At 36.9% G+C, this 43483-nt stretch carries 36 protein-coding genes; 13 read left to right on the plus strand and 23 right to left on the minus strand.

Annotated features, from left to right (window positions below; genetic code table 11):
• The 5 genes from PN471_RS20730 to PN471_RS20750 all read right to left on the minus strand — a co-directional run.
• A partial coding sequence (locus PN471_RS20730; RefSeq protein WP_271778451.1) for a tetratricopeptide repeat protein occupies positions 1 to 2942 on the minus strand: 2942 nt, incomplete at its 3' end.
• A 289-nt stretch (positions 2943 to 3231) separates the two neighbouring features.
• A complete protein-coding gene (locus PN471_RS20735; protein ID WP_271778452.1) occupies positions 3232 to 3558 on the minus strand; it encodes a hypothetical protein in 327 nt (108 codons plus the stop codon).
• Between the two features lie 127 nt (positions 3559 to 3685).
• Complete coding sequence (gene bioF / locus PN471_RS20740; RefSeq protein ID WP_271778453.1) at positions 3686 to 4864, minus strand: 8-amino-7-oxononanoate synthase; 1179 nt, start codon at positions 4862 to 4864, stop codon at positions 3686 to 3688.
• Positions 4865 to 4870: 6 nt separating this feature from the next.
• A complete protein-coding gene (ruvA, locus tag PN471_RS20745) occupies positions 4871 to 5512 on the minus strand; it encodes a Holliday junction branch migration protein RuvA (protein ID WP_271778454.1) in 642 nt (213 codons plus the stop codon).
• Entirely contained in the window at positions 5509 to 6255 is a 747-nt protein-coding gene (locus PN471_RS20750) for a sucrose-phosphate phosphatase (RefSeq protein WP_271778455.1), read from the minus strand. The genes ruvA and PN471_RS20750 overlap by 4 nt, the downstream gene beginning before the upstream one ends.
• A gap of 561 nt (positions 6256 to 6816) precedes the next feature.
• Here PN471_RS20750 and uvrB point away from each other — a divergent pair.
• The 3 genes from uvrB (at position 6817) to PN471_RS23385 (ending at position 9437) form a co-directional block, all read left to right on the plus strand.
• On the plus strand, positions 6817 to 8814 hold the full coding sequence (gene uvrB / locus PN471_RS20755) for an excinuclease ABC subunit UvrB (protein ID WP_271778478.1): 1998 nt from the start codon (positions 6817 to 6819) through the stop codon (positions 8812 to 8814).
• Positions 8815 to 8901: 87 nt separating this feature from the next.
• On the plus strand, positions 8902 to 9195 hold the full coding sequence (locus PN471_RS23380; protein ID WP_334311928.1) for a Uma2 family endonuclease: 294 nt from the start codon (positions 8902 to 8904) through the stop codon (positions 9193 to 9195).
• A complete protein-coding gene (locus PN471_RS23385) occupies positions 9150 to 9437 on the plus strand; it encodes a Uma2 family endonuclease (protein ID WP_334311929.1) in 288 nt (95 codons plus the stop codon). The genes PN471_RS23380 and PN471_RS23385 overlap by 46 nt, the downstream gene beginning before the upstream one ends.
• A gap of 46 nt (positions 9438 to 9483) precedes the next feature.
• Here PN471_RS23385 and PN471_RS20765 read toward each other — a convergent pair whose 3' ends face one another.
• The 11 genes from PN471_RS20765 to PN471_RS20815 form a co-directional block, all read right to left on the minus strand.
• Entirely contained in the window at positions 9484 to 10113 is a 630-nt protein-coding gene (locus PN471_RS20765; protein WP_193892683.1) for a hypothetical protein, read from the minus strand.
• A 3-nt stretch (positions 10114 to 10116) separates the two neighbouring features.
• A complete protein-coding gene (locus PN471_RS20770) occupies positions 10117 to 10464 on the minus strand; it encodes an STAS-like domain-containing protein (RefSeq protein WP_193892680.1) in 348 nt (115 codons plus the stop codon).
• A gap of 262 nt (positions 10465 to 10726) precedes the next feature.
• Positions 10727 to 11074, minus strand: coding sequence for a hypothetical protein (locus tag PN471_RS20775; protein ID WP_271778456.1), 348 nt, complete (start codon positions 11072 to 11074; stop codon positions 10727 to 10729).
• Positions 11075 to 11244: 170 nt separating this feature from the next.
• A complete protein-coding gene (locus PN471_RS20780; RefSeq protein ID WP_271778457.1) occupies positions 11245 to 11502 on the minus strand; it encodes a hypothetical protein in 258 nt (85 codons plus the stop codon).
• Between the two features lie 74 nt (positions 11503 to 11576).
• Positions 11577 to 11846 (minus strand): hypothetical protein, encoded by a 270-nt coding sequence (locus PN471_RS20785; RefSeq protein ID WP_271778458.1) that lies wholly within the window; start codon positions 11844 to 11846, stop codon positions 11577 to 11579.
• Positions 11847 to 11985: 139 nt separating this feature from the next.
• Positions 11986 to 13521, minus strand: a complete 1536-nt coding sequence (locus tag PN471_RS20790) for an HlyD family efflux transporter periplasmic adaptor subunit (protein WP_193892674.1) — start codon at positions 13519 to 13521, stop codon at positions 11986 to 11988.
• 65 nt (positions 13522 to 13586) lie between these two features.
• The gene (locus tag PN471_RS20795) at positions 13587 to 16307 is read right to left on the minus strand and encodes a peptidase domain-containing ABC transporter (protein WP_271778459.1); all 2721 of its coding nucleotides are present in this window, start codon (positions 16305 to 16307) and stop codon (positions 13587 to 13589) included.
• Positions 16308 to 16328: 21 nt separating this feature from the next.
• Positions 16329 to 16925, minus strand: coding sequence for a helix-turn-helix domain-containing protein (locus PN471_RS20800; protein ID WP_271778460.1), 597 nt, complete (start codon positions 16923 to 16925; stop codon positions 16329 to 16331).
• Between the two features lie 1368 nt (positions 16926 to 18293).
• Positions 18294 to 18677, minus strand: coding sequence for a HetP family heterocyst commitment protein (locus tag PN471_RS20805; RefSeq protein WP_193892668.1), 384 nt, complete (start codon positions 18675 to 18677; stop codon positions 18294 to 18296).
• A gap of 471 nt (positions 18678 to 19148) precedes the next feature.
• Positions 19149 to 19400, minus strand: a complete 252-nt coding sequence (locus PN471_RS20810) for a hypothetical protein (protein WP_271778461.1) — start codon at positions 19398 to 19400, stop codon at positions 19149 to 19151.
• 1789 nt (positions 19401 to 21189) lie between these two features.
• Positions 21190 to 23577: a GH116 family glycosyl hydrolase gene (locus tag PN471_RS20815; RefSeq protein ID WP_271778462.1), complete on the minus strand. Its 2388-nt coding sequence runs from the start codon at positions 23575 to 23577 to the stop codon at positions 21190 to 21192.
• Positions 23578 to 23808: 231 nt separating this feature from the next.
• On the opposite strand from PN471_RS20815, the gene PN471_RS20820 reads away from it, so the two are divergent.
• Both PN471_RS20820 and PN471_RS20825 read left to right on the plus strand, forming a co-directional pair.
• The gene (locus PN471_RS20820; protein WP_271778463.1) at positions 23809 to 24096 is read left to right on the plus strand and encodes a type II toxin-antitoxin system Phd/YefM family antitoxin; all 288 of its coding nucleotides are present in this window, start codon (positions 23809 to 23811) and stop codon (positions 24094 to 24096) included.
• Positions 24080 to 24289, plus strand: a complete 210-nt coding sequence (locus PN471_RS20825) for a type II toxin-antitoxin system RelE/ParE family toxin (RefSeq protein WP_271778464.1) — start codon at positions 24080 to 24082, stop codon at positions 24287 to 24289. The genes PN471_RS20820 and PN471_RS20825 overlap by 17 nt, the downstream gene beginning before the upstream one ends.
• A gap of 187 nt (positions 24290 to 24476) precedes the next feature.
• Here the strand turns inward: PN471_RS20825 and PN471_RS20830 are convergent, their stop codons facing one another.
• On the minus strand, positions 24477 to 24635 hold the full coding sequence (locus tag PN471_RS20830; protein WP_271778480.1) for a hypothetical protein: 159 nt from the start codon (positions 24633 to 24635) through the stop codon (positions 24477 to 24479).
• Between PN471_RS20830 and PN471_RS20835 the strand changes: the two genes are divergently transcribed.
• Positions 24559 to 24768 carry a DUF6444 domain-containing protein gene (locus tag PN471_RS20835; RefSeq protein ID WP_271778479.1) on the plus strand — a complete coding sequence of 70 codons (210 nt, stop codon included), beginning with the start codon at positions 24559 to 24561 and terminating at the stop codon, positions 24766 to 24768. The two genes, PN471_RS20830 and PN471_RS20835, sit on opposite strands and share 77 nt — an antisense overlap.
• A 322-nt stretch (positions 24769 to 25090) precedes the next feature.
• On the opposite strand, the gene PN471_RS20840 is transcribed toward PN471_RS20835, so the two are convergent.
• Positions 25091 to 26620, minus strand: coding sequence for a thymidylate synthase (locus PN471_RS20840; RefSeq protein ID WP_271778465.1), 1530 nt, complete (start codon positions 26618 to 26620; stop codon positions 25091 to 25093).
• Between the two features lie 301 nt (positions 26621 to 26921).
• Positions 26922 to 28277 (minus strand): TrkH family potassium uptake protein, encoded by a 1356-nt coding sequence (locus PN471_RS20845; RefSeq protein WP_271778466.1) that lies wholly within the window; start codon positions 28275 to 28277, stop codon positions 26922 to 26924.
• Between the two features lie 191 nt (positions 28278 to 28468).
• Here PN471_RS20845 and PN471_RS20850 point away from each other — a divergent pair, with 191 nt between their 5' ends.
• The 7 genes from PN471_RS20850 (at position 28469) to PN471_RS20880 (ending at position 35647) form a co-directional block, all read left to right on the plus strand.
• The gene (locus PN471_RS20850; protein WP_271778467.1) at positions 28469 to 29329 is read left to right on the plus strand and encodes a methyltransferase domain-containing protein; all 861 of its coding nucleotides are present in this window, start codon (positions 28469 to 28471) and stop codon (positions 29327 to 29329) included.
• A gap of 105 nt (positions 29330 to 29434) precedes the next feature.
• Entirely contained in the window at positions 29435 to 30376 is a 942-nt protein-coding gene (locus PN471_RS20855; RefSeq protein WP_271778468.1) for a homogentisate phytyltransferase, read from the plus strand.
• A gap of 4 nt (positions 30377 to 30380) precedes the next feature.
• Positions 30381 to 30842, plus strand: coding sequence for a tetratricopeptide repeat protein (locus tag PN471_RS20860; RefSeq protein WP_271778469.1), 462 nt, complete (start codon positions 30381 to 30383; stop codon positions 30840 to 30842).
• 178 nt (positions 30843 to 31020) lie between these two features.
• A complete protein-coding gene (rpiA, locus tag PN471_RS20865) occupies positions 31021 to 31731 on the plus strand; it encodes a ribose-5-phosphate isomerase RpiA (RefSeq protein WP_271778470.1) in 711 nt (236 codons plus the stop codon).
• A gap of 306 nt (positions 31732 to 32037) precedes the next feature.
• Entirely contained in the window at positions 32038 to 32562 is a 525-nt protein-coding gene (locus PN471_RS20870; RefSeq protein WP_271778471.1) for a type IV pilin-like G/H family protein, read from the plus strand.
• Between the two features lie 181 nt (positions 32563 to 32743).
• The gene (locus PN471_RS20875) at positions 32744 to 33286 is read left to right on the plus strand and encodes a type IV pilin-like G/H family protein (RefSeq protein WP_271778472.1); all 543 of its coding nucleotides are present in this window, start codon (positions 32744 to 32746) and stop codon (positions 33284 to 33286) included.
• Positions 33287 to 33403: 117 nt separating this feature from the next.
• Positions 33404 to 35647: an O-linked N-acetylglucosamine transferase, SPINDLY family protein gene (locus tag PN471_RS20880; RefSeq protein ID WP_271778473.1), complete on the plus strand. Its 2244-nt coding sequence runs from the start codon at positions 33404 to 33406 to the stop codon at positions 35645 to 35647.
• 58 nt (positions 35648 to 35705) lie between these two features.
• Here PN471_RS20880 and PN471_RS20885 read toward each other — a convergent pair whose 3' ends face one another.
• The 4 genes from PN471_RS20885 to PN471_RS20900 form a co-directional block, all read right to left on the minus strand.
• Positions 35706 to 36335 (minus strand): REP-associated tyrosine transposase, encoded by a 630-nt coding sequence (locus PN471_RS20885; protein WP_271778474.1) that lies wholly within the window; start codon positions 36333 to 36335, stop codon positions 35706 to 35708.
• Positions 36336 to 36388: 53 nt separating this feature from the next.
• Positions 36389 to 41725, minus strand: a complete 5337-nt coding sequence (locus PN471_RS20890) for an O-linked N-acetylglucosamine transferase family protein (RefSeq protein ID WP_271778475.1) — start codon at positions 41723 to 41725, stop codon at positions 36389 to 36391.
• Between the two features lie 274 nt (positions 41726 to 41999).
• On the minus strand, positions 42000 to 42608 hold the full coding sequence (locus PN471_RS20895) for a hypothetical protein (protein ID WP_271778476.1): 609 nt from the start codon (positions 42606 to 42608) through the stop codon (positions 42000 to 42002).
• A gap of 28 nt (positions 42609 to 42636) precedes the next feature.
• Positions 42637 to 43179 (minus strand): Uma2 family endonuclease, encoded by a 543-nt coding sequence (locus PN471_RS20900; protein ID WP_271778477.1) that lies wholly within the window; start codon positions 43177 to 43179, stop codon positions 42637 to 42639.
• Between the last annotated feature and the right edge of the window lie 304 nt (positions 43180 to 43483).

The following is a 43483-nucleotide window of genomic DNA, read 5'->3' on the forward strand; positions in this document are numbered from 1 at the left end:
AATTGGTGCAAAGTCGCGGCTTTAGTTTGGACATTGCCAATGCTTTCAGTGATTTCTAAAGACTGCTGGTAGAGGGCGATCGCATCTTCTATTTTTCCCGTATTGGCGTAGATATCAGCTAATTGGTGCAAAGTCGCGGCTTTAGTTTGGACATTGCCAATGCTTTCAGTGATTTCTAAAGACTGCTGGTAGAGGGCGATCGCTTCTTCTATTTTTCCCGTGTTGGCGTAGATAACAGCTAATTGGTGCAAAGTCGCGGCTTTAGTTTGGACATCACCAATGCTTTCAGTGATTTCTAAAGACTGCTGGTAGTGGGCGATCGCATCCTCTATTTTTCCCGTATTGGCGTAGATAAGGGCTAAGTTATGAATAATTGTCGCTTTTACTTTTTCGTCTGTTTCTGGACACAGTTCTAGTGCTTGTTGATAATGTTGCTGTGCTTGTTCAATTTCTCCAAGTTCTTGTTCAGAACGTGCTAGTTGATGCAAAATGCGATAGTCTGGGATAATTTTTAGGGTATCTTGGCAAGTTTTAACAGCTTCTCGAAATCGGCTTTTATTATTCCATTGTGCTGTCAGAGGATCTGCAATTTCCGCTGCAATTTCCCCTTGTTTCCCCAACAACGCTAACCGATGAATTTCTAACTGTTCTTCTTCTGTTCTGGTTTCCCCTTGTTTCCACCACAGATGATACAAAACTTCAGCTGCTTGTTGATGCAAACTTTCTACATGAGTGGATAACGTCAACGGCAAAATTCTTGGTACACGCAAAGACTCATCAGGACTAACTTCCAACAATCCCAAGGCCACCGCCCGATTGATATAATCTGCCAAATTGGGGATATTTTCACAAACTGCGGTTAATGCTTCCCTGGGGACTGGTAACTCAAACACCAAACCCAGCGTTAACATCTCCTGCATCTTTTCATCCATTTGTTGCAGCAAAGCGCCCGCTAAAACCTGTTCTCGCAACTCCACCGCATCAACTTCTAAACGATTGAGAATTGCAACTTGGTCAACTGTGGAATTTTGCAAAATCTTATCCAACCATTCCAGCAACCGGGGATTACCATCAGCTAACCTCCGCGCTTGCGATTTCAACGCCTCATCTACCTGAGATTTTGCCCCAAAAGCCACAAGACGACTACACTTTTTTCTTAAATCTGCCCCCCGCATTCCCTCCAAGGGCTGTTTATAGAAATACCGCAACTGGCTAAATTCAAAATCATAACGACAGGTGATAATTAACCGATGATTGGTGTATGTTTTCCGAATTGCCCAAACCAAAGCCGTTAACACCTTTGCGGCTATGGGTTGCAAACGACCTAACCCCCCAACCCCCTTCCCTGCGAGGGAAGTGGGAGTAATATTCCCCTCTCCTTGTAGGAGGGAAGTGGGAGTAATATTCCCCTCTCCTTGTAGGAGAGGGGCTAGGGGAGAGGTCAATTCTAAATTCACCTCAAAATCATCCAAAACCAACAAAAACGGCTTTTCCCCAGCGTCCGACAATTGCTGAAATACCCGCTTGAATCTAAATTTCAATTCCTCATCAGGATTTTGTAGCTGTTTCCGTTGTTCGTCATCATCCAACTTTTCCACCAACCGACTAACTAAACTCGGTTCATCAATTCTCCCTACCAAGACAACACGCTGAAAATTTGGGAGTCGGTCACAAAGTCTAGCTGCTAAACTACTTTTACCTAAACCACCCATGCCATAAATTAATACCCCTTTTTTTTCAGTTGATTGTGTCAACGTCCTTAAACAACTTTGCAACTGACGACGACGACCGACAAAACTCTCACGGGTGGGGACTTTCACCTTACCCGCAGGATCTAAAAATTCCGTACTCACAGATAGCGGTGGTGCTGGTTGTCTTCCACGAGTCCGCAATGGTGTCACCAATTCCCCTGGTAAACTATCCGCTGCATATAATCGCAATAAATGCCAATCCCGCGCTTGGTTTTTGATTAATGTTTGATAGGTACTGGCAACTGCTTCGGTGATTTGCTTTCCGGCTGCTAATTCTTTATATAATGTCGCTGCTGCTTCCGTTGCATCAGATTCTAAAACTTTTTGTCCCCATCCCAAAACGGCTTTAGCACCAGCTTTGAGTAATTCTTCCGCCATTGAAGGGACTGAACCATAATTATCACCATCACCTCCAGCTTGTCCAGTGCGACAACCAGAGAGGAAAATCAATTTGGGGATTCGGAATTGTAGTGCTGTAGCGATATCATCTGCACTAGCATAATAAGCTTCTCCGGTTTCCGTTTCGGTAATGAATTGGGGTTGTCCGTTGGTAATTGTGGCATGACCAGTAATATGGAAAATATCAAAATAATCTTTACCGTAATCATCCACTAAATAACCCAATTCCGATAAACAACCGCTTTCTTCCACTGTCAAAGCTAAAGGTTGTCTTCCCGTCGCTTCTAAAATTCGCCCTTCTTCTGCTTCATAATCTAATACAGGTTCTACTCCTTGGGGGGAAGTAGCCATAAATAAAACTTGCAAAGCCCGGTTTTCTGGGTTTTCCTCCACAGACAATGTTTTTACAGAGTCCGATGATACCCACCGCACAGGAATAATTGACCGTTGAACGAGAAAGCTATTATCATCATGCAGAACTTCCCAAGGTAAATGGGCGAGTTTTTCGGCTGTAGCAATGGCTAAAATGATACCTTGACGCTGATATTGATTGATGAGTTTTTGTAACCATCTGTCAGTCCCATCTAACCAATTATACAATCGAGATCCTGTAACTGCGTAATCTTCGGCATAAGAGGAAACGTAATAATCTCTTTCTGCTAACTCAATTAAATCAGTAATTTCGCTCAGGGGGAGCGTCCTTTTTTCATATTTGTTGTAATTATCGGTAAAGTACCGTAACTCTACGTAATTACCTGTAACTGCTTTCAGGTCAAGGTGGAGAGTTTGCACGTTATTCGAGGTGACAGGTGACAGGTGACAGGTGACAGGTGACAGGTGACAGGTGACAGTTTAAATTATCTGCCCCCTAAGTAAGTAGGCTTAATTAATTATTAGATAGTGGAACAGGCTTCTAGCCTGTTGACGGGCAAGATGCCCATCCCACATTTTATATTTACAGCAAATTGTCATCAAACCCGGAACAAAAACCCCACCCCCAACCCCCTCCCCGCAAGCGATGAGGGGGCTAAGATGTACCTTATATGATTGGAAATCGCTGTAATTACAACCAGCTACTTAATTAAGATTCTAAAATTTGCCGAATTTGCTCAAATGTGGCATTTTCTAACAACAATCGTCTACCGTTGCGGCCGACAATCAGAACTTTAGCAATTTTTTTACCAGATTGTTTTTGTTTATACTCTTGATACCATTTGCGAATTTGTTCAGTAATGGCAATAGTTCCACCTACAAGACCAACTATAGTACCAACAGTAGTCAGGACTGGTTCTTTTTTCACATCTTCTGAATTTACGGCATAGTTACCTGTTATACCCTCAATTGCTAAAAGCTCCTCTGTAGCTTGGATGGCATCTTCACCTTCAATAGAAAATTTAATGTCTGTCATAAATTTGCCTAAAAATACTATTATACGGCTTATGTGAATTAAATGCGGAAACCCTTGTAATACCGTTGATGATTCTGGAATTATCGTTCTAGAGAACTCTGGAAACCCTAATAAAACCACAATATTTTTAACTCACATAAGGCGTATTATTGTTCATCACTTCTACCAATTTCTCAAGATGTGCTAATTCATGGGTAGCCATTACAGATATTCTAATGCGACTGGTGTTAACAGTGGGGGGACGAATGGCTGGTGCAAAAATTCCCGATGTTCGCAAGTGCTTTCCTGTTGTTAATGCTGCGGACGCACTGGGCAATTGAAAACATAATATCGGAGATTCTGTCGGTAATAACTTTAAATTAGGTAAATTCTCTGTAATTAATTGTTTTAAATAGTTGACATTTTGCCAAAGTTGCGATCGCCTTTCCGGTTCTGCTTGGACAATTTTAATGGCGGCCATTGCGGCGGCTGTATCTGCGGGAGACAGGGCTGTAGTATAAATCCAACTAGGGGCGCGATTGCGTAAAAAGTCAATGAGAGGAAGGCTACCAGCGACATATCCACCCAAACTCCCCAAGGCTTTACTTAATGTGCCAATTTGAATTAATTCTCTACCTGTACAGCCAAAATGTTCTACACAACCAGCGCCAGTTTTTCCCATGACTCCTGTAGCATGAGCTTCATCGAGAAGTAGCATACTACTAAATTCTTCAGCTAAATCTAGCAGTTGGGGTAATGGACATAAATCACCGTCCATGCTAAAGACGCTATCGGTAATAATTAAACAGCGTCGGTAATTCTGGCGGTGTTTTTGTAATTTTTCTTCTAGTAATGAAGTACCATTGTGCGGATATTCCATGACAGTTGCACCGCTGAGAATCGCTCCTTTTTTTAAGCTGGAATGGTTATATTCATCAGATAAAATTAAGTCTCTTTTACCGACTATGGCGGCAATTGTGCCTAGATTTGCTAAATAACCAGAACTAAATACTAATGCGTCTTCGGTTTGTTTAGTAGATGCTATTCCCTGTTCTAATTCTCTGTGAATTTCTCGATGTCCACTGAGTAATCTAGAACCTGTACTACCAGTGCCGAATTTTTGAATAGCATTAATGGCGGCTACTTGTAAGCGTTCATCTCCTGCTAATCCTAAGTAATCATTACTGGCAAAGTTAATAACCTCTTGCCCAGATAATACCACAGTCGCACCGGGTTGGCTGTGAATCGTTTGTACGGAACGATACCAGTTAGCTCGATAAATAGTGGCTAAAGATTCATTTATCCAAGCATAGGGATTATTATTCATGATGAATTATGAACACTCTACTTCACTACTGCTAAGATAAGCGATCGCTTGTCTAATCCAATCCTCCACATAGGCATTTTTGGGTAAACCAATATCTTCGCTAACTACGTGCAGGGCGTTACTAACCTCATGGGCAGTATATCCCAGGGCAAAAAGAGTCATTTGCACTTCTTCTAAAATTCCTGGTGCAGGTCTGCCTGTAGCCACAAAGAAGCCCGCTGATTTGCGCCATTCGATCAGTTTACTCTTGAGTTCTAAACAGATGCGTTCAGCGGTTTTCTTGCCCACTCCAGGGGCTTGAATCAGCATTTGGATGTTAGCAGCGACAATGGCTTGGACTAACTCTGGTAATTCCATTGTATCCAAGAGAGCGATCGCTAATGCTGCACCAATACCGCTAACACTGAGCAAATGGCGAAATAAATCCCGTTCCGAAGGAGAAGAAAAACCATAAAGCATGGGGATTTCCTCTCGAATCTGGTAATGGGTAAAGATTTGGATCACATCCCCAGTTGATGTTAACTGGTTGGACAAACGTTGGGGAATTTGTAAATCGTAACCCGTGCCATTGACTTCTAAGGTCAAGATGACGCGATTAGGAGTAATGGCTTGGACACCAGCAACGATACCTTTAAGATAGCTAATCATTCTAGGAAACCAAAATATTTTAAACCTTCCATAATCCCAGCAGCACAACGGTTTTGGGCGAGGTAACGGTAGTCCGCAGGATGCTGCTGATACCATTGCAATAACTCTGGACGAGCATTCCCGACAATGATTCCCCGTTCCTGTCCGACAGCGAATAAAGCTATATCATTACCTGAATCGCCACAAACAACAGTCTGCTCGGCTGCAAATTTCCACTTCTGACGGAGAAACTGCATTGCTTGACCTTTATCGCTGGTATGGGGTAAAATGTCAAGGTCAATTTCACTACTATAGATTAACTTTACATTTAGTTGAGTTTTTTGCAACTCGGCCTCAAGTTGTGGTAAAATGCCGGACAATTCTGCTTTTAGGAAAAAACTGACCTTGAAAGGACGTTGTTCTGTATGTGGTTGTAGCACTAATTCTGGGAATTGTTCAGTAATAGCTAGAATTTTTTGCCTATCCCAACCTTGAGAAAGAATGTTTGACCATTCTGGGTCAGGAATATTCCTACTATCTAAATAAATTTCTGTACCCACAGATAAAACTAGCGCATCTGGGGAAAAAAGGTTTTTTTCCTGTTGGAGTTGGCGGTAGAGGACAGGTGATCGCCCTGTAGAGTAGACTATCTTTGTCCCATATTGTTGACGATGTTGTTGCAAGCGATCGCTCAACTGCAATAATGCCTGATCATCCCCGACGAAGGTATGATCTAAGTCGGTTACGAATAAGAACTTAGTCACAGTTAACTCCTGTTGTGAGGTTAATTCACAAAAAGTGTATGCTGTTTTGGCACTTAGCGCAGAATTGATGAATTTAGCCCCGTATCCTCTGCCTCAACTTGTCACAAAACTAATTAGGGTTTACCAATCAAAAATATTGATAAACTCTTTAGCAGTGATCATCGGACAAGAAAAATTATCTTTTAAACTGAGTAAATCGCGATCGCCTGTCACAAGATTCGACAAAGAAAAATGCACCTGTTTTGAGACACTATCAGCCAAAACCTGAACTTTTTTGTGATAAAAATCCGCGAAACCCTTATTAATAAATGGTTTTAGCTTTATTTAGCCATCCCTAAATAGAAAAAAATTTTTTTTGGCTTCTGGGGGGTTGACTTGTGCGGCGCGGGGTGATATTGTGATAATGGAAATTCGTGCTTTTATAAAAATTTTATCCGCACTCCATTATTTTAATGTAGCACATCGCCGGCGATATTGCAAGCCAATCCCTGAAAAAAAATTTCGCGCCAAACGTAAAACTGAGAAATTGTGTAGAATTACTAGGTGTAACCTTGAAGCTAGATAATGGATTTTAATCTGCAAGCACCTTTTGTCCCCACCGGTGATCAACCACAAGCGATCGCTCAACTTTCTGCTAGTATTCAAAAAGGAAATCATTATCAAACATTACTGGGTGCGACAGGAACCGGGAAGACATTTTCCATAGCCGCGGTCATTGAGAAAGTCGGTAGACCTACCCTAGTATTAGCACATAATAAGACATTAGCCGCCCAGTTGTGTAACGAACTGCGGGAATTTTTTCCTAATAATGCAGTTGAGTATTTTGTCAGTTATTACGATTACTATCAACCGGAAGCATACATCCCTGTTACTGATACTTATATAGAGAAAACATCAGCGATTAATGAAGAAATAGATATGTTACGACATTCCGCCACCCGTTCCTTATTTGAACGCAAAGATGTGATTGTCGTCGCCTCAATTAGTTGTATTTACGGCTTAGGAATGCCTGCGGAATACCTGAAAGCCGCAATTCGGTTACAATTGGGAATGGAAATTGATCCGCGTCAAATTTTACGGGATTTAACCGCAGTTCAATATAGTCGTAATGACATCGAAATGGGTCGAGGAAAATTCCGAGTTCGGGGTGATGTTTTAGAAATTTCTCCTGCTTATGAAGATAGAATTATTCGGGTTGAATTTTTTGGAGATGAAATTGATGCTATTAGATATGTTGATTCTGTTACTGGCGAAATTCTCCATAGTTTAGAAGCAGTAAATATTTATCCTGCGCGTCACTTTGTTACCCCCAAAGAAAGAGTAGAAATAGCTTGTGAAGATATCGCCACCGAATTAAAACAGCAACAACTAACATTAGAATCAATGGGTAAATTAGTTGAAGCACAACGCATTGATCAACGCACCCGTTACGATTTGGAAATGTTAAGAGAAGTGGGATATTGTAACGGCGTAGAAAATTATTCTCGTCATTTAGCCGGCAGACAGGCGGGAGAACCACCAGAATGTTTAATTGATTATTTTCCCAAAGATTGGTTATTAGTAATTGATGAATCTCATGTTACCGTTCCCCAAATTCGGGGAATGTATAACGGAGACCAAGCGAGAAAAAAAGTATTAATAGATCATGGTTTTCGACTTCCCAGTGCGGCGGATAATCGTCCTTTAAAAGCCGAAGAATTTTGGCAAAAAGTCAATCAATGTATTTTCGTTTCTGCGACTCCAGGAAATTGGGAATTAGAAATTTCTGAAGACAATATTATTGAACAAGTAATTAGACCAACGGGAGTAATTGACCCAGAAATATTTGTGCGTCCTACAGAAGGACAAATTGATGATTTATTAGGAGAAATAAAAGATCGAGTTGACCGTCAGGAAAGAACTTTAGTTACCACATTAACTAAACGCATGGCGGAAGATTTGACGGAATATTTAGAAGAGAGGGAAATTAGAATCAGATATTTGCATTCGGAAATTAATTCCATTCAACGTATCGAAATTTTACAGGATTTGCGAAATGGTGCTTTTGATGTGTTAGTCGGTGTCAATTTACTGCGGGAAGGTTTAGATTTACCTGAAGTTTCTTTAGTGGCGATTATGGACGCAGATAAGGAAGGATTTTTACGGACTGAACGTTCATTAATTCAAACTATTGGACGGGCGGCGCGTCACATTAGAGGAAAAGCAATTTTATATGCTGATAAATTAACAGATAGTATGATTAAAGCCATTGATGAAACTGATAGAAGAAGAGGCATCCAAATGGCTTATAATAAACTACATGGAATTACACCGCAACAGATTATTAAGAAACAAACTAATTCGATTTTATCATTTTTAGATGCTTCTCGACGCTTAAATGCCACTGATTTAAAAATGGTGGATGAACATTTAGATGAATTATCTTTGGAAGATATTCCAGAGTTAATTACTTTGTTAGAAAAACAGATGAAAGAAGCTGCGAAGAAGATGGAATTTGAGGAAGCTGCAAAATTGCGCGATCGCATTAAGCATTTGCGAGATAAAATGTTAGGTAGGTAAGTGATAATGGGGATTTTTTCAACTAACCACAGAGGCACAGAGGACACGGAGAGAGTGAAAATTTAAACTAAATCTTTACTAAAATCTATGTTAACTAACATTCGTCAAATCACGGTTAATGAATATCACAAAATGGCGGAAATGGGTATATTTCACCCAGAAGAACGCTTAGAGTTAATATCAGGACAAATTATCAAAATGGCTGCTAAAGGAACTGCACACGAAGCTGCTATCACCCGCACACAAAGAATCTTCAATCAACGTTTAGGTGATAGAGTTTTAATTAGAACTCAGTCACCAATTAAACAGATATTGCAATTGTTAAAACCGATGCTTTGGATTATGAAGATCATCATCCCCAACCATCAGAAATCTTTCTAATTATTGAAATTGCAGACTCTAGTCTGAAATATGATCGAGAAGTGAAAACTTCAGCTTATGCTAAATCAGGTATTATTGATTATTGGGTTTTAGACCTTAATGGACGTAAATTGTATGTATATCGTTTACCCAATGCAGAAAGTTATCAAAGTGAAAGTATTTTGGGAGAAAATTTAACAATATCACCTTTAGCATTTCCTGATTGTCAAATTAAGATTAGGGATTTTTTGATGAAGGTTTAAAGTAATCACAAGGTAAAATTTTAGGTATATAAACTTAATTGTATGATTAACGCACTATTAATTTTTTCTGTTTAGTAGCTTCCTGAATTACATAGGAGTTGCTGGTAAAAATCTGAATACCAGGAACAACACTATAATCTAAATCATCAGTAATAATTTTAACTGTTCCTGCTCCTGCTCTACTAATTGCTTCTAGAAGTAATAAATCATAACCATCAACTGCTTGAGTTTGAAACCGTTTGAGTGCTGCATCAGTCGTAGAATCATCTACTGTTAAATCAATAGGAATTGCAATTTTTTTGATTCGTCGCCAAGTAAACTGAACTTCAGCTACAACATTGGCTCTTTCTGTTGGATAATTATGCCGATATTCCTTAATGGGTAAATATCCATTAGATTGAACATAAATCTCATATTCAGTTTTCTCAATAATATGTGCAAGTTCAGCTAAAGTTAGTCCTGAATAAGTTAACGTAGCTCCATTTAACAGAGCTAAATTAAGATAGTTAAAGTAATTTCTTCTCTTTTGTCGTTGAGCAGGTTTAGCATTAAATCCAGCGTTGGCGTAGGTTCGCCAAAACCATACGTTTGTATCTACCAAGAAAATATCGCTTTTCTGTGGAATGTCATTTCTAATATCTATCACATCAGCTAGAATGTTTAAATTAATTGGCATATATCAAATACTTTCAGCCATATCTGTCATTACAGCATCCACAGCATGACGATATTTTTCATCTGAATAATACCGTTTTGCCTTAGTCATTATATATTGTAGAACATCCCATCCATCATCATTAAGAGAAGTAAATTCTATAAGTTGATTCAGTTTCTCTGGAGAAATGTCTTTCAACAATTGACCAAACGCAAAGTTCATAAATGGAGAAGCAAAAACTTTCACCCCCGTAAAATCTAATTCTACTGGTTCGCCACGTAGTAAGCAGGGATGAATAATTTCATACAGTTTTTGACCAGGCTCCTCAGTAGTTGCTAATTCCCCAACCATATTGTAAATGTTATGTATCATATCTTTACCTCCTCTTTTCTAGAATACTCGCCTCTTAAGTTGAGAAACTATGGCTTCGCCACGTAAACTATCAGAAGCTAAACAGTAGTATTTCTTGTCACATCGAAAGGCTATATTAACCAGCGTTCCGGAGAAATTAGTACATACGTTTTCATATATAGTACCATTATCGCTTATGTTGACGTATCCGTCATTACTGAAAATCATCAAATTTCCACGATTTTTGAGTATAAATTGCTCTAAAAGGTGTAAACCTGCACCTCTATCTATGTCTAACTTTTCCTGTAATAGCATCTTGTAACCTGGAACTAATATTTACCCAACCCCTACCTAACCACTGATATCTTAGATAATCACCGATTATTTGTTGGTCATATTGGTGATCACTTCTATAGGGTATAGAATTACCATCCCAAGGTTTTTGATAGTGACCAAAATCACTCAGGAATCCATTTTGAGCCAAGTTCACACGAATTTCTTCTAGAAGTGTCTTCCAACGAAAAGTGACATTTCCACCCCTATATTCAAATAGACGAGCTATTCCCCCTAAAAAGGTAACACCGATGTGTCCCAGGAATCCGCAATAGTGGAAATCAATTATCAATTCCAAGCAATCTTCAGGGAGTTGCAATATATCATACCAATATATTTTTCTCCCTCGCATTAAGCATCTGCGAGATAAAATGTTAGGGAGATAAACTATCAGCTATCAGCAGGAAAAAAAGAGGAAGTTTTTACTTCCTCATAAGTAAGCGTTAAAAACAATTACCTAAAAATTGTTCACAATACTAAATAGACAGCACTTCTAGCCAGATCAAGAGTAAAAATCTTATTATCGTAAAAACTCAATGGACCACGATATGCTGTTTCTAAGTTATTTATACCATCATAAACAGTCGTTAAGGCAACATCAGCACCACGTCCACCTAAGAAGGGTAAAGGTATAATACCAGTACCTAAAATTTGTTGTATTTGCTCTAAATCTAAGTCATCCAAAAATATCTTTTCCCGTAAGTCAGAAATTATGATTGTAGCCATGATCTTATTTCCTCATCAAACAGTGAACAGTTTTGGTAAGTGTGACAAAATCGCCCTTGAATCTGCTGAAATAATTAACGATTTACCCAAGCATTAACTGTCCGAGCGTAATCTATCGTATTGAATTTATTATCATGAAAGTTACCTGCTCCTTCATAAGTGGTTGATATGGTATTTATACCATCATAAACAGTAGTTATAAAAACATTAGGACTGAGTCCTAAATAGGGATAAAATCCTCCTAGACCTCTTCCTAATAAAACACCTAATTCTGGTGGCTTTAAATCATCAAAAAAGGTTAATAAATGACTAGAATATAAGTCATTTATCACTATTTTCTTCATTGTTTTATCCTCTACATCTTTAATGGGTTTAACTATTTAATTCTGACATTTATCTGTTAAAAATAATCAAAAAGTTGCATATTAACACCTTTAAAAAAAGACATAACTTATTAAGTTATGTCTTCAATAATCATTTTATTTAAAGCTCTAACCCACTCTTTTGCAACTTCTTAAATGGATCTAAAATGAAGTCAATAACATGACGCTGACGAATAATTACTTCCGCACTTGCTGTTTGTCCAGGGGTGATAGGAATCCGTTTGTTACCGACTTGAATATAAGGGTTTTCCAAAGCGATATCTAATTCATAAGTTTCTATGCGGTTAGAACTATTTTCTTGAACTCTAGAGTTAGGTGAAATCCAACTAATCCGTCCTGACACAATTCCGTATTCTTGGAAAGGATAAGCATCAAATTTAATTTTTACTGGCATTCCTGCCTTGACAAAACCACTATTTTGACTAGGCATACGTGCCTTCAAGATCAAAGGAGCATTTTCGGGAGCAATTTGAGCAATCATTTGTCCAACTTGGACAACAGAACCAGATTTTTTAATAGGTAATTCAAAAATTATGCCATCAATAGGAGAGCGGATAGTTCGCTGTTTTAGTTGTAAATTTAAGGCTGTAATCTGTCCTTTCGTCTGCATCATTTCTGATTGAAGAGAAATGATTTGATTTTGCATGTCTTTAAACTGTTCTTGACTTTTTAATAAAACTAATTCTCCGCCTTGCAGAGAACTTTTATAACTACTTTCTTCTTCTTGTAACCGTAGTTTTGCTTGTTCAATATCTGAACTAACTTGATTCATTAGTGACTGATAACGACTGACTTCTTCCTTTAGTCTTAACTTTGCTGTTTGCAGATTAAATTTTGCTTCTTCTTGGGAACGTTGACTTTCTTCAGCAATTTTTTCCAATTCTACTATTTTAGTTTGAGCAATTATTCCTTCCTTTAATAGCAGACGATAACGTTTAAGTTCAGAAATATCTCGACGTAAGCGACTTGTAGCTAATCTGTAGTTAGTTTGACTAGATTGTATATTCTGTTTTGCCTGATCAATTTGAGCTAATTTTTCCAGATTTTGGAAATTATAAGCACTTTTTTTAGTCTCAAATATTTGTTGAGCCTGATTAAGTTGGGCGATTTTTTCTAATGATTGAGATTGATTTTGCTGACGTTGAATATTAATTGACATCAGGACTTGATTTTTTAATATTTCTAGTTGAGATTGGCGATTAATTAGCCCCTCTAATTTGGATTGTGCTTGTTGAAGTTCTGTTTGTAAAATCTCAGATTCCATTGCTAATAAAACTTGTCCAGCTTTAACAGTTGCACCTTCTTTAACATTAACATTAATAACACTACCAGTTACCGCACTATCTAATTTTTGTGTTGCACCTTTAGGTTCTATTCTCCCACTCGCATTACCCGTTTCATCAACTTTAGTTAACATTGCCCAAGGTAAAATAATGGCAGCAAAACTGACTAATAAATACAACATGGAACGAGTCCATGCTTTTGGTAAAGCGTCTAATAATTCCTCTGTGCCATAAAACCAATCCTTGGCTTTATCTAATATTTGGATTTGTTGATTCGGATTAAAAGTAGTAGATTCAGGTTGATGCGGCGGATTTATAGTAGTTGTTGGTTGGGTGTAAACTGACTGTGGCATAAATAATTAGATAATTTTGGTGATATATCCCCGACTTCTTGAAGAAGTCGAGGATATGGTGAAAATTAATTTGTTTGTGCTAATTGTTGTTGATTAAGATAGAAATAATGTCCTCTTTTAGTGATTAATTGTTCATGTGTACCGCTTTCTACTAAAACACCACGATCTAAGACTAAAATTAGATCAGCATGACGAACTGTGGAAAGACGGTGAGCAATAATTACACTTGTACGTCCTTGCAGGATTTTTTTGAGGTTGTTCTGAATAATCCGTTCTGATTCGGCATCCAGATGACTGGTGGCTTCATCTAATATTAAAAGTCGGGGATTTCCTAATAATGCGCGGGCAATTGCTAACCGTTGGCGTTGTCCTCCAGATAACATTCCTCCCCCTTCACCAATTTGAGTTTCATAACCCATTGGCATTCTTTTAATAAATTCATCTGCACCTGCAAGTCTGGCTGCTTCCATAATCTCTTCTAAGGAAGCTTCTGGATGAGCAATTGTGATATTTTCGCGAATTGTTCCTCCAAATAAAAAGGTATCTTGGTCAACAACTCCAATTTGCGATCGCAAGGAATGTAAGGAAATACTAGTAACATCTTGATTGTCAATCATAACTCTTCCATCTGTCGCTAGATATAAACCCAAAATTAACTTAGAAAGTGTTGTTTTTCCCGAACCACTGCGACCAACAACTGCTACAGTTTGTTCAGGCAAGATTTCAAAACTGAGATTTTCTAAAATATTAATCTCACTTTCAGGATGATAGCGAAAGGTAACATTATTAAAACTAATTCTCCCAATTAATCTGGGTAGAAATTGCCGAGGTTTCTGTTCTGAATCTTCCTCTGGCTGTGCTTCCAAAACATCATTAATTCGTTCTGTGGCGACAATTACTTCCTGTAACTGATTCCACAAAATAATTAATCGTTGAAAAGGCTGAATAATATTGCCTAATAACATATTAAAGGCAACTAATTGACCAATGGTAAGTTGATTTTGAATCACTAACCAAGCTCCAAACCATAATAATCCGGTACTTGCCAAAGATTGAATAGTAGAACTAACTAATTGCAGTTGATTACTAATTACTTGACCACTAAAGTTCTTTTTGATTAAATTATTTAGTAATTCTTCCCAATGCCAACGCACCGTTTGTTCAATAGCCATTGAGCGAATCGAAGAAATACCAGTCAAGCTTTGAATTAAATAACTATTTTCTAGTGTTCCGGCTGTAAATACCTCCCGACTAATCCGCCGCAAAAATGGTGTAGCAAAGAATGTTAAAATCACAAATGGTGGTACAATTGCTAATGTCATTAATGCCATTGGTGGACTATACCAAAACATTAATCCTACATAAACAAAGACCGTTAGTAAATCCAATCCAATAGAAAGAGCTTCACCAGTGAGAAAACGTTGAATTTTTTGATTTTCTTGGACACGGGAGACAATATCCCCGACATAACGAGATTCAAAAAATGCCAGCGGTAGACTAAATGTATGTTTAATAAAACCTACCATTAAGGCGATACTAATGCGGTTGGCGGTGTGATCTAGTAAATATTGTCTTAAGCCATTGATTACAACCCGAAACAACCCAAAAATTAACAATCCAAACCCGACAGTATTTAAAGTTAAAACACTGCCTTGAACAATGACTCTATCTAATAGAAGTTGCGTAAATAAAGGCGTGATTAATCCAAATATTTGAATTAATACCGAAGCAAGAAATACTTCTAGGAGAACTTGAAAATGAGGTTTAACTAAATCCAATAACTGCCAAAACGGCGTATTAGCTTCTGGGGTTTTTTTGAGGGAAGCTGTAGGTTGTAATAGTAAGGCGTAACCAGTCCAACCTGCGAGAAATTCCTTGGTAGTCAGCCGACGTTGACCAATGGCAGGATCAGCAATAATTACCTGTTTTTTGGTAATTTCATAGACAACAATGTAATGTTTACCTTGCCAATGAGCGATCGCTGGTAAAGGCTGTTGAGCAAATTTATCCAAACTGGCTTTTACCGGACGGGTAGCAAAACCAAGGCTTTCCGCCGCTGCGCTCAAACTTCGCATAGATGCACCACTCCGGCTAATATTAGCCAGATCCCGCAGCCGATTAATACTCAGATTTTTCCCCCAATAACGACCAACCATAACTAAGCAAGCAGCACCACAATCCGCCGCACTTTGTTGTTCAAAAAAGGGATAGCGTTTAGTAAATTTCCGCCACCAATTACCAGCAATAACAGTAGGAATAGGAAAATATTGAGAGCGTTTCTTTGTTGATGTTGGTGTGGGAACAATTGGTTGAGAAAAATTAACAACTTTGCCATTTTTTGGCAATTCAACAATCGGAATGTCTGGAGATTTAGGACTGTTAATTAACTCTGCCTTATTCAGCAAAAGATTATAAACAGGAGGAAATTCTCCCATAACCTTTTTCACCGTTTTTTCGGGAAGATAGGCAACCTTTAAATTCACAGAAGCTCTAGCAACATAACTGCTAAAATCTTGGTCTGGAAATAAAGTTAATTCCCCAAATGATGATCCTGGCGTGAGAGTATTAATTAAATTGTTGGAGCTATCAAGCAATCTTACCTTACCCGACAGCACAATATAAATTCCCGGATTGGCTGTAGTCGCTTGCCAAAATTGCTTTGCTACTGGCGGCTCAATAATTTCTAAAGCCTGGATACAATCTGTAACTACTTGATCTGATAATCCATCACCCAAGACTTGCTTAATATATGTAGCTAACTGTTCCTGAGAAAACGCTGATAGCATTTCCTAACCTCCAAAACACTATTACTTATTGGTCTGCATGAGATTAAATGACCAATGAAAACTAGGTTCAGGTAGAGAATGCAAATCACTAATTTTAATTGCCAAATCCTGATTTTCAGTAGTTATCAATGGGGAACTTTTACGTTTGGTAGACAGTCCCATTTGTTTAAGGAGGCGATTAATGTGGCGATCGCTAATTTGAATTCCCAACTCCTTCGCCAAATGTTTACTCAACCATTGCGCCGTCCAATCACTAAAAGCATAGCCATATTCACGGGGACTACAATTAACTAATTCCTTCAGTCTTTCAATATATTCATCATTAACAATCTTTGGTCTACCCAATGGTCGCTGATTCCATTTATGTGCCATCCCCGCCTCAGCAATACCGATCCAGTATCTCGCCATCTCCTGAGAACAACCAATCATTTCACAAATATGAGTTTGCGACTTTCCCATATCTGCTAACAACATAATCTCAATTCGTCGCCGATATTCTGGTTGTGAATTATTTTGTAAATTTTTGAGCAACACCTTCCGCTGAAAAGGTGTTAAAAACTTACTTTCATAAGTATCGTAAATATTCACAACCTGATCTTGATGAGAATAAGATGACATAATTCTTACCAGTTGCTTTCTACTTTCAAATTCGGGCAAATTCATCTATTACATCTATTGCTAAAATCCAGATGCAAAAACTTTCACAGATATGCAATGTTTAATCTGTATGATGTTTCCTGAATATTCATTTAATTCTTAATATCTATGTAACAGGCATAGCTGTTATGTCCCCCCAATAAACAGCATTGTCTGGCAAAACACCCATAAATAAACTCCCAAGATTTAGCTTGCTAATGCCAAAAATCTACATAGGCAATGATATTACCCCTAATTGAGATGGGAGTCTATTGATAAATACTGGTATTTCAGTTAATTAATTTATGCAGTAACTCTTCAAAAATTGTAGCCTCACACTAAATAAACTTAAGCAGGATGTAATCTATCTCTTACACTATCCTAAAAATAGAAAACTCTCATCAGCAAACTTTCTTAAATATGAAATTGTTTGTCTGATAGCATGTCCTTAGTTATTTAGTTTAGATAAAAACGTGACAAAGCCTCAGTTCTTATCTTTAAATTCTGCTATATCTTCTTCTAAAATTTATATAAAAAATAAAATCTTCATCTAAACTTCATGAAAACTTTATAGAAAATTCATATTAACTTAAAGCTGATAAAAATATATCGAGTAAATTTCCGAAAATCCTCTTGTAGAATCTTATATACATAAACAAGCACGTGGAAAATTAAGTAGGTGAACACAATAAAACCAAACTGTGTAAAGAAACGTAAAATCGCTGAAAACTTGTTTAATCTTGCCTCTTGCCTTGCTATAACGACAATTCTCAACGCCAACCTACTTATGACAAATTATCAATACCTTATCCACTTTCTGCTTTGTTGGGTTAAGCGACAGCGCAACCCAACAAATGCGTTAGGTTGAAGCATGAAGCCAAACCTACAAATCAAAGCTTTTCCAATTTAGACAAAGTATTGATGATAATTACTGTTATATCAATTGCCAGTTGACATAACAGCAAAAATTTGTAAGTAAGAGCATGATCTGACCATAATCTTTCCCTTTCCCCATCTACCTTAATAACTAAAGTTAGCCAAACCTTAGTTACAGAAAATTTGGTAGTAGAAGTTATCTAGCCATATCAATTTTATTAGGGTAATCCACCACCCCAATTGAACAGCATTCAGACTTCTTAGGAAAAAGAACCACCTTTAGTTATGGTTCATCAGTCTTAATGAAGAATTTATTTAATTAATCAGAAACTGAATGCCAATTTCTAATCTATAGGATGTTATCAGTGTGTATTTGCCATTCTGGCAGATTTTTACAACGAAGTCAGTAATTGCAGTTACTCACATTTCCAATCAATTGATCTGAGTAACAAGCAATTACGAGATTATCAGCAACTATGCCGACTTTTTTTCCCTACTGTTAGCGCGTGCTTCAGCATGATGCTTACCTCCCACTTCCATATAGGCTATATCCTTAATCTTACTTAAACAGTTAGATGCCAGATTGCCTTCGGATCTTTTCTCTGTGGTGGGTTTAGCAATTTTGAGAGTTTCATTATTTTGGGGATTGGAGCGACTCGTACGAGCATTTTCTTTGAGAATGCGGTTATAAGTCCGATAAGGGATATAGTGCATTGGATTATAGCCTACGAATCGTAACATTAAAACACAAGCCCAAGAATACTTCCCTGCTAAAATCGCTTCAACTACTTGGTCTAACTGTTCGGGATGGATTTTTGGTTCTAAGTTGTTACCACTGCCAGCAATATCTTGATTCATAATCTTAGTTATTCTTGAATTGAGTAAATTAGTCCAGTTTCTGCAAATGCGATGGTCTTCAGCCTAGCTGTTGCGGGAATGACCAGAACCTATAAATAATCAATTGGTGGCAGATGTGAAAAATAGTAACAACTTGCTGCAAAAATACGGTAATTGCGAACACGGATACCTGGATAGAACGGATTTCAGAGAACTGCATCCCTAAAACTACCCGTTGAACTGAGCTAAAAAACGCATTTGACCTGATGATTTTTTTCATAACCTGACCTGTGATTGAAAACCTGATTGTTTTTAATCAAGCCTCTGTACTACTGTGCTGTCCGTGTATACTCTGATTTTCTAGGCAGTTTTACAGTTTTCAATTAGTAATATCTATAGCTCACTCCAGATAATATATATTAATTGCTTCTGGGCTTCAGATTTATACTTACTAATGAATCAAAGGTAAAAATTTACCAAATTTTCTGCTTTCTACCGAGAGGAATTAAGTTCGACGTAGCTTTTCGTAGATGCCGTTGTGTACTGTTGAAACTTCCAAGTGGAAATTTTTGGCTTCGCCCTAGTTACTGCTGTATAACTTATTACCATTGCTTTTGCTGCTTCTGCTGTAAAAGCCGACAATTGCACCAGTGGAATCAGGAAAACCGTTAATTTCTCAATTTCAAAAGCCACATTTTTATTTATACTATTTTTTGTCGCTAATGTCATCTGCCAAGGTGGCAAGATTTAAGTTAAATTTACTGAACTTATCTAGATATTTACTTATGTCTTGTGCAAGTTTGGGTTTTGTCCCCACTTGGCAAAAAATGAGGGGTGTTACCCCCCACTTTGATCTCAATAGCAGATGTTATCATTGCCATACAAGACAGAAACACCACTAATATGGTTGATCTAAGCTCCTGAAATATAAATAGTTTTGATCAATGGTTATATTCAAAAAAATTAAATTTTCATGAAAACAAAAGAAATGTTTAAATTTACATTTTGCTTGGATATAAGTCTTGCTGTGTAAGCATTTCATTGATTTGTAATCTTGATAAATAGATATAAATATCAATTAATAAACAATCCAGAAATTAGCAAAATCTTTTCTTGTCAATACTCTAATATTGCTGGGTAATTAATTTTATCAAGATAGTTGCTTTTGGACGAAGAAGACATCCAGCTAGATGTGGATAATAAAAACTGTATCAACATGAACCTTTAGCTATTATCTTATTCGGTTACTTATAGCTATTTATTTATTAGGCAGTATGGCCATTAACTGGAATTGGTAAACTGCTAATGACATGTATACAATTTATTACTATAAGTAAGATCACAGGATATTCATCAAGCTAATTCGGTAGGAATAACTATCATTATCTATTGTCAATGTCCGGGGATTCTTGTGGTTAAAGCCGATACTCCTTGACTCAGGATTGAGTCCCTATGGCTAAGTAGTTCTTAATTAAATTGGCTAAAACGGATGTGAACTGCTGCTGTTCAGGGTTGAGTAGGAATGACCTACGCGGATGTTCTGGATAACTTCCCCAAAAATGGATAAGGTAATTGCTTGACAGATAAGAATGAGGAGGTTATAGTGTAATTCCCAAGTTGTTTAAGCTTTTAAGCAACGAGGGTATTTTGAAGGCGATAGCGCTGCTTGCAGCAGTTCGCTCTGAATCAAAATTTTTGAATATTTGCAAACTAACTGGGAACTTATCACCAATACTGCCAGTCGTAGATGTCAACAACCGCGTTTGAACCTGACCAACCTGACTAAATAGCTTGATAAAGCTCCTGCTGTCCTTGCTTTATTCAACTATCCTGCAACTACTCATATTTTTATACAATTGGAGTCTACGGATAAATTCTCGTCTGTTGTCAACTAGACTGGAGAATTTTTTCGAGCGGGTAATTTTAATCTTTTAAGCTACCATAGCCCTAAATCAAGTGGGGAATTGGTGATTAGGCTGTTACGCAGCTAAATTTGATAAGCATAATTTACTTGAACTTTGTGGTGCACGCATCTTGCCCGCTAGAATTTACAAACTAAATGCACAACAGCTTATGTTTATGTAGGGCTTGCTGAAAAAACGTAAAACGTAAATGAATCAAAGGTTTGAGGTTGATAAGCGTTCCGAAGGGATAGACATGAAGAACAGGAAGGAAGAAGAAAAGAAGATAGGTAATCTTTCACCTAGAAGGGAGTAGCTAATTGCTGACTTTTGACTTTTGACGAACGCGTTGCGGTACTAGTTCGCTAGTTAACCCTATAATACTTGAGTAGAAAATTTATCCATATTTGGTGAGAACGACTAATTTTATGTTCTGTGTGGGTTTAGAAGTTATTCTTGTGGCTAAATAAGGGAAAAAAGTGTATCTTAAGACATTTGTTTTCAGATTTAAGTTCCTCAACTTTTAACCATTACTGATTTTTTCGTGCAATTCCGGAAACAACAGGAAAATAAAATTGAATAACAATATCCCCGACTTCTCTAAGAAGTCGGGGATATAAAGAACCTTGGATTTAAGGAATTAGCAAATAAATTCCCCAAATAGCCATAGCGCGGAGATAGGTACTAGCGCGGAAAGTGCCATTAGCGGTGATAGCTTCCGGGGTGCGAAATTGTAAGCCATTGTCGTAAATTTGCTTAACTACAGCCTCAGTTAACCGCATGGCTTCATTTTTCATATCCATTTGCACCAAGAAAGCTGCTAGACCAAAATTGATGCCTGTCCAAACTTCCAAAGGATGGGTAGAATGGGGATTTTCTGGTAACCCATTGGGAAGAACACCGTTAGCAGCGCCAAATTTACCATTTTGGAATTTGAGAAAACAGGCATCATATACTTTTGTTAAGGCGGATAAAGCGCGATCGCTGGGGACAATATCTGGTAAACTCAATAAACGAGCGTAGAATTGCCCACACAATTGGTCAGCCATAACTACCTCAGAACCACTTTCACTATCCAACCGGTAATACTCACCATTCCAAAGCTTCTCCTGATAAATTGGTTTTGATTGATTTAACCAACCTTGATAAATAGACCCTTGTGCCTCTACCTCTGCGTCCTCCGTGCCTCTGTGGTTCGTTAAGATCTTAGAAATAGCAATAGCAGCCTCCAAAGCAGCTAACCACAAACCACCACAATAGGCACTGACACCTTGCAAGCGCCAATCATCGAAAGTTTGGTCAGGTGCGCCAGAATTTTCTGGTATACTGTCACCATCGAGATCAAAAGTTTTCACATAATCGAGAGTTTGGACAATAGCGTCCCAACAATCTGCTAAAAACGCAATATCATTTGCACCGGTAAGCAGAAAATCTCGATATACTTGCAAAACAAAATCACAACCTAAATCTTTCCACAGATTGCAATCTTGATAACTGGTATAATTGGTTTTTTCCCAAACGTGTTCATTGGGTGCGCCTAAATCATGGGGTGTCGCACCGGCAATTTTCCGAACTGCGTTGGGACTTTCCGATTTGATAGTCAGATAATAACCGATAATTCTAGTTCTATCATCACTTTGGGGAATAGCCCTAGCAAAGGCGCGAATTACCGACTTTTCCAATTCTGGGAATAACATCAATAATCCAAAAGAACCGTATAACCGCACATCTAGACTTTCGTACCAACGGTAATCTAAACATTCTAACACGGCAAATTGACCAACGGGATCAATTTCCGAGGACGCACTCCAGAGAGTTCCGCCGCTAGTTAAATCGTAGAGTTCGTTAAATAAAGCCATTTTGAACCAGTCAGGTAAATCTGACTTTTCTAAAATGGGGGTTTGCCAATTTTCGATGAGCGATCGCCAATTCTGATATTCTTTAAGAGCGGTAGTGGCAATTTGCCAAGCATTCTCACCATTACAACCAAAAAAGTCTGTATATCTGCGGTAATAGTTCACCCCCGCTGCAAATTCCGTAACGGGGAAATCCCAACTGAGGACAAAAGGAACTTCTAAATTTTCCCCAGGTTGCAAAGTAAAACGCACCGCAATTGCTGCACCTAAGCGAGTATTTTCATCTGCGGGAGTTTCATCTAGATAATTAGGTAAAGAACCATCTGTAGAGAAACTTTGCCAAACATCTTCACCATTACCCACAGGATTAAATCGGCAATGATGAAATATTTCCACTTGGGGATTTTTAGTAGTCGCAATACACCAAGTTCCGTCCCCTTCTTGAACAGTTTGACTATTAGAAACTTGACCTAAAACGCAACCAAAATATTGATGATCTTCAGCTAAACAATTATAATTTCCTTGACTTTCTCCCCAGGGTGGTAGATAGTCATAAACTGGACTACCATCATCTCTAACTTTAACTTCAGGAGATTTTAAAGTATTAGTAAACCAACCCACCATATTTTCCCAAGTTAGCATAATGCTAATAGTAATTGGTGCAGTCGTGGGGTTATGTGCTTTCCACAAAAAAACCGCGACAGGATAACTTGTTTCTTGATAATTATCTGCCCAAATTGGTGAAAATTGCTCGCAGATTAATTGAGTTTTTAAGACATTTTCATAAACAAACCAACTGCGGGGATAAAGCGCGTGATATGTACCTGAGTTCTGTTCCTGAGATTGTGGATACCATTGCCAAGATTGCAGTGTATGATCTTCTGGGGGTTGGGTAGATAATGCGTAAGCTTGTCCCGATTCAAAAATACTAAATTGACAAGCGGGAACGGTTTTGAAAGTATGTTCTCCCCCGTCAATGTGCCACAGGTTAAAGTCTCCCCGTGAAGAACGTCCTATACACCCTGCACCAAAGCCACCAAGAGGTATTCCGTGCCAGGGACCATCATCAATATTACTAGGATAACGGACGGTGTAGGGTTTATCCCAGCCTAAGCCAATGGGACGTTTCCAGGTGCAGGAGGGTATTTGGGCGTGCTTTGTCATGGTTTGAGTTTTACGGGTTGACGCTATGAAGACTAGCGCGATGTGTGATTTTTCTCAAGTGAATCATGAAAATATTTTTATTTAATTACAGTTCCTAATCTTTGATTATATAACTAAATTGCGATCGCTTCGCTATCGCACTCCCCACATCCCAAAACAGCTATATCTTCCCTTGACAAAATATTTTCATACAATTAACATGAAATTATCAAATAATTTGTTGAAATTATCATGTTTAGCCTAAGCGATATTCACCCCTTATCAGAATTTCAGCGTGGAGCAAAGATGTTTCTGAATAAGTTAAAAGAAACTAAATCTCCCATTGTGCTGACTGTGAATGGTAAAGCTGCTGCTGTGGTTCAAGATGCTGAAAGTTATCAAAAAATGATTGATAGACTGGAAGTACTAGAATCTGTTGCTAAGATACGTAAAAGTATAAATGAGTTTGAACAAGGTGAGGGTATGCCCTTAAATCAAGCATTTGCAGAATTTAAGGAAAAATATGGCATACCGGATTGAGATTTCACCTAGTGCTATTGCTGATATTGAGAGTATTTTCCTGTGGATAAAAGAGGAGTCACAGGAACGAGCTTTTCGTTGGGTGCGGGGATGTTATGAAATTATGCTGACGTTGGAAAATTTTCCCCAACGTTGTTCTCTTGCTATAGAAAGTAAGTATATGGGGATTGATGTTCGACAACTTATTTACTAAAAACAATTTTTAATTTTATTTACGGTTAAAAATCTTGGGGAAGAGGAAGAAGTTGTATATATTCATCGTGTTCGTCATGGTTCTCAGCAGAGATTGGAAAATATACAGGATTTATTAGGAGATGAGTTATAAAATTTGACACTCAATAGCGATCGCACTCCCAAACCCCAAAAGCGATTGCTCATCCTCACATCTCCAAAACAGCGATCGCACCCACACATCCCAAAACAGCGATTGTCAAAGCACGGATGGAGGAGATGAAGCAGTGGATACAAGAATTAGAAGAAAAACTAAATAGAACATCAAAGAATTCATCATCACCACCATCAGCAGATCCACTCAACACAGAAAAGAAACCAATCAAGAAAAAAAGTGGGAAAAAGAGAGGAGGACAACCAGGACACAAGGGATTTACAAAGTTTCTGTATCCAGAATCTGAGTGTGAGGAGGTAATAAATTACAAGCCATTGCAGTGTTGAGTGGACTGTATCGCCATAGTCAGAGAACGGTGAAAACAGCAATGGCGGAAATATTTGACATCAGACTCAGCTTGGGAACCATTAATAAACCCAACTCTTAAAGGTTGAACCTGCGCTGTGGCTATTTGTGCAAATTGAAAATGTCGAACCCACAAATAATGCGGCTGTTATAAATACTGCTGTGTTTTGCGTAGTTATTCATTTGTACTCCAGATGGATTAGCAAGTGATTTTCATAGCTGTAATTACTTCACACATTCTATTTCACAGTATTTGAGTCACCAATTACCCCTGTGAACGGTTACTGCTCAACCCAACCTACACTATTTGAGATTACTGCATTGATGTAGCTGCATTTTTACTGGTTTATCCTGTTCATAAATAAACTGTTCTTTCATTAATAAAGCCATTTCCGCTTTTTGCAATTCCACTCCTAAATAGAGTGCATGAGATACTTGTAAACTAGGACAATCTGCGAATATTTGCTGGGAAAGTTTATGTGGAGATTTACCAGCATAACAATTAACTACTTCTCCAGAACCAGGAGTTGTATGTTCGACAATAATTTGATTATTTTGAATGGTAATAATAAAACTACCAGCAGGATCAAAATAGTCTTTTTGCTGAGATATTTTAGAATATTGAGACGAAATGACATTGGCGACATTTTCAAAACAATCATCATAAATATGGGCGCTTTGACTAATGGTAATTAATGCTCCCATTTTCAAAACATGATCAGTTTTTTTAATTAAAGAATTATAAATATACTTTTGTAAAGCTCTTAATCCCATCGCATTTGCTGGCCAAGCTGAGAACATATCATTACTTCTGAATGTCGCTGTTAAAGAGAGTTCATTGTCAACTATTCTCACCCAAATATGATTTAGACAAGGTGGATTATCATTGTCATCTTGACTAGCATCCCATAAGGACATCACAGCCCTAGCGGAATCAATATCATTTGCTAGTTTGTCAATTACCTGTTCAATTTGATCACGTCCAAACCAAGAACGTAAACGTTGCCCATAGGTGTATTTTACTCCTTCTTGATTCTTGGCATCATCTAAAATTTGCGAAATATATTCTTCGAGAAAACTTCTATCTATGGGTAAATAATTGGGTTCGGGAAAATAGAAATCTTCCGGTTCTGCGGTGACAACTGCCATTAAGGCGATTAATTCTTGCCATTTACCATCATAACCAGTTGGTCTAATTGTGCCGGTGGTTTTAATCCTGTGAATGATTTTCACCCAAGTTTCGGCGATGGTTTTTCCTTCAATTCTGTGTCCATAGCGTGTTCCTGGTAAAACTGTTGGTTCAACTGTAGTCATGGGAAATTCTACAGGTGTTCCCCAAGGTGCAACTGTTTCTTTTTGGGCGTAATATTGAATTTTTTCGACAGCATCAGCAATTGATGTAGCGTTTTGAATCTCTACGGAATGGCGTAATTTTTCCAAGGTATTTATATCAATATCAATATCAATATAACCAGCAACTTGAGAACGAATTACCCAAGATTTTCGCCCAGCATCACTAATACTCTCTTCCACACCATGACGGAAGAAATCACTTAAACATTGACAAGCACCGGCATTTTTATCTTCTTTGGTAGCATTGAGAATAACTAAATACCGCACATGAGGATTTAGTAATAAGTTGCGAATTAGTAAGTTGATACCTCTGGTGGGTGAGTATAACTGTCCAATTACAGCATATTCATTTGATTGTAGATGTTTTGCGATCGCTTGTTTCACCATCCATCCTGTAATCACTGCGGTTTGACCGCTACCATAAATCAATTGGTTTGGTTTGTGCTGTGCTGTATAATGGAACTGGGTGATTTGACCCATATTGAGATAACCACTCGCTGAATTTACTAAGTTTTTATTCAGGATACAATAATTAGTCTAGATTAATCACACATTGTCAAAAACCCACATTCCGCACTCACAACTGTCACACCCCAAGGAAACGGATGTAGTTGGTACATAAGAACTAATTGCCGAGGGGATGTGTTGAAGCTAAATGGGAATTAAGCCGTTGTGCATTTAGTTTGTATAATTCTAGCGGGCAAGATGCCCGCACCACAAAGTTCAAGTAAATTATGGTGATCAGATTTAGCTGAGTTCGATATCAATTGGCAATTGGTAATTAGCCAACAAGGAGATTTTCTTCGGGATAGTGAACTCTGCTGGGACGAGGATCACCTAAGATAGATGACATCAATAATAAAATCCCAACGCGACCAATATACATGGTGAGAATTAAAATTAATTTGGCTGCGGTAGAAACAGTAGCGGTAATTCCTGTGGAAAGTCCGACTGTACCAAAGGCTGATACTACTTCAAAAAGAATTTGAATAAATGCCAATTTGGGGTCAGTAATACTAATTAAAATGGTTGCAAAAATCACTGTTGCTAATGAACCGAACACCACCCCCACAGCTTTTAAAATTAAAGAAATGGCAATTTTACGATTATATAATAATACCTCTTCTTTGCCTTGAAGAATTGCCTTTGTACAACTGGTTAGAACTCGTAAAGTAGTGGTTTTGATTCCTCCTCCTGTACCTCCTGGACTTGCACCAACAAACATCAGTGCAATCATAATAAATAATCCGGCATTAGTCATTTTGCCAATATCAATGCTATTAAAACCAGCGGTTCTAGTGCTAACTGACTGAAACCAAGCGGCTAATATTTTATCAGATAAACTTAATTGTCCAAAGACGCTATCGTTTCTAATTTCTACGAAAAAAAGTGCAATTGTTCCTAGCAATAATAATATTAAGGTTGTGCTAGTAGCAACTTTAAAATCCAGGGAAGATATTAAACAACTTGTTTTTTTTATGATGCGTTTTCCCTGATAAGCAAAGCTATCTTGCAACCAAAGATACATATCTAAAATTACTTGATAACCAATACCTCCAAAGATAATTAAACAGCCAATTGTGATAATCACCAAAGGAGAAGATTGATAGCCAATTAAATTATCTTTAAATAAACTAAATCCCGCATTGTTCCAAGCACTGACACTGTGAAAAATAGCCAGCCAAGTTCCTTCTTGCCAACCTTTTTCGGGAACAAAGGCGATCATTAATAAAAATACTCCCGTGAGTTCAAATAATAGAGTTGTGGCAATAATAGAACGGATAATTTGAGAGCTACCACTCATGCCTGGACGGTCTAAAGCCTGTTGAATTGCTACTTTTTGTCTGAGGTCAAATTTTCTACCAATTAATAACATTAAAAATGTGGTAGTTGTCATATAACCCAAACCACCAATTTGTGCTAATAGGGCAATAAATAATTGACCTAAAAAGGAAAATTCAGTGCCAGTATCTACTACTGCTAATCCTGTGACACAAACCGCTGAAGTTGAAGTAAATAGGGCAACAATTGGGTCATTCCAATTACCGTTACCAGTTGAAAAAGGCATTGTCAGGAGAATTGCTCCCAAAAGAATGACAGTGACAAATCCCAAACAAATTGTCCGTGCAACAGTCATAAGTGATTAATGATGATTAAAAGTGAAAAATGAATAAACTTTCTACTTTTGAGTTATTTGATATCTTCGCAAGGTAGAATTAATGAGTTATTCCCAGGCAGAAAAATATCCCTATCTAATTAGAAGCATAGATGGTAGCATATCAATAAGTTTTTTTTTCAATTTCCTGTCATCTTTTTATTACTAAATTAATGAGTCAAATACTTTACAAACAAATTCAGGAATTTTACGATGCTTCTTCCAGTCTGTGGGAACAGATTTGGGGGGAACATATGCATCATGGTTATTATGGTGTAGATGGGAAACAGGTGAAAGAACGCCGTCAGGCACAGATTGATTTAATTGAAGAGTTGCTCAAATGGGCTGATGTTAAGGGTGCGAAAAATATTCTTGATGTCGGTTGTGGAATTGGTGGTAGTTCTTTATACTTGGCTGAGAAGTTTGGGGCAAATGCCACGGGAATTACACTGAGTCCTGTACAAGCTGCTAGAGCCACTGAAAGGTCTTTGGCGATGAATTTGAGTCAAAAAACTAGATTCATGGTTGCCAATGCCCAGGAAATGCCCTTTGAGAATAATTCTTTTGATTTGGTCTGGTCACTGGAAAGCGGTGAACATATGCCGGATAAAACTAAGTTTTTGCAAGAGTGCGATCGCGTATTAAAGCCCGGTGGAACTTTGATTATGGTGACATGGTGTCATCGGAATACGGATAAGTCGCCACTGACAACGGATGAACAGAAGCACTTAGAAGATATTTACCGAGTCTATTGTTTACCTTATGTTATCTCTTTAGCGGAGTATGAAGCGATCGCTTGGCAATTACCATTAAATAATATTCGCACGGCTGATTGGTCAACCGCTGTTGCACCTTTTTGGAATGTGGTCATTGATTCGGCTTTTACACCCCAAGCATTTATCGGTTTATTAATGGCTGGTTGGACGACAATTCAGGGGGCATTATCTTTAGGTTTAATGCGCCGAGGTTATGAAACTGGATTGGTTCGATTTGGATTATTACGTGGGACAAAATCAAGCAGGAGTCAGGAGTAAAAGTCTTGTATGGCATAGCTTTTTGATCAAATTTTTTACCTCATATAGTTGCAATATGTTGTAAGTTCAACTCCTTCAGATGGTGCAAATAAAAAAGAACAAAAGATGAATCAATTTTATCAACAAAACTCGGCTATTTCTCCAAAAAGTTGGTTTTATTCTTTTTGGAAGTTTTCCCGTCCCCATACAATTATGGGAACAACTTTGAGTGTTTTGGGTTTATATTTAATTACCCTGGGTGTCACTTCTACAAATTTTTCTGGTTTGCATATTAGTCAAATTTTAGCAACATGGGTTGCTTGCATAAGTGGCAATATTTATATTGTTGGTTTGAATCAATTAGAAGATATTGACATTGATAAAATCAATAAACCTGATTTACCTTTAGCATCGGGGGAATTTACCAGAGGACAAGGACAATTAATTGTTATTATTGCCGGTGTTGTCGCCTTAGCTTTAGCATGGCTAACCGGACCATTTTTAATGGGCATGGTAACAATAAGTTTAGCAATTGGTACGGCTTATTCTTTACCACCAATTCGTTTAAAACAGTTTCCGTTTTGGGCTGCTTTGTGCATTTTTTCGGTGCGGGGAACGATTGTTAATTTAGGTTTGTTTTTGCATTTTAGTTGGGTATTGCAAAGCAGCCAAGGGATTCCGGGGGCAGTTTGGGCTTTAACTGTGTTTATCTTGGTATTTACATTTGCGATCGCTATCTTCAAAGATATTCCTGATATGGAAGGAGATAGATTTTACAATATCACAACTTTCACTCTCCAACTCGGACAACAAAAAGTATTTAATCTCGCACTTTGGGTATTAACAATCTGTTATCTTGGCATGATTTTAGTCGCCTTATTCCATCTTGCGGAAGTCAGCACTATCTTCATTTTAGTCACCCATACAGTAACTTTAATTGTTTTATGGTGGCAAGGTGCAGGAGTTGATTTACAAGATAAACAAGCCATTGCTAATTTCTATCAATTTATCTGGAAATTGTTTTTCATTGAATACCTAATTTTTCCCGTCTCTTGTTTATTAGCTTAAACTCATGTTAGAAACATTTCCTACTGCCAATATTATCGCCATTTCTGTAGTTATTTTTGGTCTTGCCATTCTTGGTTATTTGAGTATCAAAACATTGATTACCTCCAACTTATTTCAGAAAGGCATCAACTTTTATCAAGCTAAAGATTTTGAAAATGCCGAAATAGTCTTGAGAAAAGTTATTGCTATCAACTCTACCAATGATATGGTACGTTTGTTATTAGGAGATATTTTAAATCAGCAAGGACAAATTGCCGAGGCAAAAGCATTATTCTGTGCAGTAATTGATAGCAGTCCTAAAAATCCTGATGCTTATTTACGTTTAGCCAACATTCTCATGCAGGAACAACAGGAAACGGAAGCGAAAGCTAATTTAGTTCAAGCAAAAGAATTATTGCAAGAACAGCGTCAACCAGAAAGGGCAAAAAAGGTCAGCCTGTTGTTAGATAAAATGTCTAAACTGTGATTTTTTAACAACAAGATCCCCGACTTCTTAAAGAAGTCGGGAATCTGACTTATCTCCCCGTGTTTGCCGTGATACTTGTATTTTAGCGGATAGGGTAAAAGAAGTAGGCAGTAGGAATAAATCCGGGTGTTCTGGTAAAATGAGTGAACCGTTTAATTGATTTTTCAGGAGTTAAAGAATGTCCATACCAGCAGATCCAGTTAAATTGATGAAGCAAGAAGTTGGCAAAGCCGCCGCCAATTTGGTAAAATCCGGTTCTATAGTTGGTTTGGGGACAGGTTCAACCACAGCTTACACCATTCAATATTTAGGAGAACGCCTCAAATCAGGGGAACTCAAAGATATTGTCGGTATCCCCACCTCATTTCAATCAGAAGTATTAGCAAAAGAGTATGGCGTTCCTCTCACCACTTTAGACGCTGTAGACCATATAGATATCGCTATAGATGGGGCAGATGAAGTAGATCCCCATAAAAATTTGATTAAAGGTGGTGGTGCTGCACATACCCGTGAAAAAGTTGTAGATTACCTAGCAAAGCAATTTATTGTTGTCGTTGATGGTGGTAAATTAGTAGAGCGCTTAGGTTCTAGTTTCGCTGTACCAGTTGAAGTTATCCCTATGGCTATCACCCCCGTCACAAATGCCATTAAAGCACTTGGTGGTAAGCCAGAACTACGCATGGGTGTGAAAAAAGCAGGACCTGTAATCACTGACCAAGGTAACATGGTTTTAGATGTCACCTTCGATCGCATTGATGACCCTATAAACCTGGAAAAAATACTGAATAATATCCCCGGTGTTCTGGAAAATGGCATTTTCGTCAATTGTGCAGATATCGTTCTTGTTGGTGAAGTTATTGATGGTAAACCTGTAGTTAGACAACTTTAGATCAATGACGAGTTAGGAAAAAGGAGATAAGAGGAAGAAAAGGAACTCTTTTCTTAAGCTGTTGTGCATTTAGTTTGTATAATTCTAGCGGGCAAGATGCCCGCACTACAAAGTTCAAGTAAATTATGGTTATCAAATTTAGCTGCGTAACAGCTTATTACCTTTTTCCCAGGTAATTATCAGTATAATTTTACACATATAATTGGAAAAACTAGAGGAAGAGCGATCGCACTTATCGCACTTTTTTGTCATATTTTTGCATCTATATGAATGCACACTTTTTTCGATTAAACTATTGAAAATACTATGAAAAGCCATTTCCGAACGCAATTTTTAGGCTATTTTTTATCACCAAAGCTAGGTAATACCGGATTTACCCTAATTGAACTACTTGTAGTTATACTCATGATTGGTATTTTATCTGCGATCGCCCTCCCCACTTTACTGAGTCGAGCTAATAAAGCTAAACAAGTAGAAGCTAAACTATATGTTGGTGCAATGAACCGCGGTCAACAAGCTTATTATCTACAAAATACAGTCTTTACTGAATCTGTTGATGAATTAGGTGTTGGTATTCGACAGCAAACAGAGAACTATTTATATAAAATCAATATTGCTCCTAGTAACACAGTGGTGACAAATAACGGTATATCCAGGAAAGCAGCTTTGAAATCCTATGCAGGAGTCCCCTATTTAAATACGATTCTCAGCCCAGATGGTACTATTGGATCAGTTACCATCACTATTTTATGTGAAAGTCCTGCTGCTGGTGAAGGGACTGAGCAAATAATGAATTTAGCTTCTTGTCCCACTGGTTGGATACCCTTATAAATGCCAACGGTTGGATTGATTGAATAAACATAATCAGATGGAATCACCTGTATGTAAGCTTTCTCATCCATTTTTATATCTAGGAAAAAAAATTTTTTGCTGGGGTGATATGAAATTGATCAGAACTGGGTAAGTTATTTGCATAAAGAAACAAACAACACTCCGACCAGGGAAAACTACTATGAAAACTGAACTGAAAGCCAAATTCTTGCAACACCTTCTTGGTAAAAAGAAAGATGATCAAGGTTTCACCCTGATTGAATTGTTAGTTGTTATCATCATCATCGGTATTCTGTCCGCTATTGCCCTACCTTCCTTTTTGAATCAAGCTAAGAAAGCTAAACAGTCTGAAGCTAAGACTTATGTTGGTTCTATGAACAGAGGTCAACAAGCTTTTATGACAGAGAATGATACCTTTACAACCAGCATTGATGCTATGGGTATTGGTATTGCCACTCAGACTGCAAATTACACATACACAGCTGAGGCTGGTACTGGTGCTGGTACAGCTGCTTATGCTGTTAACTATTCAAGTATAGTAACCACTGGAAGTGGGCTGAAAAACTACGGTGGTAATGTTTATTTGAAATCAGTTGGATCTAACTCTGAACTAACAAGTGTAGCATATCTCTGTGAAACCACCAATGTGGAAGCAAGTGGTAAAACCGCAGTCGGTACAACTGGTATAACTTGTATTAGTGGCAGCGGTAAACTAATTAAGTAATTCTTGAATTGTTTCACCAATTAAGAGTAAGACTACACAATTAACTCTCTATGTTAGACATAGGGGGTTAATGTTCTTATTGCAAAATAGTTATAGAGTATATAGGTTAAAAATTTTATGCTTCAGGATAACTGGCAGCAACAGGCACAAGAGTATCTCATTAATGAAAATTATAGTGCCGCAGCAAAACTGTATGAGGAAGCAATAGAAAGAGAATCTGATATTAAAATTTATTACTGGTATCTGGGATTACTATTCTTATTACAAGGTCAGGAAACAGAAGCGCAAGTAACTTGGTTTACGGCATTATCAGAAGTAGCAGAAGCAGATTTTGACATCACAGAATTAATAGAAGTTTTAGACAAAGAAGCCAAGCGTCGCATCACAATAGAAGACTATCATGTTGCTTGGGCAATTCGTCAGCATATCAAAGAAATTGCCCCTGAAGATATTAATAATTTATTGCATCTGGTTGCAATTGTTATTCAATTAGAAACCTTTAAGGATGATTCCTCAGAATTATTAGAGTCAATCAGTAATTCTTTATGTGTCACAACAGATAATTGTAATCTAACTTTATTATTAGATGTTATTAAAAAATTGTTAGTTTATACAAGCACAGAAAAAGCAGCATTTAATTCAGTTTTTGATTTTGCGAAAATTTGCTTACAAAATCATCCAGATAGTTCGATAATGATCATTATTGAAACCGTAATGACCCAATGTATCAAATTATCAGCTTTTTATAGACGACCAGACTTGGCATCAAAGTTTGCAGAACTGTGTCTAGATAGAGTTCCCAAGAATTATCATCTTGAACATAGAGAAATTTTAACACTAATATCCTATTTTTATCAAAACAATCAACAATATGATAAAGGCATAGCAGTAGCTAAACTATGTTATGAACTAGCAAATACTTTATCAGAAAAAATTTGTGCTAACCAAGTTGTTCTCAGAGGATTAATGACTTCTGGTAGTTATTGGCAAGAAGCTTATGATCGATTGCAAGAGCAGATCGTATTAACTGAGCAGTTAGTAGAAACCCAACCTAATATTGATCATATTATAGATATAACCAGGTTATCTAATGCGTTATCTTCTCTTCCATATTTTGAAGATAAACCACAAAGAAACCACATACTTCAACATCAAATTTCTAGTTTTTGCCAATCCCACTTTATTAAAAAATATGCAGAAATAGTAGAACATAATTCTAAAAACTTAGATTTACGAAGACAGAATCTAAATCGAAATAAACAAATATTTAATATTGGTTATATTTCCCATTGTTTTAAACGACATTCTGTTTCTTGGTTATGCCGTTGGCTTTTTAAACATCATAACCCAGAAAAATTCAAAATACATTGTTATTCTTTTGACGATTCTGAAGGAATAGAAAATTTTACTCAAAGATATTTTGTTGATAAATCTTATAAGTTTTATAAATTTGGACTTCATGAAAATGATAAAGTTTGGCAGCAAATCCAAGCAGATGAAATTGATATTTTAGTGGATTTAGATAGTTTAACTTTAGATCAAGCCTGTGAATTAATGTCAATCAAATCTGCACCGATACAGGTAACATGGTTAGGGTGGGATAGTTCAGGATTACCATCAATTGACTATTTTATTGCTGACCCCTATGTGTTGCCAGAAGCAGCACAGGATTATTATAGCGAGACAATTTGGCGACTACCTCAAACCTATATTGCTGTTGACGGTTTTGAGATAGATGTACCTGATTTACAAAGGGAAGATTTAGATATTCCTAGTGATGCCATTATTTATTTCATGACTCAAAAAGGATATAAAAGGCATCTACCCCATCTACAATTACAGATGAAAATTATCAAAGAAGTACCTAATAGTTATCTTTTGATTAAAGGAGATGCTGATCCAGAAACAACTAAGGTATTTTTTGAGAAGATTGCGGCAGAGGCGGGTGTGGATTTTTCTCGCATCAAATTTTTACCCTATGCCGGTAGTGAAGCCGTCCATCGGGCTAATTTACAAGTTGCTGATGTGGTTTTAGATACCTATCCTTATAATGGTGCAACCACAACTTTAGAGACTCTATGGATGGGTATTCCTTTAGTTACTAGAGTGGGTAAACAATTCTCTGCCCGCAATAGTTACGGCATGATGGTTAATGCTGGTATTACAGAAGGGATTGCTTGGACTGAGGAAGAGTATGTAGAGTGGGGTGTGCGTTTGGGTAAGGATGAAAAACTTAGACAAGAGGTTGCTTGGAAGTTAAGACAAGGAAGAAAAAACGCACCTTTATGGGATGCGGAAAAATTTACCCGTGAAATGGAGAATGCCTATCAACAGATGTGGCAGAAATACGTTGATAGTTAGCTTGTAGTGAGGGCTTAAGCCCTCATCTAAATCACAGCACTGAAGTGCTTACTACGGACTAATCATCCCAATTTGTGCCGTAATCTCTTATTGGATACTCAACCCAAGAATCACGTAACCATTGCCGTTCATAAGTTTCTAAATACCAGTGGACACTACTCTCAACCCAATCATAAGGAGATTTTACTAAGCCATGTTTCACCGGGTTGTAATGAATGTAGTTCAAAGTTGTATAGTAATGCCGTTGAGAACGAATAGCTCTATCTGACCACCGATACCATATTTTTCGCTTAGTTACATTATCCTCAAGATTCCATTGACGAGAAAGCACACCATGTATTTTGCGAAATAACTCACTCAAAACATCAAAATTTACTAACTGAACCAGCAAATGATAATGATTAGGTAAAATCACCCACGCACAAATCTTGCAGTTTGTAGTGAGTGCTTCAGCACTCACCTCATTGCTCACAGCATCACCAAAATTATTAAATATCATCTCTAACAGTTGCTGACGACGTGATTCTGAATAAAGATGACACTTATGTTCATAGCAAGCTGCTGTTAATAAATAAAATTCTTTATCTCTAACTGGATGTGGTGGTGAGTGAGGTGGATAACCTCGACTTAAACGATATTCGACTAGTTCGGCTTTTTGTTCATCTGTAAGTTTATGATACTCGTACATAGATTTTTCTAAAGCAAGTTAGTAATGAGGGCTTTAGCCTGCTCTTTTAAAATTCAAGAAGCACTGAAGTGCTTACTACAAACTTTTTTATAAAAGGACTCTAAACCTGTAACGCAAGCCTTATCATCAAAAAGACAGTCGTGATTTTGGCTCATTCTTTCCGCAATACTCCTTCTCCAAGGTTTATCTAAACCTAATCTAACAGCAATTTCTATATATTCTTGTTCGTTACTAGCAATGGTATCTGTTACACCTATCATTTTGAGAAAACTATCTGTGTGACGACCACGCATAAATTCCCCTGGACAAGTTACTATAGGAAGATTACAGGCGATCGCTTCCAGACTAGTATTACCACCAGACCAAGTAAATGTGTCTAAGTAAACATCCGAAAGCAAATTAATCATCAGATAATCTAGTCGTTCTGGAATATTCAGATGGACACAGTAATCTTCACTATTTAGCCCTACCGCAGCAAAAGCACGTTGTAACCGAGGCTTTAATACATTACCCCGTAAAAAGACAAATTTAGCTTGAGAGACGCGACTAGCAATTTCCGCCACAATAAAATCATACTGTGGTAAATATTTAAAAGGTGCTTGACAACATAAATAAATTACATCATCATCACTTAAACCATAATCTGAACGAGTTTTAATAACTGACGGAATATAGGGTTTAGGATAAGAAACACCAATATTAGGTAAGAGAATTAATTTTTCTGAGTAATGTTCTTGAGCATTTTGCCCTTCCATTAACTCACTAGATAAAAAATAATCAATCGTTGGTAAACCTGTAGTTACAGGATGTCCCCAAGCTGCACATTGCACAGGTGCAAGTCGTAAACCTGCCATTTGTATAGTTGGCGGGTCCATACCAATTTCGGGATAGACTAAAATATGAAGTTTATCAGCAATTATCTGTTCACAAACTGCTGGTAAATTATCAGGAATATGATAGAAAAAATCGCTATATTCTTGAAATTTTTCAGTAATTGCATCTGCTTGATTACCTGTATAGTAACAGTAGATTTCAAAATTATTATGATCGCAGTAGCGCAGCCAGCCAGTTAACCAGAGTGTCCCACTATAGGAATGTAGATAATGAGAAGCGTAGCCAATGCGGATTTTCTGATTTTCTTTTAGAGGAGGCATTAATAATGGCATACCCCACTGAGGATAATTAGCTTTCATGATTTGATGCAGCCAATTACCATATTGAGATTGCAAAATTAGAACATTATCTGCTTGATAAGGAAGATAAAAGTTTGTCCAACAACTAGTAGCAATTAGGGTGTTTTGTTGGTCTTCAATATTATTGAGAGGAATATTACTAATTAAATTATCAAGTCCTTGCTTAAATCTTTGTCGGTAAGCATTAATTTCTTCTACTTGATCATAAACACTAGGTAAGATAAGATTAGAAATTAATTGAAATGTGCGATTATTAGGTAAGTTATGCAACGCTATATTAGCAGCCGTAATTGCCTCTTGAACCCGTCCACTCATTTGATAATTAACAATTACAGTGAAGTGGAGTTTTGCATTAACAGGATATAGTTTAATTCCTTCTTGAAGAACGGCAAAACATTGTTCAAGAAGATTAAGTCGTCTGAAACATTCGCTGAAACTCCAGTAAAATTCAGGATTACCTATTTGAATCTGCCGAAATTTTTGATACTGTATAATTGCTTCTTGATATTTGCTTTGAGAAAATAAGCTATTTCCTAGCTGAAAAAAAAACTGTTCTGCACTTACTTCTTTTAAATTTTCCAGAGAATATAAAGGAATTTGTTCTACTTGTTTGTTGACAATTACCTTTTGGTTTTCATGTTCTAAAGAAACTCTCGCATTAATACAAGGAAGTAAGGCTTGCCACTGAATTTCATTCAAATCAATGAGTAAAGAAATTGTTAACTCCTCAGTTATATCTATTTCTTCTTCCATCAATATATTCATTACTACGCTAGATAAAAAGATTTCTGCATCTTCAGTATCTATGTCACCTGTGTTTATGAGAAGAGTGATTTTTTCGCTGTTAGGATGAGTTGCTAATGTTTGAATTACCTCTTGTAACTCAAGACCTAGTTCATCTTCTGGTTGTGACCAATCAGGAAAGATAATTAAATTAATTTCTCTGAGATTCAAAGGCAATAAAGTTGTATTAATTAGCTCAGAACTCACAATTTCAGCCATCTTTGTCCAGGAGAAATTTTTAGATTGTGCTAAACCTGCGGTAATTAATGCTTGTCTAATATTTGGCTTTTGCACTTCACACAGAGCATTTGCCAGTGCGACAACATCATCATCATTAACATAAATAGCGGCTTCTCCTGTGACTTCTGGGATTGAAGCATTAGGACAAGTAATCACAGGACAACCACAAGCCATTGCTTCTAATAAAGGCATTCCAAAGCCTTCATATTTAGAAGGATAAACTAGTGCCACTGCACCAGAGTAAGCTAGTACCAGTTCTTCATCGCTCAGTTGTACCAGATGTACGGCACTACCTGATGTGTAGGTTCTTAATTCAGGTGTTAAAACTCCACCAATACCAGTACAAATAATATCAAATCCGTAGCTACTGGCTAGTTTGGCAAAAGCTTGAAAGAATAAAATACCATTTTTGTAACCACTACCAGTACCAACTAATAGAAAGTACGGTTTGGTAACACCATATTTATATTTAAAAGCGTTAATTTCGCTTTCAGAAGCAGGAGAAAAAAGAGCATCTACACCACAGTGGGCAACAGTAATTGATTCTGAGGGTATATCAGGGAAACATTTATTTAAGTCTTTGGCTGTATTTTCAGAGATAGAAATATAAGCTGAGGCGTGTTTTATAGCATGATGTTTTTCTCGCCACATAGGCTCATTTAAGTCTCCCCCTAATAGTTCGGGAATCATGTCATAAGCCATAAATACCGAAGGCGTTTCTATAGGTGTGGTGTAGTAGGTAGAAATAAATAGTTCCGCTTCTTCTTCATTGCAGATTTGTTGAAGCATCTCTTTATCAGCTTCGGTATTGTTATAGTCGTAGCGGGGAATGGTGCGATAACGGATACCATTGATTTTTGGTGCTGTATTGGCTCTATCTAAAACTAAAATATGATTAGCAAATTCGGTGTTTACCCATTGTTCTAAGAGACTGCGCCAAACTCTAGCGATTCCTGTTTGATATAGTTGAAAAAATACAGCATCAACTATAACTTTAAATTTAGAATGCAGAATCGATTTTGCTAAAATTTCCAATTCTTTCTCGGTTGGTATAGCATTAACTATATTGCTGGATTGATTAATATTATGTGGATTTTGAAAATGATGCAAAAATGAAATGTCTTGAAAATTATTATTTGTCCACTCTAAAATTGTTTTTAATCGACATTCAATAGTGTGTAACTGATAACATAATTCTTGTCCTTGGGCTGCAATTTTATTTGCAATATCTGGATTAATTATCAAATACTCAATTTTGCCAATCAAATCTTTTGGTTGATTAGCATCATAATAAACAAGATGTTGCCAATCTTGAAAAAGCTGCTGTGATTGCTCACCTATAATCCTATTTTGTAATAACACACCGCCACAAGCCATGATTTCAAATGGACGAACTGTAAATGTAGGTGCTAGTGATGGTAAATTTAAAAGTATAGAATATGAATTTAGCTCTTCAACATAATCTTGCATAGCCTCAAAACAATTTTTAGCACCATACAAATTATTAGAAAATAAATCTACATTTGGTGATTGATTTAATATGTTTATTAATTCTTGTCGTTCTTTGTATGCTTTTTCTGTAAAATGACGTGGGGCATTACCCCTAAATAATGCTCGATTTATCCTTTTTGTGAATGGTTTATACTTTCTGAAGTATTCAATATCAATATAAAAAGGTAAGAAAATTATAGGTAACGATACATCTAGAGTATTTTTCAAAAAAGAGACATCAGGTTCATGATTAGAAATTAAAGCATCTACACAACCAATTGTATTTACAAGTGCTTGATTCATCTGTTTTTTCCATTCAAGAGTACCTTGAACAACTTCAGAAGAGTAACATTCTTGTAATAATGCTATTTTTTTAATTTGAGCTTGATGCCATCTGTCCTGCCATTTTACTGTTTTATGTAGTGGTTGAGAATGCCAGTCAAATCCAGGCAATATCATAATATCAGCTTCTGGATTTTTTAAATATTCAAATAAGCCATTATCATCTGATGGTTCATCTGCATTCCAGATAGCTACGGGACTAAATGCACGATTTAATAAGCCATACCTTTGTAAAAGGTTTAGCCAACCGTGAGAAAAAGACCAACCATGTTTTCCAGTAGCTTGTAACACTATATCTATGCGAGGTTTACTGCCTAGATAATTAACAATATTGAATGTATTCTTGAATTTTTGAGGTGATGAATAACTCTTTGATTCTTCCTCTGATTTTGTTTCGGAATTTACATTTTTAGAATCAATATTTGGTTGTAAATTTTTATCATTGATAGGAAGATAATCAAAATTATTTTCATTTTTTTTATCCAAGACTGCGATAATTCCATTATTAGAAAAATTTTTTCTGCCAGGATATAGGATTTCTAGCTTTTGCTGTATTTCTTCAGGAACTTCACATAAGCCAATCAAATCAAATTTCTTAATTTTAAATGAACTTTGTGTTAAAAAGTCTAAATAATCCTCAGTGAAAAATCGGTTAATATGTTGAGAATTATAGACATGATAAACCATTAAATCTGCTGTTTTTTTATCAGTAAATTGATATAAATAATGGCAAAGCTCTGAAGGGCGCATTAACAAATGTCCCCAAGGAGGAATAGGAGAGCTATGAAAATCGAATTTTCTCTGTTCACTAACTTCAGTGATTGTTGGTAGATGATGACCATCATGGGCTGACCAAATTGGCGAAAATACTGAAAAAAGTTGACCTCCAGGTTTTAATGCTAGAAACATTTTCTCCAAAGCTGCAGGAAATTGGTGAATATGTTCAAATGCAGCTATCGAGAACACTAAATCATATTTGTTGTAATGTTCGACAGTTAATTCTTCTATATTTCCCGCATAAAATTTATATTGGTCTAAATTTTTATTACTCTGGAAACTATATTCTTGGTAATTAGATAATTGAGGCAATAAAGATGCTTGAGAAATATTGCTAACTCCTTGCAGAGAATTTTCATATTCTGGTGATTCTAATGCTGTCCAGGATTTAGCATTTAAATATTCAAATACAAATTCTTTAGGTAGACTTCCACCAACTTCTAAAACATCTTTATTAGAAAATCCTACTAATTGCTCACACCAGTAAGCAAAATCCACATGATAGGAGAGGTTAAACTTTTTTTTGCACTCTGAAGTATTGGATTTGTTTAGTTTATGAGTCATACTTTATTACTATTCTTCTGGAAACTATTAAAGGTATTTTGAATATTCTCACTTTGTCTCTCTCTTCTTCACATTTGCCAAAACAGTCTAATAATTCTGTCTATTTGGATGTAATTGTACCAGTCTTTCCATGAGTGCGATCGCTTGCTTAACTCCCCCCTCAATTACCTCTACATCTAGATAGTACCCACAATCCCGGAAAATCTATCATCTTATAGACACGCGGACGTTTATTTTCATAAATATTTACAATTAACATGAAAAAGTTAAAAACTCAATAAATAACCTGTTCAAAACTATTACTAAATATAAAGTTTAACGCCTCCATCAGCGCTTGTAAATCCTCTAATACATAATATTTAACATTCTTAACAAACTGCATTTCTTGCAAAACTGCAAATTCCCATAACTTACCATTAGAAACTATACCAAATAACCGACTATTTTGATTACCATTCATTTTTTGTGCAGCAATCAGTTCCGCTAAACATTGTCCCCAACCTTCCTCAAAGTTATCTTTTTTAGCTTCCACTATAATTAGATAGGGCTTCTCCAAAATAATTTTACCCCTAGAAGAACGTTGAGCAACCATATAGTCAGGAATCCCTGATAAATTCTCATCATAATTTAAAGGTTGATGACTCCAAAGTAATAATTTATTAGCATATTGTCGCCATACTTCTACAAGAACTGGGTAAATAATGCTTTCACAAACAGCATATTCTGAATTAAAAACAACTCCTTCTTCTAGGATAAAATCTAGTCTACTCTTAAAATACGGATCAGTTTCAATAGGTACTTGTTCAATGAAATTTTTTTCTTTGTAAGTGAGTGGAAATTCCTGTAAAACATCAGCAATACTTTTGTATTTATTAAAAGACATAATTTCCCTATATTTAATTTAGAATTTTTTAATTCAACATCTGACTAACAATAATCTCAATATCAGGGAAAGCTAAAGACTTAATTATCGGTTCTTGCCATTTTACTTCCATTAAATAATCCCCGTTGTCAGGGTTACGAAAAACTATTAATTCTTGACTTGTTAAGTTGATAATCCAATACTCAGCTATTTGCGCTTGAGCATAAATTTTTCTTTTAATTGATAAATCTTTACTTAAACTCGTATTAGCAACTTCAATCAACCAAAAAATATCATCGGGATATGGATGATGTTCATTATATCTGTGTTCGGGTAATTTAACAATGGCAATATCTGGTTCTGGTTCAGAATTAGACAAAGTAATTGGACCATTAAACCTGACATCTGCTTTTCCTTGTAAAAGATTTCCTAAGTAATTTACACTTCTTTTTGAAGTATTATAATGTTGAGGTAATTCTGGACTCATTTCTACAATTTCTCCATCTATTAACTCGCAATTACGACCTGTTAAAATGTCTGATTCAATCATTTTATGGTAGTCGCTAATTGTCCATTTAACTAAAGTTTTCATTGGGCAAAAACTCCATATTTTTCTGCTATTTAATTTTAACAAACTCAAGGAATTTAAACCCACATACCATCTGGGTTTTGCCTGTGTAGACGCGGTTCCTAACCGCCCGGTTAACTGTGATTTAAATCATCTCCATATACAAGATTGTTCAATTATCAAATTCAACCCCTAATTCTCGCAATTTCGCTGCTAATCTATCAGCCCGTTGTTTTTCCTGTTCAGCCCGTTGTTTTTCCTGTTCAGCCCGTTGTTTTTCCTGTTCAGCCCGTTGTTTTTCCTGTTCAGCCCGCTGTTTTTCCTGTTC

Origin of the sequence: Aphanizomenon sp. CS-733/32 (assembly GCF_028330045.1) — a bacterium.
Taxonomy (GTDB): domain Bacteria; phylum Cyanobacteriota; class Cyanobacteriia; order Cyanobacteriales; family Nostocaceae; genus Dolichospermum; species Dolichospermum gracile.

Excerpts from the sequence above, each read along its gene's own strand:
- PN471_RS20735 (WP_271778452.1), bottom strand. The coding sequence starts at position 3,558 with ATGACAGACATTAAATTTTCTATTGAAGGTGAAGATGCCATCCAAGCT.
- bioF (WP_271778453.1), bottom strand. The coding sequence starts at position 4,864 with ATGAATAATAATCCCTATGCTTGGATAAATGAATCTTTAGCCACTATT.
- ruvA (WP_271778454.1), bottom strand. The coding sequence starts at position 5,512 with ATGATTAGCTATCTTAAAGGTATCGTTGCTGGTGTCCAAGCCATTACT.
- PN471_RS23380 (WP_334311928.1), top strand. The coding sequence starts at position 8,902 with ATGTTAACTAACATTCGTCAAATCACGGTTAATGAATATCACAAAATG.
- PN471_RS20765 (WP_193892683.1), bottom strand. The coding sequence starts at position 10,113 with ATGCCAATTAATTTAAACATTCTAGCTGATGTGATAGATATTAGAAAT.
- PN471_RS20770 (WP_193892680.1), bottom strand. The coding sequence starts at position 10,464 with ATGATACATAACATTTACAATATGGTTGGGGAATTAGCAACTACTGAG.
- PN471_RS20780 (WP_271778457.1), bottom strand. The coding sequence starts at position 11,502 with ATGGCTACAATCATAATTTCTGACTTACGGGAAAAGATATTTTTGGAT.
- PN471_RS20785 (WP_271778458.1), bottom strand. The coding sequence starts at position 11,846 with ATGAAGAAAATAGTGATAAATGACTTATATTCTAGTCATTTATTAACC.
- PN471_RS20790 (WP_193892674.1), bottom strand. The coding sequence starts at position 13,521 with ATGCCACAGTCAGTTTACACCCAACCAACAACTACTATAAATCCGCCG.
- PN471_RS20795 (WP_271778459.1), bottom strand. The coding sequence starts at position 16,307 with ATGCTATCAGCGTTTTCTCAGGAACAGTTAGCTACATATATTAAGCAA.
- PN471_RS20800 (WP_271778460.1), bottom strand. The coding sequence starts at position 16,925 with ATGTCATCTTATTCTCATCAAGATCAGGTTGTGAATATTTACGATACT.
- PN471_RS20805 (WP_193892668.1), bottom strand. The coding sequence starts at position 18,677 with ATGAATCAAGATATTGCTGGCAGTGGTAACAACTTAGAACCAAAAATC.
- PN471_RS20815 (WP_271778462.1), bottom strand. The coding sequence starts at position 23,577 with ATGACAAAGCACGCCCAAATACCCTCCTGCACCTGGAAACGTCCCATT.
- PN471_RS20820 (WP_271778463.1), top strand. The coding sequence starts at position 23,809 with ATGTTTAGCCTAAGCGATATTCACCCCTTATCAGAATTTCAGCGTGGA.
- PN471_RS20825 (WP_271778464.1), top strand. The coding sequence starts at position 24,080 with ATGGCATACCGGATTGAGATTTCACCTAGTGCTATTGCTGATATTGAG.
- PN471_RS20840 (WP_271778465.1), bottom strand. The coding sequence starts at position 26,620 with ATGGGTCAAATCACCCAGTTCCATTATACAGCACAGCACAAACCAAAC.
- PN471_RS20845 (WP_271778466.1), bottom strand. The coding sequence starts at position 28,277 with ATGACTGTTGCACGGACAATTTGTTTGGGATTTGTCACTGTCATTCTT.
- PN471_RS20850 (WP_271778467.1), top strand. The coding sequence starts at position 28,469 with ATGAGTCAAATACTTTACAAACAAATTCAGGAATTTTACGATGCTTCT.
- PN471_RS20855 (WP_271778468.1), top strand. The coding sequence starts at position 29,435 with ATGAATCAATTTTATCAACAAAACTCGGCTATTTCTCCAAAAAGTTGG.
- PN471_RS20860 (WP_271778469.1), top strand. The coding sequence starts at position 30,381 with ATGTTAGAAACATTTCCTACTGCCAATATTATCGCCATTTCTGTAGTT.
- rpiA (WP_271778470.1), top strand. The coding sequence starts at position 31,021 with ATGTCCATACCAGCAGATCCAGTTAAATTGATGAAGCAAGAAGTTGGC.
- PN471_RS20870 (WP_271778471.1), top strand. The coding sequence starts at position 32,038 with ATGAAAAGCCATTTCCGAACGCAATTTTTAGGCTATTTTTTATCACCA.
- PN471_RS20875 (WP_271778472.1), top strand. The coding sequence starts at position 32,744 with ATGAAAACTGAACTGAAAGCCAAATTCTTGCAACACCTTCTTGGTAAA.
- PN471_RS20880 (WP_271778473.1), top strand. The coding sequence starts at position 33,404 with ATGCTTCAGGATAACTGGCAGCAACAGGCACAAGAGTATCTCATTAAT.
- PN471_RS20885 (WP_271778474.1), bottom strand. The coding sequence starts at position 36,335 with ATGTACGAGTATCATAAACTTACAGATGAACAAAAAGCCGAACTAGTC.
- PN471_RS20890 (WP_271778475.1), bottom strand. The coding sequence starts at position 41,725 with ATGACTCATAAACTAAACAAATCCAATACTTCAGAGTGCAAAAAAAAG.
- PN471_RS20895 (WP_271778476.1), bottom strand. The coding sequence starts at position 42,608 with ATGTCTTTTAATAAATACAAAAGTATTGCTGATGTTTTACAGGAATTT.
- PN471_RS20900 (WP_271778477.1), bottom strand. The coding sequence starts at position 43,179 with ATGAAAACTTTAGTTAAATGGACAATTAGCGACTACCATAAAATGATT.